Below are 41,291 nucleotides of genomic sequence, written 5' to 3'. Positions count from 1 at the left end.
GCCCTGGCTTCCTGGTAAATGGCTTCGTTCTCCTGCATGGGACAATTAGCCGGTAATCGCTCCAGTTTCCCCGTCCTACAGGCATAAACTCCACATTGAGCACAGCGCATTATTTAATAAGCCTCCTCACTGGGATATAAGGACAAAAAATCAGAACATTATCCTAGTATTTCCCGCCTTTTTTCACCATGGTAAGCGACCTTACTCCTCACCCGTGCAATTGGTTAAATACTACTCTTTCAGAAACAAACTTGAACACCAGTTCTGCTCCAGTACCCGCGTCCCGGTCTTGCTACGATATGAGGGCATGGGTGCGGTACCTCATTTTGATGTTTTTTCACCCCCTGTTATACCACAGTACGTTCTCGGAAACTCCCAAACGTTGGTACTCAAGCCCTTCATGAAGGGCTTTTATTTTTTTCTCCCCATCCCCTATGGGGTATAGGGATAAATAAGTGCCGAAAATAGGTGTTTGAGTTAGTACGTGTGCGATTTAGGTTGTATTGCTTCTAAATCCATCCATTACGACCAAATTTTGCCCTTGACTTTTCCAAAATGCCACCAAAATTGGGGTGGAAGTATTTTTCAATACCCTATTTGAGGTGGTGTTTTGTTTATGCTCATTACCTGTCGTCGCCACTCTAATTTCCAACAGTTCCTGAGGGAAAGACTGCCTTCCCTGGCTCTTGCAGAGCCGGAAAGGTTGTTGTCTTTCTCCACCCAGCTGGCCAAGGTCTGGATCCTTAATCTGGACCCGGCCATTCCTTTCTTGCTGTCTCGTTATTCTGCTTATGGCCGCCCGGCTGAGTTTGACCCGGTTGATTTGCTGCGTTCTTTGGTCTTGATGACCAGTTTGAAGGTCCCTGGTGTTTCGCAGTGGGTAGTAATGCTGCGACGGGATAAGCTCCTGGCTATCCTTTCGGGTTTTGAGCCGCATAAGACGCCTGGCGTTGGTACTTTTTATGATTTCTTCCACCGCTGTTGGCTGGAGGATAGGGTGATTATCCATAGCTGGCGCTTGAAGCTGCGTCCTTTTTTGGCAAAACCTAAGGATAAGCCTAAGTCTGGTCAGAAGCTGGCCCCAAAACACCTAGGTGTCGTGGGGAGGTTGGTTAAGCGGGCTATTAAGGGCCAGTCCTTTAGCCGCAGCCCGGAGAGGTTGATCCAATACATCTTCGCCCGCTGCTGCGTGGACCGCTCGGTGTCCTTGGGACTTATCCCTGACTCTGAGGCTTTAATGATCGCCGGGGATGGTTCGCCTTTGCGCACGGGCTCCAGCCCGGCCGGCGTCAAAGTCTGCCATTGCCGCGAACAGGGAATCTTCCGCTGTGCTTGTCCCCGCCGTTACCCGGACCCCGACGCTATCCTTTCGGTTGGGACAGGTATCGGGGTGTTTATTACTACGGTTATACTCTTTATGAGTTAACCGCTGCAGATAGCCGTTATGAGTTACCTCTTTTTGTTTCTCTGGCCCAGGCCCGCCGCCATGATTCGGTCCTGGGGGTGGTGGCCCTGGCTCAGTTTAGAGAGCTTTTTCCTTACCTTAAAGATTGCTAAGGCTTTATGGGATGCCGCCTATGATGTCTATGACTTCTACCGCCTGCATCAGGCCTGGGAGATTGAACCTTTTATTGACCTCAACCCTAAAAACCATGCTCATTTTCGTCATATGCCTTCCCTGGAGGTTAATAAATTCGGCATCCCGCTCTGCCCGGCTGGTCATCTTATGGTCTACAACGGCTTTGATAAAAAGCGTTCGCGAATTAAGTGGCGTTGCCCTTTGGTCGCTGGCAGCAAGCGGCTTAAACGGGAGATTAATTGTCCCGGCCCTTGCTCATCTTCGCCTTACGGCCGTACTGTTTATACTAAGCCTCATGATGACCTGCGCCTCTTTACGCAAACGCCACGCAACTCTTTGACCTGGAAGAAAGTCTACGCCAACCGTTCCGCCTCCGAGCGTTCTTTTAAGCGGGCCAAGGTGGATTATGAGCTGGAACGTTGCCGCGTGAGGAGAAGGAGGCCTGGTTCTGGCGCAGCTACCTCGCGGCTATAAACCAGCACCTGGATGCCTGGATTGACGAGACCTCATCTCAAGGCTTGGACATCTGGGCTGAGGTGCTGGGCCAGCCCCAGGCGGCTTAGTATTTTAGTCATTTAAGCCCCCACTTTTCCATGAAATCCCTGGAAATGTACTCATTTTTAGGGGTTAGCGTTGTTGTTTCCTTTTTTGTGTCTCTTATCCCTCTATTTAACATTTATGGTTCATTTTTGTTATTAAGGAGACCTCGTTATTTCATTCGTCCGGCATACCTTGTATTTTTTTGGCATCACTTCCCTTTGATTGGTTATCTCCCTGCTTTTACCTGGGGTTTTCTAGAGGTTTTCGAGAGCCTACGAGAAGTGAAAGAAGAAAGATTGAGCTTGAGAAACGTCGATTACAGAAGAAAATTAGCCGTTATAACCTGCCAACAACCTTTGATAACCATACAGTCACCAGATTTGCTAATTTTGGTCTGATTGAAGCCTTTAAGCAGGCTATTATAGGTTTTAAGAAGATAATCCGCAATACCTTAACGATGCGCAAAGCGCCTAACAGTAAATTTCAACCCCCGGAAATGCTGGATTTCCTGATCGATGCCCAGATATTAGGGTTATCCCGCTTTGAACATACGCAGTGTATAAGGAATGTGTATAAGGAATGAACAGGGTTACGCTAAAATCAAGGGAATTGGTGATTTCCCTGAAGAAACAGGTTTCAGGCGCCTTTTGGCTGCCATGCAGGAAAATTCCCTGGAAGAGCTACGCTCTATTGATCAGCAGCTACGGGAAATGCGCTCTAAAACAGTACCACCCAGGGAGATATGGTTAGATATTGACGACACAGTTATCACCTTGCATGGTTCCCAGGAAGGCGGTACGATAGGCGACAATCCCCGCTATCATGGCCGCCCTTCCCTGAAGGCTAAAGTCGCCTTTATAGCCGAAACCGCTGAACTGCTTAATCTCAAGGCCTATAATGGTAAAATCCATAGCAACGGTGGTTTTCTAAACTTCTTTCAGGATACGGAACAGAGATTGCCAAGGAATTACGTTTTAAAGGGGGTACGCCTGGATAAAGGCTTCTTTGACGAAAAAAACTTCGATTACTTCGAGGAACGAACCTATTTGTATGTCTGCAAGGCCCCTTTGCGTGGGGGACTGCAAAAAGTCATTGCTTACCTCAACCGTTTAGCTACTAACAGTAAGCACTACTTTCTTAAAAATCCCTGGCAAGCAGGGGTTGGATGATGCTACCCATTTTTCAGGCTACCGTTCTTCAAGGGAGTGATTGAAAAGGTGATTCTTATTAATTCCTGGTAATCAATGGTATATTAACAGGGTTTTGGTACGTTTCTTCTTCATACAAATTTTTACTTGCCGATTTCAGGTTTATTTTTGTTGCTACGGTAGTCTCTCTAATTTGTTCACCCAGCATCTCTTGTTCTTTTTGGCATCACTTCCTTCTAATTAGGTTGTTCCCTGTTTTTACCTTGGGTTTTCTGTGTGTATACGATCCTTTTCTCTATTATAAGGAGTTTTTTCTTGCAAGGAAAGGATATTTTAGGATTTTGGCGGATTTTAGGGTGCAATAGCCCTTTACAAGTTAATATTTTTATATGCAACGTTAGTGACAGAGGCTATTCTTGAGCCCGCAAAACTCGTACTCATAACACCTCCCTCCATTTCATTGTTTTTTTGCCGACTAACTATCTGGGGTTAATTCCCAGTAACGGCCAGTAAAAATAGGCCATTATTAAAGTTACGGCCATTAGCAGGAAAGTAGTCAGGCTACCAGCCCTTAACGTATCCCTTGTGGTATAGAATCCAGCGCCATAAGTTGCTAGCAGGGTCGGCGACTGGGTGGGTAAAAACATACACAGTTCACTTCCTACCACCCCAATCATCCCTAACCATATGGGGTTTAACTTCAGGTTGGTAGCCGTAGCCATTACCATTGGTAAAATAACTGTACTGGCGCCCAGAACGCTATTAAACCCCAAACGGATAATAATGCAAATAACCATAATTGTTAGACCCAGAAGCATTACACTGTTAGTCCGAATATTACCAAATGCAAGGGTCGCCAGCCAGTCCATAGCCCCCGTTTCCTTGAGGGCCGAGGCGAGGGATAAACTTCCCCCAAAGAGAATAACCGTTCCCCAATCCACTTCGAGCATGGCTTCTTTCCAGGATTGAAGGTTAAAACCGGGGAAAAAGGTTAAGGTCGCCGCCAGTACTGCAACTAAGGCCACTGGCAGATGATGCCAATAACTGGTTATCCAGAGTATAAGCATTCCAAAGAAGAGTAACCCGACCTTCTTTTCCTCCGTTGTCATTGTTCCCAACTGTACGAGCTGTTCTCGGATATATTGACGCCCTTTACTTATCTGGTGTACTTCGGGGGGGAATACTTTTAAAAGAAGGAGCCAGACCAGGAAAGTAGTTATTAACGACCCGGGTAACATCATCGCCATCCAGTGCAGGTAATTCCAAGAATAGCCACCAACGCGCTGAAATAGGCTCATGGCATAAATCATTGACAGGGACCCTGTCAGCAAAGAACTGGAAAAAATCAGGGAAGTGAAGGACACGATCAGGAACATGGCTTTACCAATATTGGACCCAGGTTTTAACCCCATGGAACTAGCCATCCCCCGACAGATGGGTACCATTAGCGCCGCCCGGCCGGCAGAAGTAGGTACCAGAAAAGTAAAAGCTATTACTGTAAGGGCAATCATTAAAAGATTTTCCTTGATTTTACCCTGGGATAAGCTCAATAAAAGAAATGCCAAGCGCCGGTCCAAGCCGCTTTTTACCATGGCCCCCGTTAAAATATAAATAGCAACCAGCAGCGCCATGGAGGTGTCGGCGAACCCTGCCAGGGATTTTTCAAAAGTGATAACTTGCATTAATGGTAGAACAACAATTATTACCATCGCCGTTACGGCGGGATGAATTATCTCCGTCACCCATAGGGTTACTGCCAGAAGTAAAACAACCAGTACCCGTAAGCCGTTAATGGTCAGGCCAGGGGGTAAAGGTAGATAGTTAATACCCACCAGGCCAATCCCCAGCATCAAAATCAACAGGTTGCGCCCCTGAAGGCCTTTATGTAAAGCAACGTTCAACCTGGTTATATACACGTATATCCCTCCTATCTCAATAATTTGCTTCTAGCTTGTTAAATCTCCTGCTCTCTTAGATTTTTATTTTTTAAAATGAAGTCCAACAGGGCATACTAAGCCTTCTGCATCAATTATCAATTGTCGCACCTTGTTTTTAGACTTGGAAACAGCACGGGTACTAAACTCCATATTTTCTCGGGCAATCATCCTGAAATCCAATGAGGCAGGAGGAAGCTCATGTAAGACATCCTAGAAACCTGTTGCGGTCTCGACAAGGAAACTGTCGTCGCCTGCCTATTAAAAGGCAATGTTGGCAGGGAGCCGGCTAAAACCATCCGCACCTTTTCCACCCTTCTTGCCGGACTTGATGAACTGAAAGCCTGGCTGGAAGCGGAGAACTGCCGGCATGTGGCCATGGAAAGCACTGGGGTTTATTGCAGCCTGTATATAACGTACTAGAAGAAGCCTTTGACGGCAGTATGGTTTTGATTGTTGCCAACGCCCGGCACATGAAAAACGTTCCCGGTAAAAAGACCGATATGAAGGACGCTGAATGGATAGCCACCCTTTTGCGCGCCGGATTGTTGGAAGGAAGTTTTATTCCCTCTAAACCTATCCGGGAACTCCGTAATCTGACCCGGTACCGCAAAAGTATTATCGAAGAGATTGCGTCGCAGAAAAACCGGATCGAAAAGTACTTACAAAGCTGCGGTTTCAAGCTCTCCACCTTCCTCACAGATATCTTCGGGGTATCGGGCCGGGCGATTATGGACCACCTTTGCCGTCACGGGAAGATATCCGCCCGGGAAGTAGAGACTTTTGTAAAAGGGCGTGCCAAGAGCAAGCTCCAGGAAATCAAACAGGCTGTCAATGGTAAAATGGATATTCACCAAAGGGAATTCCTCAAGCTTTTGCTGGGCTGGCTGGATCAGCACTACGAGCATCTTCACCAGGTAGAGCAAAAGCTGGAGGAAAAATTGGGTCAATACCAAAGACAACTGGAGCAACTGGACGGCATCCCGGGGATTGACAAAACCGCTGCTGCCGCTATTCTGGCGGAAATCGGCATTGATATGAGCCGCTTTAAAACTGCGGAACATATCTGTTCCTGGGCGGGCTTAAGTCCCGGCAATAATGAAAGTGCAGGAAAAAAAAGTCCACTCGCACCACCCACGGTAACACCTATCTAAAGCGGATCCTCTGCGAAGTTGCTTGGTGCATCACCCGAGTACGCGACAGCTATTTATCGTCCTGGTACTGGAAGGTCAAGCAACGCCGCGGGGCCAAGAAAGCCCTTGTCGCTCTAGCCAGAAAGCTCCTTGTAATCATTTACAATTTATTAAAAAACGATGCAGATTACGACGAGACTTCATTTGAAAAAGCAAAACAGAAGCAGGAAAGATTTCGGGTTAAAAAATTATTGCTGAGGCCCGGAAGCTGGGTCTCGAGGTAGGGGAAGTCACCCAGGTCGTTTAACAGTTATATTCTCCAGAAGGATTAACCCGGCTGATGCAAGTTCATGCATCTGCTAGCTTGTTATTGCCTTTTTACACCCTGCCTGGCAGGCATACTCAGCTGGCAAAGATCATTTGATTTGGGGTATTTTCTTACTATATACTGCTAAAAAAGAGGATATCATTCCAGTCCTATAACTATCAAAGCCCTGCCTCGCCCACCGTTGGTGGGGCGACTAATCCGGGTGATGTACGAGGATATCATAAGGAGTGAGTTCCTCTCGGGAAATGGGAGATACCTCATAGAAAAAAGCCAGGACGATGAAAAAATCCTGGCGTTAAAATGATTTTTTCTGCCAGATGTTATATTTTACTGTAGCTTACTCTGGTACTTCCGGGATATACCCCTGTTTCATCAGCAAGCGGGTCATTTCCTGGGCATCCTGGATTATATTTGACGCCAGGTCGTAGAGTTCTTCATAACTACGGTTTATCCTGGCTACCCCCTGTTCTACGGCTTTTGCCCCCACGGCGGCCGCTTCCCGGGGGTAGACCTCCCACTCGTCCATGGTGGGCAGCAGGTAATCGTCGGCAAGCAGGCCTTTATCCTCGGCGTATTTAGCCAGTTCATAGGCGGCAGCAATGCACATTTCATCGGTAATGGTCTTAGCCCTGACGTCAAGGGCACCGCGGAAGATGGCGGGGAACCCCAATGAATTATTCACCTGGTTGGGGAAGTCGGAACGGCCGGTGGCTACAATCCTGGCCCCGGCTTCTTTAGCTTCCCAGGGCCAGATTTCGGGGATGGGGTTGGCGCAGGCAAAGACAATGGCTTCTTCAGCCATGGAACTAATCCATTCTTTCTTGATAACGTCGGGGCCGGGCTGGGAGAGGGCGATAACTGCGTCTGTACCCCGCATGGCTTCCGCAATACCCCCTTCCCGGCCTTCGGCATTGGTTAACGTGCACATCTCCCATTTTTCCCGGTGGGTTTCTTGGAGTTCGGTACGCGAGGGATTGAGGATGCCCTTGCTGTCGGTCATGTAAATGTTGCCCGGGGTAACCCCGGCTTTGATAAGCACGTGGGCAATGCGGATGTTGGCCGCCCCGGCACCGATTAGAGCTATTTTGACTTCTGACATTTTTTTGCCTACCAGTTTGAGGGCGTTAATCAGGCCGGCCAGGGTGACGGCTGCCGTCCCCTGCTGGTCGTCGTGCCAGACAGGAATCTCCATTTCCTGGCGCAGGCGATCCAGGATACCAAAACATTTGGGCTGGGAAATGTCCTCCAGGTTAATGCCGCCGAAGGAAGGCTGGAGGTATTTTACCGTTTGGATAATCGCTTCCGGGTCTTTGGTATCCAGGCAAATAGGCACGGCATCTACGCCACCCAGGTACTTGAATATAAGAGCCTTGCCTTCCATAACCGGCATGGCTGCCTCGGGGCCGATATCTCCCAGACCCAGAACCCTGGTGCCATCGGAAACAACGGCCACCGTATTCCATTTGCTGGTATACTCGTAAACGAGTTCTTTGTTTTTGTTGATGGCTTTGCAGGGTTCGGCTACCCCAGGGGTGTACCAGATGGCGAAGTCGTCCAGCTTGCGTATGGCACAGCGGGGCAGGGTCTGCATTTTACCGCGGTAAAAGGGGTGGAGTTTCATGGCGTCTTCAGCCGGTTTTTTGGCTTTAGCCAGGAGTTCTTCTTTAGTCAGCATTTTGTCGTATTCCTCCTTTTGATATTATTTATTGGTGTTATTTACAGGCGTATCTGGCTATGGCTTCTTCGTAGAGATCAGCACCATAGCAGTCGTTGACGACGGTTGCCGGGAAGTTTTCCACCTCCAGGGCCATGATGGCTTCGGGCCCTAGCTCGGGGTAGGCTACTACCTCAGCTTTCTTGATACTTCTGGCAATCAGGGCTCCAGCCCCCCCTACAGCGGCCAGGTAAACGGCCTTATGCTCTACCATCGCCTTTTTTACTTCCGGCGAACGCGAACCCTTGCCAATCATTCCTTTAAGGCCAGCTTCGACTATCAGGCGGGGCGTATAGGGGTCCATGCGGCCGCTGGTGGTGGGCCCGGCAGAGCCAATGGCCTGGCCTGGTTTGGCCGGCGCCGGGCCGACGTAGTAAATAACCTGCCCCTTAAGATCCACGGGCAGCGCGGCGCCCTCATCGAGGAGGGCGATTAACCGCTTATGGGCCGTGTCCCTGGCGGCGTAAATAACCCCGCTGATGAATACCTGATCGCCGGCCCGGAGATCGCTGACCTCAGCATCGGTCAAGGGGGTACGGATGTATTTGGTAGCCATTTTTTCACCTCCTACAGGGTAACGCTTTTGTGGCGGGCGGCATGGCACTGGATGTTAACGGCCACAGGGAAGCTGGCAATGTGCCGGGCAAAAATTTCTATATGTACCGCCAGAGCGGTTACCCGGCCGCCAAAGCCCTGGGGCCCTATCCCCAGGCAATTAATGGCCTCCAGGATCTCTTTTTCCAGGGCAGCTATTTCCTCGCGGGGATGAGGCTGGCCCAGGGGCCGCAGGAGAGCTTCCTTGGCCAGCAGGGCGCATTTTTCAAAGTTGCCACCAATACCTACTCCCACAACAATGGGCGGGCATGGATTGGGTCCGGCCTTTTTTACGGTATCGATGACAAATTTTTTCACCCCCTCGTACCCGGCAGCCGGGGTAAGCATACCAACTGCGCTCATATTCTCGCTGCCGCCCCCTTTAGGGGCAACGGTTATAGTCAGGTGATCGCCGGGTACGATCTTGGTGTGGATTATCGCCGGCGTGTTATCGCCGCTGTTCTTGCCGTCTATCGGTGGGTAAACCATGGATTTACGCAGGTAGCCACCGGTGTACCCACGGGCGACCCCGGCATTGATGGCATCGTAAAGGTAACCGCCTTCAATCCGGACATCCTGACCCAGTTCCAGGAAGATTACGGCTACGCCGGTATCCTGGCAGATGGGCACTTCCTCGGTTGCAGCGATGGTGGCATTCTCCAGGAGTTGTTTTAAGACTTCTTTACCGGGGGGTGAGACCTCACTAGCCAGGGCCTTTTCCAGGGCTTGGCGCACGTCTTCTCCCAGGTAATAGTTGGCCTCCCGGCAGAGTTTCTCCACGGCTGCAGTTATCTGGCTGCAGGTAATGGTTTTGGGCATGGGATTTGCTCCTTTCTTAATATTGAAAGGTCCGGGCGGCTCTCGCGCCTTATTTCCTCCCTATCTGGCTATATCTTTAATAACTTACAAATCGCGCCGATATCTTCATCTTCCGCCCGCGCCAAGTTCTTTATGCCTTCTACTAGTTTGTTAAAATGACTTTCGGCCATGATTCCCCGCAGCAAGTTTGAGGCTTTGTTAACCACATCGTCCCATTTTAGGGGCCGCTCCTCGCTACCTAGGGGGTCATTAATCCTGACCTGATAACGCTTGCCATCCTTAGTAATCATTAAAACCTTGCTGCAAAAATGCTCAGGATAAAGGCTATCCATTTCCGGATCCACTACAATCTCGACTTTCTCCATAAGTCGACGCATATCAGGGTGACCGAAGCATTTCTCTTCCATGTGCTCGGGTAGGACATTACCAAACATTATTGCCGCACTTACTGCATACTTCAAACTCATCTGCGCCTGTAAAACCGTAGCGGGCAAGTAATCGAAGCCGGTCTGCGTTTTAATTACCCGGCTTGTGAATACAATTATTTTCTCTATATCGGTAACCGCCACATGCTGGTTGGCCATAATGGCACGTACAGCGTCAATGGCCGCATGGTTGCTCCCGCAACTGGCATACGGCTTAATACAGGTATCCGCGCATTCAAACTTTTTCCCAATAGCTTGCAACAATTTTTCGGGAACAGGCTTATCGGAAGTAGCCCGCCAAAAACCGCCGTCCTCGGCATCAAGAATTCTTATGGGACCAGTAAAACCTTTCTTGGCTAATATTGCAGCCATTATGCCACTCTGGCTTGCCCGCCCGGGATGTAAACGCTTAGTCATTGCGCCATCATAGTTAAAGGCCCAGAGCCCACTAGCCTGGGTGCCCGCGATGCCGAGAGCCCATGCCATTTGCTCCTCATCAAGCCCCAGGATCTTGCCTGCTGCCGCTGCAGAGCCGAAAACCCCGCAAGTACCTGTTAAGTGCCACCCTTTTAGTCTGGAAACCCCAGGATTTACCGAAAGCCCCACCCTGATCATTACCTCATACCCAGCCACTAGAGCTACGAGAAACTGCCGGGTCGTGACTCCCCCTTCTCTCTCGGCCATAGTTAAAGCTGCAGGGATAATTACAGAGGCGGGATGGAGTTTGGATTTATGATAGTCGTCATAATCAAACGCATGGATCGCGGTACCCAACGCTAACGCAACATTTACTGCCGGTCCCTTGAAATCAGTCAACCACAACGTGGCCTCTTCTTTTCCTCCTAGTTCCTGCACAAATTCATAAACCATTTTGCCCCAAGGCTTAGTGCGGCCATAGCACCCGCAGGCGATCCCGTCCAATAAAATACTTTTAATCTTGTCTACAACTTGAACCGGAAGGCTGTCATACCGAAGCGAACAGACAAAACGGGCCAGTTCTAGGCTAGGTGTGGGGTACTTATAATCACTCATCTTTCTTTCTCCTTTCGTATAGCATTACTAAACCAGCCATCATAGCACTTAAAACGTTAATCGTTTAATTCAAATCTTGTTCATAACATTTACCGTCAAGATATAGTCATCTTCTCCAGTATGGGTTCAATGCCGTCAAGTTCCTCTATGCGCCTTATGTCTTGCAGCATCCTCTCTATCCTGTCCTGGCTCAAATGAATACTCGCATTGATCTCAAATTTTTGGATCACGTCGGTTTCGCTAATAGGGCATTCTTTGCACCCACGCTCATATTTTTGTATATGTTCATAAACAGCACCGTCGGAAAGGAATACTTTTACCCACCCCGGAAAATGACCTGGCCTCTCGGCCCCAGAATCTGCCACGCACTCTACCTTGTCCATTAAATCCAGCACAACCTGTTCGCCGGCATACTTCGCATCGAATTCCTGGGGGCCCACCCTGCCTCTAAACAGGGCCATGGCAACCGCAAACGGCAGGCTAAAACGCATAGCATAATCAGTAGTCGGTCTCCTCTTGACACTAATGGGGTCGCAGACGATTTTGAACCCACGCGGGTCTATGCGGCATTCTACCCGCTCTATCTCTTTATAAGTAAACTTATGCGCGCTTTGCAGGTATAAAATGCAGTCTATGAAGGAATGGAGGTAATGGCAACACGGATATAGCTTTACAGAAATCTCCTCCGTCCGCCACTTATTTCCTAAATCGGCAAAATAATCTTTTATCCCCTCGTTAAAGCCCAGATGCGTTGACCACAATCCAAACCCCCCTTCAAAAACCTCGCGTGGGCCAGTAAAGCCTTCTCTTGCGAGGTTTAATGCATATATTGCACTGTGGCTGGCCCAACCTGGATGCAATTTTTTTACCCAGGAGCCGTCGTGAAGAAATTCCTGTAAAGCAGCAGCTTGGCTGCCGCAAATACCCAGGGCATTTACCAGCACCTCACACGGCACCTTTAAAAGCCTAGCGGCTACGCAAGCTGAAGCAAAGGCCCCCAGCACGCCTGTGGCATGATATCCCCGGTCGTGAAAGCCACCTTGCGCCGCCAATCCCAATCTTATCATTATTTCATACCCGCAAATGGCCGCCATTAAAATATCGTCCCCGCCGGCACCCACTGACTCTCCTATCGCAAAGGCTGTAGGAACGATACAAGCGCTGGGATGAACAATAGCCGCGACATGAGTATCATCAAAATCTAAGCCGTGAATCAAAGCCCCGTTGGCCAAAACCGCATCTGGCGCACTGACTTTCTGTCTGGTGCCCCACAATGTACTTTCCCCGCTCTTATTAAAAGATTTTGCTACCTTTCTCACAACATGCGCGTGATTTAAATTATAAGCGGCAATTGCCACCCCCAGAGCGTCAATAAACAGTAACTTTGCATGGTTTCGAACTCCCTGCGGTACTTCAGCAGGATTGAAATTCATGACAAAATCAGCAATTACCTCAGAAAGCGAACTCGTGTGCCTCAATTCCATTCAACCCCCTATGGTAAATTATAGTATTTTGTCTGCCATAATTTTTCTCCCCACCAAGCGGGCCTTTTGCTTCCTGGAGCGCCCTTAACAGCAACACCTTCTCTTAATCTGTACTCCCAAAGGAATAACCGTTTGTGTCGCAGCCGCTTCCACCAAAACTTGGCTCCTGGGCAGGCTTTCCCCACGCAAGGGGAATAACGACCTTCTCCAACTAAATCTAATCTTCAAGCGACTTTTTTATCGCTTCTGTCCTGCTCTCGCCAACTAGAGGTATGTTCAACATCTTCCTCAATTTTTGAGTTACCTGCGGATCGCACATCACGCATATTAAGACCAATAAAACGCCGCCAACAGTCAAGTAGTGATTGGGCCAGATTAATAGTGCTCCTGCGATTATCCACAGCAGCCTCCTGGCGATCCCTATTTCTGCAAGCCAGTATCCCTCGAGGCCCACAGCCATAGCAGCTACACCGGCAAGGCACGAAACAGATACAATTACAATGTCTAATGGTTTTCCAATCATAAGCAATTCTGGCTGTAACACAAAACAATACGCGACCAGGAAAATCGGCAGAGCAATCCGCCAGGCCACAAAACCGGTACGCATAGGCGAAGCTCCGGATATTCCGCTTGCCGCATAGGCAGCCAGGCATACCGGCGGGGTAATGGCCGACAGGGCCCCGAAATACATGACAAACAGGTGTGCTGCCATAACCTCACCGCCCAGTTCGACAATAGCAGGAGCCGCTAGAAGGGCCAATATAATATAGCAGGCAGTAGCCGGCAGGCCCATGCCCAAAATCAATGAGGCAGTCATAACTAAAAACATTAACAAAAGAAGATTTTCCCCTGCAAGCGCGATTAAAATCGACGAAAATTTTAAACCTAAGCCCGTTACCTGGAACATGAGCAACACAAGACCGGCGCAGGCACATGCCATAATTACTACCAGGGCGTTCTTCGCAGCTTGAGTAAAGATATCTAGTGCCCCCTTCAAAAGCGGCCTTAATTCCCTCTTTACGCTACACAGGGAGATTAGTATTACTATGCTCCAGAAACACGCCCTTGCTGGAGAATATTGATAAATCCCTAGCAATAAAACCAGTACAGCAAGTGGCGTTATATAAACCCACCCATTCTGCCTTAGAACCTCGCCGAAGCGGGGCACGTCTTCTCTCGGCAAACCGGACAATTGCCTTCTCCTCGCCCGCAAGTCTACGGCTATATAAAGTCCCACATAGTAAAGAAGGGCCGGTATTATAGCAGCAACCACAATCGACCAGTAGCTTATACCAACAATTTCCGCCATAATAAAGGCTGCAGCGCCCATAACAGGCGGCATAATTAAACCGCCTGTAGAAGCCACCGATTCTACTGCCCCGGCAAACTCCGGTTTGTAACCCACCCTCTTCATTAAAGGAATGGTCACTGACCCCGTGCCCACCACATTGGCAACGGCGCTGCCGCTTATGCTGCCAAAAAAGCCGCTGGCAAAAATCGCCACTTTGGCAGGTCCTCCCCGCAGGGTTCCCACTAAGGAGTTGGCAAGTGTTAAAAAGAAGTCGCTTCCTCTTAAGGATTGCAGGAACTGGCCAAACAGAATAAAGATAAACACCATACTTGCTGAAGCCTCGATGGGAGACCCGAAAATACCTTCATTAAACATATAACCTAATGATATAACATTTTGGAGCGATGCACCCGGATGCTTCAACTCTCCGGGCATCCAGGGACCTGTAAAAATATAGAGTAATGCAACGAGAGCGATGATAGGAAGGGCGGGGCCAGCGACACGCCTGGTGCCTTCCAGCACCAACAGGAAAGCTATCACGCCGAAACACATATCCCATATAGTTGGATTTGAAAGCCTCTCCGGCTCGGACAACGCCTCCCAGTTAACGCTTACATACAAGCAGGATATTAATGCCAGCAGCATTAGCATTAAATCTAAAACCTGCCCAGCAAGAGAACCAATCCCCTCTTTCCTCTTGGCAACTGGATACACCAGGAATACCAGTGCCATACCCAAACCGAGATGAACGCTTCGCTGGATCATTGCTGTAAAAGGCATGGTAGCGGCGGTATAAACTTGAAAAGCGCTGAGAGCAAATCCTAAAATTACTATCAAAAACTTGACTATTTTATCCATGAATAACAACCCCTCTTTCCTTGTAATGTGTATGTTCTAAACTCCCAAGCGAAAGTGATATAATTTTGGCAAATTATTCTGGGGGGGCTGTTTATGCAACTGGTCTACAATTATTGTTCCCTGCTTTTTCCTGGGGTTTTCTGGGTTTTTGCGAAAACCTACGTAATTTTTTGTATAAGCCTACCGCTCTCTGGCTTACTGGCACACGTTAACACATGCAAAAAAAGGGAAGACAGGCATTAACCTAGTAAAATTTAATCATTATGCTGGTATCGAGCCCCTTCTCAACCTGTCCTCCCTTGTTTCAGTAACTACACCAACCTTGCTAAACCAAATTTATTTCAGTATCCCTACCTCCCGCGCATACTTTTCAACCCCAGGATGCAGAGGAGCTATAGCTCGCTTAACAGTGTCTTCTAAGGTGGACCCCTTGACGCTGGAAAGCACTTTTATCCATTCATCGTAATTTTCATGAAGGGCTTTGGCTATTTCATAAGCTTGACCTTCCGGAAAATCCTCTGTAGCCAAAAGCGTGTACCGCCGACCGAAACACCGAATATCGTTGTCCAAGCCCGCGTAAGTACCGGCTTTAAGTATTGTTTCCTCGTAGTACGGTAAAGCCTTGAGCACTTTTTGAATGTCTTCCTCACTCACGGACAGAAAACGTACTCCCCCGGGCATCGTAGCAGCTTCTTGAGCACCAGACATGGGAGCAATGGCGTTCACCAGCCACCCATCAATCATCTTGTTACGAAGAGCTTCCACAGATTCATTCTGGCTCAGATACTGTGCTTTAATACCGTTCTCTCCTATTCCCAGGGCTTCCAGTATCTCTTTATTTGCCTCATAGGTACCGCCGCCCTTATTACCTATCGCCACTTTCTTGTTCTTCAGATCGTAAATGCTCTTGTAAGGAGAATCCGCCCTCACAATAATATGGAAGACTGAGGGGCCGGTGAGATAAATGGTGCGCAAGTTTTTTGCCGCTTCTACCCCAATACCATGATAATATTTGTTTACCCAATCATTGCCCACTACTCCTAATTTCATCTCACCCTTCAAAATTCGCGTTATATTCTCGCCTGACCCGGCAGTGATTTGCGGAGTCAGTTTAACCTTACTATAGTTATTGACAATCGTTGCCGCCGAGGTCCCCCAAAGGTAGGTGAAACCTCCTGTAGTTGCCGTCCCTAGCATGATACCCGAATCCTTATCCACGCCTTTGCTCTCTTCTGCAGCCTTCTTGACAGTTGCACTCTCAGAAGCCTTCTGTTCAGAAGCTTTCCCACAGCCTCCGGCTAGCAAGGATAATATCACTAGAACCAGCAACAACCCGCTCAAAAGCTTACGCATTTCACATAAACCTCCTTTTTGATCATATTTTACCACAATCCACCTATAGTAACCTCCAACCCGTATGCTTGGGCTAAATCCTTAAGACTATCTAAATGCTCATCTGCCTGTCTTTTCTTCCCTATATATTTCCACGGCATCCCCAGAGCTTTATATTTCGCCACTGGCAGCTCATTAAATGGCAGCAGATCTAATTTTTTTATTTTTAATGAATGTATATATTTAACTGTTTCTCTAATATTTTTCTCATCGTCATTATATCCCGGTATCAGCGGTATTCTTATTACTATTTCCGGGGTCCCCTCCTCCTGGCATAGCCTTTCAAGGTTTTCACGTATTAATTTATTAGATACTCCGGTACCTCTCTTATGCGCCAACTCGTCCATGTGTTTTAGATCATACAACACCAGATCGAGGTGCTCGGCCGCTGCTTTTAAAGTCTCATAGCTCGCATAACCGCATGTTTCGAGAGCGGTATGGAGCCCCGCCTCCTTGCAATGTTTGAGCAGGCTGACAGCAAACTTAGGCTGGTACAACGCCTCGCCGCCCGAAAGCGTCACCCCTCCTCTATCTGAACCGTCGTAAAACGGCTTATACTGCATAACCACTCTTAGCACCTGCTCGACCGTCATCCAATTCCCTACCCTGCTCAACGCATTCGTGGAGCATGTTTCTACACATTTCATGCAATTATTGCACTTGCTCCTATCAATCCTTTTATCGCTATCAGGAATAATCGCACCTGCATCACATATTTCCGCACAACGGCCGCAGCCGACGCACAATTTCTCATGATACATGACATCGAAATCTAGGCTCCAGGTTTCCGGGTTCTGGCACCAATCACACTTCAGCGGGCAGCCCTTAAAAAAAACCAAACTTCGAAGCCCGTAGCCATCATGCACCGCATAGTCCTGGATATTTGCAATCAAACCCCTTAGCTCATCACTCATGTACAGCACCACTCTTTCCGCCCAATATCGTCTACCGAAAACAGGATTGCTGAGCCTTGCAGGCTTGAATCGGGATTCTAACCTGCAAGGCTCAAGCTTTTAATCTCTAAACATTACAATCTAAGAATCACCTCCCTGGGTTCCTGCGTCAGCGCACTGGCGAATTGTAGCCACCCTATATAAGAGCGAGGCTAGATCACGTGCTGGGTGCGTTCTATAATAGCATCCTGGACAAACTTATCCATTTCCACGAACTTGGCGTTATAACCAGACACCCTTACTACGAGGTTGGGGTATTTTTCCGGATGCTGCTGGGCGTCTCTGAGGGTTTTCGCGTCAACCACATTAAACTGAATCATATCCAACCCCAAGTTCAAAATTGTTGTTACATAATCCTTGAACTTCTTGAAGCCAGCCTCACCCTCTATGCAAGACGGCGACAACTTCTGATTGAATATGTTCGCTTTTTGCTTCCGATGATCTATCTTCGCGGCAGATAATATGGCCGCCATGGGGCCTTTTCTGTCATATCCAGCATGGGGGCTAATGCCACCATCAGTCAACCAGTCTCCCAGCTTCCTGCCGTTAGGCAAGGCCCCCACTTTGTCCGCTGTAGAGAACATCCAGGTGATTATGAGCCCGGAAGGCATAGGCGAGGCATTGTTGATATCCTTTACTTTGCTCATTTCTTCCGCTATCATGGCGTAAGTTTTTTTGGCAACTTCGTCTGCATAATCATCGTTATTACCGAATTTGGGTGCGTTAATGAAATCCTGGCGCATCTCTTCGTAGCCTTCCCAATTAGACTTCAGCGCCTCGAGAACTTCACTCATGGTATATTTTTTGTCATCAAAGACAAGTTTTTTCAGCGAAATCAGTGAATCGCATGCATCCACTATGCCCGGCACATTAACCCAAGGCATACCCTTCTCGGGAGTATCCATAATATCCCGGCAGGATTCCAGCGAGCGCCTGAATAGGGCAGAAAGGAAAGGCCGTTTGCATAACTGGTTGTTACACTCTTCAGCAATAGTCTTGATTCGCGCCGAGGTGCGCATTACCCAGGCGAACTGCTTTCTGTAAGCTTCAAAAAACTCTTCGAAAGTTTTATGGTCCCTGGCATCGCCCGTCTTTATGCCGATCTCTTCGCCTGTCGTGGGGTTCACGCCATTGAAGAAAGTGAGTTCTAAGATTTTTGCCGGATAAACAGTCCAGGCGTCCCTCCTACACCTGCCCCAATTAATAGTAGGCGCCGGGGAGATACAACCCACTACCGCCCAGCTCCGGGCTTCTTCCAGGGTAAAACCGTAATGATCTATCAAAGTAGCAATGGCAATATCCTCGTTTTTGATAGAGGGTTGTCCCAAACCTTTTCTCTGCAGTTCCAGCACTCTCTCATAAGCCCTGGGGTTTACCTTGGGATGCCACCTGAATTTAAAGTCAGGATGATTAATCCACAATTCGTCCAGGGCGTCGCATATCAATATCGTCATGTCATTACAGGCATCGCTGCCGTCCTCAGGCTTCGTCCCTCCGATGGTATACGTGGCCAGGTAATTGTTGCCCTGTAAGCTCTTTCTCCAAACTAACGGCAAGGGCCGGCCCAATTCGTCTATCTTCAAGAGAAACTCTTCCATCAATTCCAGCGCTTTCTCCCTCGGCAACGTCTTATCTAAAATAACGTCTTTTTCATACCATTTCCAGAAGATCTGATCTAGTCTCAACGATGTGCCGTGGGATAGCTGCTCAATGACATGGCACGCCAGGAATGTGAGCCAGTGACTCTGCACAGCCTCCCAGAAGCTATTCGCCGGGTTGGCAGGAACATTTGCGCATATTCTTGCTATTTGCTCCAGTTCCTTCTTTCTAGCAGGGTCCTTTTCTTCCTTTGCCATTCTCCTGGCCAGTTCGCTGTAGCGATTAGCCCAACGGATGACCGCTTCTACGGCAATAATCATTGCTTTGACATCGTTTTGCTTATTGTTTATTTCGACGGCTTCCCGGCCACCGACACAGTTTTCCCTTGCTTCGTCAAGTTTTTCCACTTTTTCCTGTAAAATCTTCTTGATGCCGTTTAGCCCATTCTCCAGTACAAGATCATATTCGGCCTGCGACCGCGTGGTATACTGCGTCGGCAGGACTTCCATAAAAGTATGATCAGCCTTGGCCAATTTCAGTTCTTTTTCCGTCAGCCTGGAAAGCAATAGCTTATTTAAGCCTTTATCTGCCCAGTAGGCAAGCAGTTCATTCCATTCTCCTACTTCTTCTTGCTTCACGTTTCCGTCAGCAATAATCTTTTTTATAAAGTCGGGCTCTGTGGACTCTATACATACTGGCAAAGCATGGGGGTCCTCTGCATAAAATCCTACCAGCAACTCATGCGGCCTAATAAAAATAGGCATGGTATCCAAATATTCAGCCAGGGCCTTCGCTCTCCTAATAGACGTGGGCTCGCCTTCGGTCTCTTTCCAGACCTTTGTATACGCCCTGGAACGAAGGATAGAGAGATAAACAGGTTTTACATAACCCTCCTTCCAGAAATGTTTTGGCACATGTTCTTCTTTGTACCTCGCAATGCGTTCTGATAGGGCCATCTTGATTCGTACCTCCTTAGACAAAATATAGATTACACAATATCTTTATTGCAAATTCCGTGCCACTAAAAAACAGGGGGCTGTTTAGTTTAATAGTTTGTTATCAAAACTAGACCTGACAACTGACGGAGCTATTTGCAGTCAACAGGCAAATAATGGAATGGCGCTACTAGATGTAGCATCCGTTGTATCGCCTGACACAAATACGTTTCATTACTAATTTAAATAAAACAGAAAACTAGACAAAATTCCAAATCACCTGGTCAGGCTCCCTATTTACTCCCCCCTGAAAAAGTCCCCTTTTTTGCAGTGTTATTTCTGGACTGTAGTCCAATAGATTTCTAATTGCATTACCCATCTTGTTATACCATTGTGCTAAAATTCCATACCCGACCCAGGCGGTGGTGCCCTTTATATCCCCTGGAAAGGCTATGGCGTAAACCATATTTGCGCTTAATCAAAATCAAAGTAGTAGCATGAGGTACTTTTTGGGTTAAGGGAATAAGATAGCAATACCGCCACTTGGTACTGTCATTTACTTCCTGGACTAAAACTTCATAACCCAAGCCATAGCGGTACTTCAGATACGTCATGTGCAGGTTGGTTTCCATAAGAATAGTTGGCCTACCAATGCACACCTCAAAACCTATCATCATCCAGAAGTTCATCCACCCTGGCCAATTCTGGATTAAGTTGGATCAAGTCAGATGGCAGCAGGACATTCCCAGTGGGTGAGCTGCGGATATTTTAGCCTTAACATGAGACCACCCTGGAGGAAAATGAGATGGTGTGGCGAATGTTAGCTTACACTATGATAATATCATAGTTCGGTGTCAAAAATCATTATAATAAGAATTTTTTCTTGTAAGGACAGGATATTTTAGAAATTTGGCGGATTTTAAGACGCAATGGCTCTTGACAAGTTAATATTTTTACTTTAGTAAAGTATAGTGTAAAGGCATATAATGATTTCGTGCAAAAACCGCTTTATGTAAGTTTTTATTGTGAAATTGTATAGAGAGAGATTGGTAATGATTATTGGGGATGTCATTAGATAGTCGCCGTGAGTATTTAAGCAATATGCACCAGCGTTACCGCCAGGCTACCCCCCGGGCCAACAAATCCCAGATAATCGACGAAGTCGGCAAAATGCTTGTATATAACTGTAAGTATGCTATTATCTGCCAAAAAGCCGCCTAGAAAGCGAACTAAGCCATTAAAGTATTTAGAGGCGCTTCCAGCTATCCAGCTTGTTTGGGAGGCCCTGGACTATCCCTGTACTGAACGCCTGCATCCTGTACTGCTATCCACCGCTGAGCTCCTGGCCAGCCACGGGGAGCTTTTCCTCACGCCTCAGGTACGGTGAGCAACTGGCTCAGATTAGCCGGTCTACTTTAGCCAGAAGAATGGCCCGGTGGCGCTCACCTAAGCCTAAACGTACCATACCGCACCAGAAACCTGGTTCCAGGCTTCATACCGAGGTGCCAATCGAGTGCTATGATTGGGATGAAAACCGTCCCGGAGCCCTTGAAGTTGACCTGGTTGAGCATAATGGCGGTTCTTCCCTGGGCCATTTTGCCTACACAATCACCGTCGTCGATGTGGTGACGGGTTACAGTCGCCGGAGGGCTATCCTTGGCCGCGGACAGGCTGCCGTTTTTCGCGAGTTGAAGGCTATTCTTAATTAATTCCCCCTGACTACCGTTAGGTTTTCTCCATTATTGTTGGTATTAAGCTGCTTCAGGAAATTAAAAGCGGCCAGGGAATCCCGGTTATGGGAAAAGAACCAGGCCAGGATGAGGCGGTGTTCAGGGTTGCGAGTAGCCCAAAAAATCTTATGGCGATTGTGGAAGAGGAAAGTCTCGTCGATATGCACCTTACCGTTGGGGACAGGAAGTTCAAGGTGCCCCAATTTCTGGTAGAGGCAAGCAGCCGCCTTTTAGTCCAGATCTCAATATCTGGTGAAGGAGAAACGTTAAAGATATCCTTCAAGATAGTAGCGGTAATTGTGGCCGGGAGAGCCAGATAAACGCTAAAGTAGAGGGCAATAGCAAGGGTGTGTTTAGAGTAACGCATCTCCATAGGGCGGCCACATAGTGGGCAATGGACAGCAGTTTCCTTTTGCTTAGACCGTGGCATACCAGGTTAGAACTGGTGGAGACAATCGAGGTTGGTGCACTGGTAATTCTGATAGAGGTTGTCATCGGGGCCATGCTGATGACCATTTTTGCGAGGATGGCTCCCGCATTTAGGGCAAGGCGGATTACCGAAAGCCTTACGACTCAAAGTTTGGTTACCCTCCTTTACTGGGATTTGATGGCGTTACTAATAAGATTCTCCACAGGGAGAGGGGTAACCTTCATACACAAAAAAGTATTGTGCTGAAACAGGTTCAGAAATTCTGTTTTGGAAGCATCGACAAGGTGCATCCGAGAAACATCTCGACAAAATCAGGGGGGATGATAGATATGGTTACTAAAAAAAGCAAGATAGGTATTATCGGTCGCAGAAAAATTATTGATTTAACTCAGAAAGTATTACTGAATGATTTGCCATATCAGAATAATGAATTCGTATATTTTCAGGGCATGTTTCATGAAGCTTTTTCTCAAATCAATCAGGTTGCAGATGAGATTGAAGTATTTGTATGTGGGCGCTCACATAGTGAACTTTTAGAATTATGGTTTCCTGCAATACCCAAAATAGTAATAAAACCTCTCCCTTTTGACATAATACTGACCGTTAGGGAGGCCGCAAATATAGACTCATGGGTTCATGTAATTAATTCTTATGATTTAGTAGAATTGAACTACGTAAAAGATATTTTTCGGGCTGATATTAAAATTTCTCAATATAAATTTACTAATCAGGACGAATTAAACAATATATTTTATTCAATAGCCCAACAGAGAGGTAAGGCTGTTGTTGGGGGAAGCCTAGTATGCGATTTAGCCCCTAAGTACGGGCTTAAAGCATTTTATTATTATTCGGAGCAGGCAATTAAGCAGGCTTTATTGGAAGCACTTCAGTTAGCAATGATAAAGCGAGAACTTAAGATGAAAAGGAGTTATGAAAAACTGAATAGAATAATAGATCTTAGCAATGTTGGTTTGATAGTAGTAAATAATTTTAATTATTGCATCGAATTCATCAATAATGTTGCGGCGCAGATTCTTGGTCGAAGCAAATCGAATACTATAGGCATGAAGGTTGCCGAAGTTCTTCCGGAGACGTTAGTGAATAGTGGCCCCAAAGAAAACTTTGTGACTAATATAAATGGCGAAGAATTACTATGCGACATTGTTTTTGATGAGGGTACATGGTTTTATCGTTTCCAGGAAGTAAAGAGAGTTGAAAAAGCGAGCTATAATATACGAAAGCAAATGTTATCTAGGCCGCATATAGCTAAATATAATTTTGGAGATATAATTGGGAAGGGGCTTTCCGCAGTTAAGGAAATAGCTCGATCCTATGCCGTATGCTCTGAGGCAAACGTGTTAATTGTAGGGCCGACCGGCACGGGCAAGGAGTTATTTGCCGCCAGCATTCATAATAACAGTCCCAGGTCGGGAGAACCATTTGTAGCTGTCAATTGCGCTGCTTTGCCTGAAAATCTTCTTGAGAGCGAACTTTTTGGTTATGAAGAAGGGGCCTTTACAGGAGCTAAAAAAAAAGGAAAGCGAGGTTTAATAGAATTGGCCCATAAAGGGACATTGTTTTTAGATGAGATTGGCGAGATGCCCCTTCCCCTTCAAGCAAAACTTTTGCGAGTTTTACAGGAAAGGGAAGTTTTGCGCCTTGGTGGAGAAGTGCTTATTCCGGTAGATGTGCGTATTATAGCGGCAACCAATGTCCGTTTGGAAGATTACGTTATATCGGGTAAGTTTAGATCTGATCTTTATTATCGTTTGGCGGTTTTAGTTTTGGATATTCCACCTCTTACAGAAAGACGCGAGGATATTTTAGACTTGATCGACGCGTTTTTGGGCGACAAAATTCCACCAATTACCATTTCAGTCATAAAAGAGGTGATTTTAGATATATACAAGAATTACAGTTGGCCTGGCAATGTAAGAGAGTTACAGAACATATTAGAGAGACTCGTGACTTATTTAATGTATTCCCAAAAAATGACACTTCCTGCAAAACAGTTGTACAGCGATCTTTGCAGATTTTTAAAGGCATCTCAAATTTACAATAAAGATAAGTTACCTTTTATTGATTTGATTACCACTAACTTTGAAGCGCAAAAAATCAGGGAAAAACTCGACGAAGAAGTTATTGCCACTGCCCTAAAGCTGGCTTGTGGGAACAAGACAAAAGCAGCTGAAATTCTGGGGATTAGCAGGTCGACGTTTTGGAGGAGAAGCAAAAATGTAGGTGGTAATGTAGCCTTTCGTAACGCCCAAAAAACCCCAGGTAAAAGCAGGGAACAATCCAATTAAAGGGGAGTGAGTGATGGCAAAAAATAAAAGGCATCTTGGACGAGCAAATCAACGAGGTCACCATAACAACGAATATAAACCATAATTTATAAAACCATAATTAACAAATAAAGGAATTAAAGGGACAAAAAAGGGAAAAAAAAGCTAATCCCCAAAATGAGCGTATTTCAGGGATTTAATAGAAGGACCTTGTTTAAGCTCATCTTCCGCACCCCTGCGAGCAGCCAAAAATAATTTTTACAGGTGTAGAGAAGGAAATATTTATAAGAATAGTGTCCGGTATAGTGTGTAAAAAAGGGTGGGATTAGAAGCAGGAAGGGCCACCCTCCCTCTGGTAATAAAAAATAGGCAAAACAAAAACCATCACCAGGGGGTATGGAAGATGGCCCATTACCAGGTTACCGTAGATGGCGAGCTTCTGCAACAGCTATTTTTGCGGGATGATGGCTTGGCCCCGCTGGTGGAGCAGGTTCTAAATCAGATTCTCGAGGCCCAGGTCACAGAGCAGCTCAAAGCTAAGCCATACGAACGCACAGAGGAAAGGCGGGGATATTGTAATGGCTACCGGGAGAAATCACTAGTAACCAGGATTGGGCGTCTCGTTTTGTAGGTACCCCGGATTAGATGCGGCGAGTTTTCCACGAGTTGTGCGGCACAGAGCTATCTAGTCGACCGTATCCGAGCTATGCAAACGTCTTGCCCCGATTGTAAAAGCCTGGAATGAACGGGACTTAAGTGAAAAGGAGTATCCCTTTCTTCTGGTGGATGCCCTGGTCATAAAGGTGCGGAAAGGTGGCCGGGTGCGATCACAAAGTGTGCTTATAGGCTCTGGGGTCAACAGGGAGGGCTATCGGGAGATTTTAGGGCTGATGATTGGGGACGGTGAATCTGAGGCTAGCTGGTCGGAGTTTTTCGCCTGTCTGAAGAGGCGTGGGTTAAAAGGCGTTGACTGGGTGGTTTCGGACGACCATAAGGGGCTTGTAAAGGCCATTATGACCCATTTTCAGGGAGTAAGCTGGCAGCGATGTCAGACGCATTTTATCCGCAACATATTAGAAGTATGTCCCAAGTCGCTGCAGCGGAAATTCCATACTCGTGTTCTGCCAGGAAGTCTAAAAAATCCTGTTTTGATATTTTAGCCAGTTCTGCCGCCTTGCCTAATGACAGGCTGCCATCGGCAAAGAAAGTTGCCGCCAGCCTTTTTAAAGCCTCGGCTTTAACCATTTGCTCCGAGACCCGGCCCTTTAAAAAAGCTCTTTAGGTAACTCGAATTCAATCCTTATGGTCTGACATTGCATTTTATCATCTTCCTGCCGCCATTTTACCCCAGTAATGCCAATTTATCAATATTGCCTGCACGCAAAACGATTTTTTTATCAAAGCCATAGAACAGGTTTTGCTTCTGTCTTAAAACTAACCAAAGGAGTAAAAATGTAAGGGAATACCCGTCTCCAGCGAATACCCCGAATTTCGCAACCGAGAAAAGATTGAAGTATAAGTAAAAAATTTGTGCAGAAAGCAGACAAAAAGCTGCCAAATAGCTCGGAAGATGAAAGCCTCCAATCCAGGGTTTTCTCCGGGATACTATCACTCTGATCACCAAATTATTTTCCAATATCCAAACAATATAAACAGCCGCTACGCCACCCTTCTTGCCAAGGATGTATTGCCAGTACAAACTGCTCACCTGAAAGAAAGCTTTGAACTGGCCCCGGCCTCAAAACTGGCCGAGGCGGCCTATATGGCCACCAACAGGTCAAGGCATAACCCACCCTCACCTGTAATTCCGAATGACAAGTTCCGTTATCGGTCCTCTCCGTTTAGGCCTGCAGTTTATAGCCCTCCTGGCGTAGACTACCTGAATATCGTATCCTGAGTACAATTCACGTATAAAGGGCGTATCTGAATTACTCAGCATTACCAGGCAGCCCCTCCTATCCAACTCTCTAAACACACCTGCTAGGCGCTTTTGGTCTTCAGGCCCGAAAGCATCCGAAGTGTATCCCGTAAAGTTGGCCGTATCCGATAAAGGGTAATAAGGTGGGTCCAGGTACACAAAGGCACCCCGTTGGGCAAAGTCCAGTACGCGGCTAAAGTCATCACAAATCACCTGCGCATTTCTCAAAGCTTCCGTAACTAACCGGAGGTTGGGCTCATCCACGATCTTGGGATTTTTATATCTCCCAAAGGGTACGTTATGCTTACCCTGGCTGTTCACCCTCCATAGGCCATTATAACCTGTTTTATTAAGATACAAGAACCTGGAGGCCCGCTCTACTGGGGAAAGATACCGCGGGTCTAAAGCCCGGATGGAGTAATAATATTCAGGTGTGTTTTTATGCTTTTTGAGGTCGCTTAGCAGTTCCTCTAGGTTGTCACGCACTACCAGGTAAAAATTAATAAGCTCTTCGTTGCTATCAATAAGTATAGCACTGGGGGGCAGTAAGTGGAAAAACACCGCCCCACCCCCCAAGAAAGGTTCTATATAATGGCTATATTCCTTCTTAGGGAATAGTGGCTCAAATTGCGATATGAGCTGGGCTTTACCCCCTGCCCATTTCACAGGAGGCTTAGGTCTCAATTCTCGAACCCATAAAGAGGAAGATTTATCTAACACCTGCTATTACCTCCAGGGTTAGCCTCTAGCAAGATATTCGCTTCCAGGAGACAAATTCCTTCTTAGATAGCTACAAACGACGGTGGTAGGTATTTACCTGTAAATACTGGTGGCCCGCTCGAAGGGCCGCCTGGGCGGGGTGAAGGAAAACAAACAACCCAAATATGTCTTTAACCCTGGTAGCCTTGATTAAAAAAGAACCGGGGCCTTCCGGCACCCGGTGCAAAAATTATACCTCCATGATAATCGGCAGGATCATGGGGCGACGCCTGGTTTTCTCATAGAGGAACTTGCTCAAATTGTCACGGATATTGCTTTTAATGGTAGCCCAGTCAGTTACCTTGCGTTCTTCGCATTTGTCCAGGGTCTGGCGGACCTTTTCTTTGGCCTCCTCCAGCAGTTCCTCAGCCTCCCGGACATAAACAAAACCCCGCGAGATAATATCCGGCCCGGCAATCACTGCTCCCGTCTCTTTGCTTAAAGTCACGACGACAATCAAAAGGCCGTCCTGGGCCAGCTGCTTGCGGTCCCGCAGGACAATATTGCCTACATCGCCTACCCCCAGGCCGTCCACCAGGAGCCTCCCGGCCGGCACCCGGCCGGTAATGGCGCCCCGCTCGCGCGTAAACTCCAGCACCTGGCCATTTTCCGCCACGAAGATATTCTCCGGCGGTATACCGAGTTCTTCCGCCAGGCGGGCATGCTTGATGAGCATGCGGTATTCGCCGTGGACGGGGACGAAGAATTTGGGTTTGACCAGGCTTAAAACCAACTTCAGCTCTTCCTGGCTGGCGTGGCCGGAAACGTGGACCCCATCTATAGCTTCGTGGTAAACATCAGCCCCCTGCTTGAACAGCTGGTCAACCGTCCGCGCCACCAGTTTTTCATTGCCGGGGATAGGTAATGCCGAAATAATTACTGTATCCCCGGGAACAATTTCAATCTGGCGGTGATCATTCCTGGCTATGCGGGTCAGGGCCGACATGGGTTCCCCCTGGCTCCCGGTAGAGATAATCACCGTCCTGTTTTTTGGCAGGTAGGCCAGTTCGCTTAAATCCACTAGGGTATTTTCCGGGATATCCAGGTAGCCCAGCTCCAGGGCTATATTAACAACATTAACCATACTCCGGCCTACCACGGCTACTTTACGATTATACTTGTAGGCGGTAGAGATTATCTGCTGCAACCGGTGCACATTGGACGCGAAACTGGCGACAATAATGCGCTCCCTGGCCTGGCGGAACACTTCATCAAAGGTTTCGCCGACCACCCGTTCGGACATAGTATAACCGGGGCGCTCGACATTGGTGCTGTCGGACAATAACACCAGGACGCCCTCTTCCCCCAGCCGGGCAAACTTGTAGAAGTCAAATACCTCACCATCGATGGGCGTGTAGTCAATCTTAAAGTCGCTGGTATGCACGATGGTCCCCACCGGCGTGTGGATGGCCAGGGCGACGGTATCGGCAATGGAATGGCTGACATGGATAAACTCCACCCTGAAGGGGCCAATCCGGAGCATCTCCCGGGGCTTAACCTGCTGTAATTTGACCCCGTTCAGGTTCCCCTGCTCCTTCAACTTGGCCTGGAGCAGGGCCAGGGTCAGCCTGGTGCCGTACACGGGTACATTCAGGTCCTTCAGCACATAGGGTAAAGCGCCGATATGGTCTTCGTGGCCATGGGTAACGATAATCCCCTTCACCATTTGCCGGTGTTCCAGCAGGTAGCTGTAATCGGGTATGACCGCGTCAACGCCCAGCATTTCGTCCTCGGGAAAGGTCAGGCCACAATCAACGACCAGTATGCTGTTTCCGTACCTGATCGCCATCATGTTCTTGCCTATTTCCCCGAGGCCGCCCAGGGGGATCAAGGAAACCTTTTGCTCATTTTCGGCCATTAATCCACCTCCATTTTTCATTTGTCAAAGATAAACTTGTAGTACGTTCACAATTAAAGACCGGGCCTGCTGCCGCCGGCCCGGTGTTAACCCCCACGTTCAAAACCAGCTATATTTATTATACCTCAAAAGTCCTTATCCCGCAACATTAACCAGCCCGTAACAGGCCCGCCGCTTTCAGGGCCGCGGCGATTTTTTCCTTTTCCGCCGGGCTGGCCCCGACCAGGGGCAGACGTACCGGCCCGGCCGGTAGGCCCAGCATTTGCAGGGCTTCCTTCACTGGCACCGGGTTGGTGGTTATGAACAGAGCTTTAAACAAAGGGAAAAGCTCCCGGTGCAGGGCCGCCGCCCCGGCCACATCGCCGTTGACAAAGGCCCTGACCATGGCCTGCATCTTGTCGCCCGCCACATGGGCGGCGACGCTGATAATGCCGTAGGCGCCTACGGCCATTAAAGGCAGGGTCAGGGAGTCGTCACCGCTGTACAGGAGGAAGCCGGCCGGCGCCTCCCTGATAATGGCCGTCGCCTGGTCCAGGTCGCCGCTGGCTTCCTTTACGGCGACGATATTTTTAATCTCCGCCAGGCGTAAGGTCGTTGCCGCCTCCATATTGCGCCCCGTCCGGGAAGGAATATTATACAGTATAATCGGGAGGGAAACGGCCCGGGCAATGGCTTTAAAATGCTGGTACAAGCCCTCCTGGGAAGGGCGGTTGTAATAGGGTACCACCAGCATCAGCCCGTCTACCCCCAGGGCTTCTGCCTCCCGGGAAAGCTCGATGCTGGCGGCGGTGGAGTTGGTGCCCGTGCCGGCAATGACTGCCGCCCTGCCTCCCACTGCTTCTTTAACGGCCCGGAAAAGGGCTATTTTTTCCTCGTGGCTCAAAGCCGGCGACTCCCCGGTGGTGCCGGCCACCACCAGGCCGTCGCTGCCGTGGTCTACCAGGTAAGCGGCAAGTTTCTTAGCGCCGTCCAGATCTAATTTACCGTCTGCTGTGAAAGGGGTCACCATGGCTGTGAGGATTCTACCCCACGGCATAAGCTTTCACCTCGCCTGTTTCTTCATCGTGCAGCTTGAATTCCCGGTGCAGGACCTGCACGGCCCGCTCCATGTCCGCCTGGTCTACCAGGCACCATATAGATGTATAAGAATCGGCCGATTGTAAAATCTTTATCCCCGCACGGTTTAGGGCAGTGACAATGGTTGCCATGACCCCGGGTACGCCGCGCATACCGGCCCCCACTGTAGCCACCTTGGCACAGCCAGGACGGGCTGTAACCGTCAGGCCCAGTCCCTCAATCAGCTCCACGGCCCTGCCGGCAGCGCCAGCGGCAACTGTAAAGACCAGTTCCCCGGGAAAGACGTTAATAAAGTCAACGCTGATGTTATTCTGGGCCAGGGTCTGGAAAACAGCTTCGGCTCTTTCTCCTTCAGGTAAAGTAACCCTGAGCTGGGTCAGGCCCGCCATATGGGTAATACCGGTAATCACCCGGTCGCGGCTGATATGAACGCCGCTGGGACCCGGCTGCCAGGCCACCACCAGGGTGCCCGGCCCGTCGCCAAAGGTGGATTTTATCTTTAAGGGTATATTTCCTTCCCGGGCAATTTCCACCGCACGGGGGTGGATGACCTTCGCCCCTTCATAGGCCATCTGGCAGACTTCCGTATAGGTGATGGTACTCAAGGTCCTGGCATCGCTGACGATGCGGGGGTCGGCCGTCTTGACACCATCGACATCGGTGAATATCTCCACCGCTTCCGCCTTCAGGGCCACGCCCAGGGCTGCGGCCGTTGTATCGCTGCCGCCCCGGCCCAGGGTAGTTATTTCCCCGGCCTCGGTAACCCCCTGGAAACCGGCCACCACCACTACCCGCTCCTGCTCCAGGTAGGACTGGACCCGCCGGGGTTCCACCCTGATAATGCGGGCATCATTAAAGCGGGCATCGGTAATGATGCCGGCCTGGCCGCCGGTGAGAAAAACGGCCGGTATACCCCGTCCCTGTAAAGTCGCGCTTAAAACTACACCGGCAATAATCTCCCCGCAGGCCAGGAGCAGGTCGCGCTCCCGGGGCGAAACCTGGTTGTCCCCCAGCAAGTCCAGTAAAGTATCGGTGGCATAGGGTGCCCCCCGGCGGCCCATGGCCGAAACGACGACGGCCACCCGGTAGCCGGCCCGGCAGGCCTTTTCGATATGCCGGACCACCATTAACCGCTGTTCCGGGGTGGCTACCGACGAACCGCCAAACTTCTGGACCAGGACCTTCATGACCGTCACCTCGCTCTAGAGAAGGCCCTCCTGCACCAGCAATTCCGCAATCTGGACGGCATTGGTAGCCGCGCCTTTACGCAGGTTATCGGCTACAACCCACATATTCAGGCCATTGGCGATGGTAAAATCTTCCCGGATACGACCGACAAAGACTTCATCCCGGCCGTCGGCCTGGATGGCCAGGGGATAGGCTTTGGCTGCCAGGTCATCCACCACCACGACCCCCGGCGCCCGGCGCAGGAGTTCCCTGGCAGCCGCTGCCGTAAGTTTTTCCCGCGTCTCCACGTTAACTGCCTCCGAGTGGCCGTTAAAGACCGGTACCCGGACCGTAGTGGCTGTGACCTGGATCTGGTCATCCCCCATGATCTTTTTAGTTTCATTAACCATTTTCATTTCTTCCTTGCTGTACCCGTTCTCCAGGAAGACATCGATATGGGGCAGGCAGTTGAAGGCTATCTGCCAGGGAAAAACTTTACCTGTTACCTCTTCCCCGGCCAGTACCTGCTGGCTTTGCTGCCGCAGTTCATCAATGGCTTCCTGGCCGGCTCCAGAAACTGCCTGGTAGGTAGAAACAACAATCCGCTTGATACCGGCAGCATCATAGATGGGTTTTAATGCTACCACCATCTGGATGGTAGAGCAGTTGGGATTGGCAATTAAACCTTTATGCCAGCGGACGTCCTGGGGGTTGACCTCCGGTACCACCAGGGGTACTTCGGGGTCCATACGGAAATTACTGCTGTTATCAATCACCACCGCCCCGGCCTCCACTGCCGCCCGGCCGTAAATCTTGCTCGCTTCGCCGCCGGCAAAAAGGGCCACGTCGATCCCGGCAAAGGAGGCCGGCGTGGTTTCCTCGATAACGTACTCTTCGCCCCTGAAGGTCACAGTCTTGCCCGCCGAACGGCTGGTAGCCAGGACCTTCAGTTTACCAACGGGAAAATTCCTCTCCTCTAAAACCTTGAGCATAGTCTGGCCTACGGCCCCGGTACCAACTACAGCGACATTGTAAGTCTTCATCAGCTTATTACTTTCCTCCTGTCACCTGCCCCTTTGGCGGAGGACCCAGTAAAAGGGGCTGGATCTGCCGCCCCTCCAGGGCCGCCAGGATGGTATCAACAATTAAATCCATACTGGCTACCAGGGAATTGGGTTTATTGTGCGGGTCATCCTGGCCAAAGGGGACCAGGTAAATATTTTTCATATTCATTACCCGGCCTAAATTTACGGCGTTAGCCCCCAGGCCGTCGTTGGTGGAAATGGCGATCACCACCGGCCGCAGGTTCCGCAGCTGGGCCTTCATGGCCATCAGGACCGGTGTATCGGTAATCCCGTTGGCCAGTTTAGCCAGGGTATTGCCGGTGCAGGGGGCAACTACAATGACGTCAAAGAGTTTTTTAGGACCGATTGGTTCCGCCGTAACAATACTATCGATGGCTTTTTGCCCGGTAATCCTTTCTACCTCCGCCCGCCAGAAGGAACTGGTGCCAAAGCGAGTATCGCTGTCCCTGACAGCCGGCGACAGGATAGGGACAACCTGGGCACCTTCAGCAACTATCCTGGCCAGCTCTTGGATAACCGCCGCCAGGGTACAATGGGAGCCTGTGACGGCAAACCCTACCCTTTTGCCCTTGAGCCGCATATTCAAGCACCTCCACGTAGGGTTTACAGCCGTTCCAGGCATTTTAAAATGAGGGTGGGATAAAGACGGGCCAAGATCTGCCCGGCCGTCCGGGGGGCTACTTTACCTGGCAGTCCCGGGGCGAGCATGGCCCGGCGCTTGAGGGCCGCAGCGGCGGTAAAATCTGTACCACCCGGGTCCGACGCCAGGTCAATAATCAAGACACCAGGTTTGGTCCGGGCCAGGAGAGCTTCCGTCAGGACCGGGGCGGGTACAGTATTAAAAATGACATCAGCCTGCCCAACTATTGCTGCCAGTTCCGTAAAGGTAAAGGCCGGCCAGCCTTCGGCGTAAGCCCGGGCCCGGTCGGCTGCGCCCCTGTCGATTACTGTTACCCTTGCTCCCACCCCGGCCAGCATCCTCGCCAGGGTAAAACCGGTCCGTCCCAGTCCCAGGACAAAGGCCTCACTGCCGTGGAGGGTGATGGGGAGTTCCTGCATGGCCAGCATAATGGCTCCTTCGGCCGTAGGGATGGAATTTAAGATGGCCATTTCATCCATCTCGGCCGTCTCCACCAGCTGCCAGCCACGTTCTGCCGCCATATCTTTCAGGTAGGCCCGCGCCACCCCCACCAGGACCGGTGTTCCCGCCGGGATTGCCCCGGCCACTTCCCGGGTGAAATATAGGGGTTGCCGCGCCCGGGGAGCATGGATCATGCCTTTAGTATTAACTCCCGGTACTGGTAAAATGATTACCCTTGCCCCCTGGACAGCTGCCAGGGGATCTTCATAGCTGGTACACCCTTCCCGCTCCGGCAAATCTCCCAGGCCAGCTACCCTGACCTCGGCCCCCTGACGCAACAGTTCCTCCAGGAGAATAACCTCCCGGGCATCGCCACCCAGCATTGCCACCCTGGTCCCTGCCAGCATCCCACCCATGCCGGAACGACCTCCTGCCAAGTTAGTACACCTGTACTACTTGCAATATATGTGAGGCCGCTCCGGGAGGTGCCAGGTCTATAATTCCAGCAAGTTTTCCAGCCCGTAAACCACCCCCTTAAGGTGGAGGACCCGCCTTACGGCCAGTAAAAGCCCCGGTAAAAAGGCTTCCCGGCTGATAGTGTCATGGCGAATGGTCAGGAGCTGTCCCTGGCCGCCAAAAATTACCTCCTGGTGGGCCACCGCCCCCGGCAGGCGAATACTGTGGACGGCCAGGCCCCGGTACGTGGCCCCCCTGGCCCCGGCGACCTTTTCTTCTGCCGCTGGCGGGGCCAGGGCCGTCTCTATCTCCTCAGCCATTAGTTCCGCCGTTTTTAAGGCCGTCCCCGAAGGAGCATCGATTTTTTGTTCATGGTGCATTTCAATAATTTCCGCCCGGGGGAAGTAACGGGCGGCCTGCCGGGCAAAGTGCATCATTAAGACGGCCCCTAAAGAAAAATTGGGAGCCACCACCGCGCCCACCTGCCTGGCTTCGCAAAGCTGGTGCAGCTCATCCAGCTGCTCCAGGCTGATGCCGGTGGTGCCAATCACCGGGCTTACTCCCTGCTCTACGGCCAGCCGGGCGTTGGCCAGGGCGGCAGCAGCCACGGTAAAATCGACCATCACCTGCGGGCGGGTGGTTTTTATCACTGCTGCCAGGTCATCATTAATGGGCACACCGTGCGGCTGCAGGCCGTTTAAGGTGCCGATATCCGTACCAACCGCCACCCGGTCTACGGCCCCTACCACTTCGATGTCACCTGCCTGCAGCAGGCCCTTCGTCATTTCCCGGCCCATACGGCCGGCGGCACCGGTAACTACAACCCTGATCGTAGTTATCCACCCCGCTTAAAAAATTAAGGGAAAACCATGAGCATCCCGCTCCGGTTTTCCCCCCGGATTACCAGAATACTCATCTCGCCAGGCCTCTTCGTGCGAGTAGCGCTCCACCGTAAATAGGCAATGATCCTTCATGGCACCAGCCTCTACGGTGACAGTCCGGCCCTTCTTCAGCGACCGGCCCAGGGAGATGGCCCGGGCCAGCCATCTCCCTTCGGCAGCGTACCCTTTCCTACCGGCTCACCGGTGCCCACCTCACCGGTAGTACTCTTGCCCGCTGCACCTCTACCCCACTGCACACGAGATGAGTTTATAGCTTTGTTTATCTTATGATACCATCAGGAAAAAGTCCTGTCAATCTTTCTCGCGCCGGCGGCTATAGGTGGGGTCCAGGCTGACGACTACTACTTCGGTGCCGACCTTGTGGACGGCTTCCCAGGGGATCACCAGCTCCTGGCGGCTGCCAAAGAAAGGCATCCAGCCTCCCCTGACAGGAAGGACAATGGCCGTAATTGTCCCCCCGGCCAGGTCCAGGACCAGGTCGGCATCGCCAATCTGCCCCAGGCGGGAGCCGTCGTAAAGGTTAATTATCTCTTTGCCCATGAGTTCCGACAGGCGCATAAGCCTCTACCGCCCCTTCCGCCGCGGCCAGAGCACCAACGCCAGGGGTTGGATAAGAGCTATTACCAGGGCGACGACGGCCAGGGGATCGACCATCAGCCCCCCAATGGCTATCGCTTCCGGCAGGCTGATTTTTAAGAAGCTAACCAGGAGCACCAGGGAAAGGTAAATACCCCCGGCGATAGCCACCAGTTCGGCCAGGGCCCGGGAAACGGGGCTGGCTACCGCTTCCATATTGCTGCTGCGGTAACAGCCGACCTTAGCCCGGAGGGCCAGGATAAAAAGAAGCAACAAGATGAAGAAAAAGAATACCGTCAACATGATTTCCATCTCCCTTCGCTACAACATATGAAGGGAGATAATTACTTTATGCTTCCTTGTCCTCCCCGGTGGCGGCATATTCCCGGCGGTCCGTTAGTCCCTGCTGCCGGCGAAAGTTTTCCTGGTTTTTGGCGAGATACGCCTGGTAAAATTCCTCTGCCGTAATACCGGCTTTAAGGCACATGCTGACGAGAAAGTGGAGGATGTCGACGAGTTCGCCTTTGATGGCTTCGCGGTCTAAAGGATGGGGGTTCTTCCACCACTTGAAGTTTACTTCCTCCAGGAGCTCCCCCAGCTCGGCGACCATGGCCAGGACTTCCTTCTGGATCCACTCCGCCGCGCTGTAATCCGGCAGCCTTCGCCGCCGGGCCAGGTCCTGGTCGAAGCGCTCCTGCAGCGCAAAGATATGTTCTAAACGATCCATCCGGTAATCCTCCTATATCCCGGCCTGGCGGGCGCGCTCGGCCAGGTCCAGGGGTTCGACTTCCGGCCCCAGGGTGGTCAGGGATAAATATTCCGGCTGGAAGATACGCCTGGCAATGGCCTGGACGTCATCTTCTGTTACCTCATTTAACCGCTCGATTACTTCTTCCGCGGTAATTACCCTGCCAAAGGTGAGTTCCGTCTTACCCAGCCGGCTCATGCGATGGTTGACATTCTCCTGGCCGAGGAGCAAATTGCCGCGGATCTGGTCCTTGGTTCGCTTCAATTCTTGTGCCGTTACCCCTTTGTTTTTTAAGGAAGCAATTTCCTCCAAAATCAACCCTACTACCTGGTGGTAATTGTCCGGGCTGGTACCGGCATAAACGGTAAACAGGCCGCTGTCACTAAAACCGGCATGGTAGGAGTATACGGAATAGGCCAGGGCCTGTTCTTCACGGATGAGCTGGAACAGGCGGGAACTCAGGCCCCCACCCAGGATATTATTCAGGGCCTGGAGGGCATAAATGGCCGTATCATCCTGGGGCAGCCCCGGCACCCCCAGGCAGATCTGCACTTGCTCCGTATCTTTAATGTTAATACTCACCCTGGCCTGGCTGCGGGGCGGCAAGTATTCTCCTTCCTTGCCCGGGCAGGTTTTAAGGCCGAAGGCCGCCTGCAATTTGGTAACAAGTTCAGCGGTGTTAAATTTCCCGGCTGCCGCAAGGACAATATTGGCGCTATTATACTGTTCCTGGTAGTAACGGTAAATGATATCCCGGTTCAAATTGGTTACCGATTCATAAGTACCCAGAATGGCCCGGCCCAGGGGATGCCCGGGCCAGATGGTCTGGGCGAAGAGGTCATGAACCAGTTCATCGGGGGAATCCTCATACATCTTGATTTCTTCCAGGATGACCTTTTTCTCTTTTTCGATGTCCTCGGCGGCCAGGAGGGAATTAAAAAGCATGTCACTCAAAACGTCAACGGCCAGGTCCAGGTGTTCGGCCAGCACCCGGGTGTAAAAGCAGGTATATTCCTTCGTCGTAAAGGCGTTGATTACTCCCCCGACTGCTTCCAGTTCCTCGGCTATCTGCCGGGCCGTCCGCCTGGTTGTCCCTTTAAACAACAGGTGCTCCAGAAAATGGGAAACGCCCTGGTTGGTTTCGTCTTCATTGCGGGAACCGGTACGCACCCATACCCCCAGGGCTATGGAATTGGCAAAGGGAACCTCTTCGCTTACCACCCGGATGCCGTTATCCAGGATATTTTTCTGGTACATCCCCTTCCCCCTAACTTTTTTCTTCTTTACTTCTTAAACCTGGACCACCAGGGCAGGGCGGCAACATCCCGGGTGGCCACCAGGGTAGAGCTGGCAACCTCCCGGCCCTGGTACAGGATTTTTACCTGGCCCAGTTCCTGACCTTTGCTAATGGGAGCTTTGACAACAGCCGGCAGGAGCACGCGCTTTTCCAGGAAAGCTGCCTGGTCCATGGAAACGGTAAAACCGGCCGTCACGACCGGTGCTACGGGAACGCTTATCACTTCCCCGTTTTTGACATACACCCGGCCGGCAGGTTCCCCGGCCCTGGCTGTTTCGGTATAAAAGCCATTAAAGCCATAATCCAGGAGGGCGCGGGCATCGGCGTAGCGGTCGGAACTGCCCAGGACGACGGCGATAAGCTGGCGTCCCTCCCTGGTAGCCGAGGCGACCAGGCACTGGCCGGCGGCGTTGGTCGTACCTGTCTTTACTCCATCGGCACCGGGATAGGAACCCAGCAGGCGGTTGGTATTGTAAAGATAGCGCACACCGTCCGGCGCCGGGATCTGGTCCTCCTGCGTCGCTACTAACCGGCGAAAGACGGGGTTACCCAGGGCGTAACGGGCCATGAGGGCCAGGTCGTAGGCGGTAGTATAATGGCCCGGGTCAGGCAGGCCATGGGGATTTTTAAAATGGGTATGGTTGGCCCCCAGTTGCCGGGCTTTACGGTTCATAAGCCAGGCAAATTCCTCTTCCGTACCGGCCAGGTTTTCGGCAATGGCTACGGTGGCGTCATTGCCGGAATTGAGTAGGGCGCCTTTAACCAGGTCGCCCAGTTTTACTACTTCTCCCGTGGTTAAATAGATACTGGCCCCGGGCGTGGTGGCGGCATACTTGCTTACCTTAACGGGGGTATCCAGCCGGCCCAGTTCCAGGGCCAGGATGGCGGTCATGATTTTCGTAGTACTGGCCGGTGGCCGCTCTTCCCTGGCGCCATGCTCATACAGGACCTGGCCGGTACCGGCTTCCATTAAAATAGCTGCCGGTGCCGTAAGGTAAGGTCCACCGGCAGCCTCTGCCGCCCCGGACCAGAACAAGCAAGCTATGATAAGAAGAAGTAGCCCGTAAGCAAGCCTTCGCAACAGGCCTTCACTCCCCGGAAAATTTTCATTAAACAGGGGTTATTATATCCAGGGAAGACCGGCCTTATAAAAAACGGGTACCTTCTTTAAAGGATCTCGGAAACCGTTACCAGGGCATAGCCCCGTTGTTGCAGTTGTTTCAGGAGCTCCGGCAGGGCTTTGCTGGCCGGTTCGGTTGGGTGCAGCAGGACGATGGCACCGTTCTGGCATTTGGGGATTACCGTCGCCAGGATATCATCTGGCCTGGTGTTGGGCAGGTAATCCCCCGTATTGATGGTCCACATGATAAATTTATAACCCAGGTCCCCAGCCGCTGCCACCACCTGGGGTTTGCTCTCACCATAGGGAGGAGAATAGAGGGCAGGTTTCTTGCCGGTAATGGCCATCAGGGTCGCTTCCCCTGCCTGGATGTCGCGGCGGTTCTCCTCCCGGCTTAAATTATCGGGATGGGGATGGCTCTGGCCATGGTTACCTATTTCATGGCCGCCGGCCAGCATCTGCTGCACCAGGTCCGGGTGGCGGACGGCCCACTGGCCGGTGGGAAAGAAGGTGGCCCGCGCCCCGGCCTGCTGCAGGGCCGCCAAAATGGCCGGCAGGTATTCTTCGCCCCAGTCAATGGTAAAGGTCAGGGCCACGGCCTTGCGTCCCGGGTCACCCTGGTAAATGGGCTGGGTTTTCATGGCCGGTACTGCTCCTCCCCTAAGCCAGCGCCAGGCTGTAAAACTTAAGGCAAGCAATAACCCCAGGGCCAGTAAAACCCCTAACCGCCGCAGCCACTGCCGCCGGTAGTAGAGCACATACATTGACCGCACCACCTTTATAGCGTACTGATCAATGTATATGCCCGCCCGGCCATAATCAGACTTGCCCGCTAGCGCGGCCGCCGGGTGTTAAAGCTCCGGTTACCACCTTCCCGGCCCTGCCGGCGAAAATGGCGCCCGCCCCCTTCAGCAACCGCCTGCTGCAGGGCTTCTTTACGGGAAAGTTTAAGCCGGCCCTGGGGATCAAAGCCAATGGCCTTGACCAGGATATAGTCGCCCTCCTGGACCACGTCTTCCACCTTTTCCACCCGTTCATTGGCCAGCTGGGAGATGTGCACCAGGCCCTCTTTGCCGGGCATGCCCAGGACTCCAGGGATGACTTCTACAAAGGCACCAAAATCAGTTATCCTGGTTACCTTACCGTTATATACTTTACCCGTTTCCACTTCCTGGGTCAGGGCTTCGATAATCTCTACCGCCCGTCTCCCATTGGCGGCATCGGTAGAAGCGATAAAGATGCGGCCGTCGTCTTCGACATCAATCTCCACGCCGGTTTCTTCAATAATCTTTTTGATAATCTTGCCACCCGGGCCGATGATATCCCGGATTTTATCGGGATCAATGGTCATGGTCAGCATCCTGGGGGCATAGGGGGAAAGCTCCGGCCGCGGTTCCGGGATGGTGGCCAGGATCTTCTCCAGGATGAACAGGCGTCCCCGCCGGGCCTGTTCCAGGGCCCGTTCTAAAATGGCCCGGTCTATGCCGGGAATTTTAATATCCATCTGCAGGGCCGTAATCCCGTTTTTGGTGCCCGCAACTTTAAAATCCATATCTCCCAGGGCATCCTCAATCCCCTGGATGTCCGTAAGTATAGCCACCTGGTCCCCCTCCTTGACCAGGCCCATGGCCACCCCGGCCACCGGCGCCTTAATGGGCACACCGGCATCCATGAGGGCCAGGGTGCTGCCGCAGACGCTGCCCATGGAAGTGGATCCATTGGAACCCAGGACCTCGGAAACCAGGCGAATGGCATAGGGAAATTCTTCTTCCAGGGGGATCATGGGTTCTAGGGCCCGTTCCGCCAGGGCACCGTGGCCGATTTCCCGGCGCCCGGGGGCACGGATGGGCCGCGCTTCCCCGACACTGTAGGGCGGGAAGTTATAATGGTGCATATAGCGCTTGGACTCGTCGACCCCCAGGTCGTCCAGGATCTGCTCATCACTGATGGGGCCCAGGGTAGTTACCGTTAATACCTGGGTTTCGCCCCGGGTAAACAGCCCCGAACCATGGGTGCGGCTCAATACCCCTACTTCACAGGTAATGGGCCGGATCTCATCCAGGGCGCGGCCGTCGATCCTGACGCCTTCGGTAAGGATCATTCTCCGGACAATTTCCTTCTCTATTTTGGTAATTAAATCATTGACCAGGCGGGGTACCTCCGGGTGCTCCGCCAGCATCTCTTCTTTGCCGGCCAGCACCAGGTTCTTGATTTCTTCCCGGCAGGCTTCCAGCCGCCTTTCCCTTTCCTGCTTGACGAGCTTCTCATCGCGGCTGGTGTAAATGGCTTCCCGCAGGCGCGGGGTGGCAATCTCCCGGACCTGGCTTTCCAGTTCAGGATCCAGGCGGGGTTCAACCACTTCCTGCTTTTCTTTGGCCAGGCCCAGCTCTAAGGCCTCAGCGCGGAAATCATTGATAAAAGCAACAATACGTTTAATCTCTTCATGGGCCTGCATGATACATTCCAGCAGCAGGTCCTCGGGAACCTCTTTAGCCCCTGCTTCAACCATCATAATAGCCGTATCCGTACCGGCTACTACCAGGTTTAAAGAACTTTTTTCGTCTTCAGCCAGGGTCGGGTTGATAACCGGCTTGTTGTCGATTAAACCCACACTTACTGCGCCTATGGGGCCGGCAAAGGGAATGGACGAAATAGTCAGGGCGGCCGAAGCGCCGATGATACCGGCCACATTGGGCGGGCAATCTTGATCTACCGATAAGACCGTAGCTACGATATGGACGTCGTTACGATAATACTTGGGAAATAAGGGCCGGATGGGCCGGTCAATCAACCGGGCCGAGAGGATGGCCTTTTCGCTGGGACGGCCTTCCCGTTTAATAAAACCGCCCGGGATTTTGCCGGCAGCATAAAGCCTTTCTTCGTAATCAACCGTCAGGGGGAAAAAATCGATTCCTTCCCGCGGTTCAGCTGAAGCCGTGGCCGTGACCAGCACCATGGTACCGCCGTAAGTTACCAGGACGGCACCACCGGCCTGGCGGGCCAGCCGGCCGGTTTCCAGGATTAAATCCCGGCCGGCAATGGTG

General features: G+C 50.7%; 35 protein-coding genes, 3 pseudogenes and 1 riboswitch (1 of these 39 only partly in view). Of the genes and pseudogenes, 9 read left to right on the top strand and 29 right to left on the bottom strand.

Going from position 1 to position 41,291, the window contains the following annotated elements:
• Window positions 1-616: 616 nt before the first annotated feature.
• From MOMUL_RS17075 to MOMUL_RS08785, 3 genes are all read left to right on the top strand, one after another.
• Window positions 617-1,426: a hypothetical protein gene (locus MOMUL_RS17075; RefSeq protein ID WP_062284175.1), complete on the top strand. Its 810-nt coding sequence runs from the start codon at window positions 617-619 to the stop codon at window positions 1,424-1,426.
• A gap of 60 nt (window positions 1,427-1,486) precedes the next feature.
• Window positions 1,487-2,053, top strand: a complete 567-nt coding sequence (locus MOMUL_RS17070; protein WP_201786491.1) for a transposase — start codon at window positions 1,487-1,489, stop codon at window positions 2,051-2,053.
• 632 nt (window positions 2,054-2,685) lie between these two features.
• Window positions 2,686-3,288, top strand: a complete 603-nt coding sequence (locus MOMUL_RS08785) for a transposase (protein ID WP_062284172.1) — start codon at window positions 2,686-2,688, stop codon at window positions 3,286-3,288.
• A 458-nt stretch (window positions 3,289-3,746) separates the two neighbouring features.
• Here MOMUL_RS08785 and MOMUL_RS08780 read toward each other — a convergent pair whose 3' ends face one another.
• On the bottom strand, window positions 3,747-5,183 hold the full coding sequence (locus MOMUL_RS08780; protein WP_062284169.1) for an SLC13 family permease: 1,437 nt from the start codon (window positions 5,181-5,183) through the stop codon (window positions 3,747-3,749).
• A gap of 228 nt (window positions 5,184-5,411) precedes the next feature.
• Here MOMUL_RS08780 and MOMUL_RS08775 point away from each other — a divergent pair.
• Window positions 5,412-6,641 (top strand): annotated as a pseudogene (locus tag MOMUL_RS08775) (IS110 family RNA-guided transposase).
• Window positions 6,642-6,999: 358 nt separating this feature from the next.
• On the opposite strand, the gene MOMUL_RS08770 reads toward MOMUL_RS08775, so the two are convergent.
• From MOMUL_RS08770 to MOMUL_RS08725, 10 genes and pseudogenes are all read right to left on the bottom strand, one after another.
• On the bottom strand, window positions 7,000-8,337 hold the full coding sequence (locus tag MOMUL_RS08770) for an NAD(P)-dependent malic enzyme (RefSeq protein ID WP_062284166.1): 1,338 nt from the start codon (window positions 8,335-8,337) through the stop codon (window positions 7,000-7,002).
• Between the two features lie 37 nt (window positions 8,338-8,374).
• Window positions 8,375-8,932 (bottom strand): Fe-S-containing hydro-lyase, encoded by a 558-nt coding sequence (locus tag MOMUL_RS08765; protein ID WP_062284164.1) that lies wholly within the window; start codon window positions 8,930-8,932, stop codon window positions 8,375-8,377.
• 11 nt (window positions 8,933-8,943) lie between these two features.
• A complete protein-coding gene (locus tag MOMUL_RS08760) occupies window positions 8,944-9,789 on the bottom strand; it encodes a fumarate hydratase (RefSeq protein ID WP_062284161.1) in 846 nt (281 codons plus the stop codon).
• Between the two features lie 68 nt (window positions 9,790-9,857).
• Window positions 9,858-11,246 (bottom strand): MmgE/PrpD family protein, encoded by a 1,389-nt coding sequence (locus MOMUL_RS08755; RefSeq protein WP_062284158.1) that lies wholly within the window; start codon window positions 11,244-11,246, stop codon window positions 9,858-9,860.
• Window positions 11,247-11,341: 95 nt separating this feature from the next.
• Window positions 11,342-12,730 carry an MmgE/PrpD family protein gene (locus MOMUL_RS08750; RefSeq protein ID WP_062284155.1) on the bottom strand — a complete coding sequence of 463 codons (1,389 nt, stop codon included), beginning with the start codon at window positions 12,728-12,730 and terminating at the stop codon, window positions 11,342-11,344.
• 217 nt (window positions 12,731-12,947) lie between these two features.
• Window positions 12,948-14,879 carry a TRAP transporter permease gene (locus MOMUL_RS08745; protein ID WP_062284152.1) on the bottom strand — a complete coding sequence of 644 codons (1,932 nt, stop codon included), beginning with the start codon at window positions 14,877-14,879 and terminating at the stop codon, window positions 12,948-12,950.
• Window positions 14,880-15,215: 336 nt separating this feature from the next.
• On the bottom strand, window positions 15,216-16,232 hold the full coding sequence (locus tag MOMUL_RS08740) for a TAXI family TRAP transporter solute-binding subunit (protein WP_062284149.1): 1,017 nt from the start codon (window positions 16,230-16,232) through the stop codon (window positions 15,216-15,218).
• A gap of 29 nt (window positions 16,233-16,261) precedes the next feature.
• Window positions 16,262-17,185: a glycyl-radical enzyme activating protein gene (locus tag MOMUL_RS08735; protein WP_064774374.1), complete on the bottom strand. Its 924-nt coding sequence runs from the start codon at window positions 17,183-17,185 to the stop codon at window positions 16,262-16,264.
• Window positions 17,186-17,376: 191 nt separating this feature from the next.
• Window positions 17,377-19,779, bottom strand: a complete 2,403-nt coding sequence (locus MOMUL_RS08730) for a pyruvate formate lyase family protein (protein WP_062284143.1) — start codon at window positions 19,777-19,779, stop codon at window positions 17,377-17,379.
• Window positions 19,780-20,219: 440 nt separating this feature from the next.
• Window positions 20,220-20,539 (bottom strand): annotated as a pseudogene (locus MOMUL_RS08725) (transposase); the annotation flags it as partial.
• A gap of 284 nt (window positions 20,540-20,823) precedes the next feature.
• Between MOMUL_RS08725 and MOMUL_RS16615 the strand changes: the two are divergent.
• The 5 genes and pseudogenes from MOMUL_RS16615 to MOMUL_RS15770 all read left to right on the top strand — a co-directional run.
• On the top strand, window positions 20,824-20,979 hold the full coding sequence (locus MOMUL_RS16615) for a hypothetical protein (protein ID WP_161484989.1): 156 nt from the start codon (window positions 20,824-20,826) through the stop codon (window positions 20,977-20,979).
• A 281-nt stretch (window positions 20,980-21,260) separates the two neighbouring features.
• Complete coding sequence (locus MOMUL_RS08720; protein ID WP_153018326.1) at window positions 21,261-21,467, top strand: hypothetical protein; 207 nt, start codon at window positions 21,261-21,263, stop codon at window positions 21,465-21,467.
• An 86-nt stretch (window positions 21,468-21,553) separates the two neighbouring features.
• The gene (locus tag MOMUL_RS17315) at window positions 21,554-21,808 is read left to right on the top strand and encodes a hypothetical protein (protein ID WP_236713055.1); all 255 of its coding nucleotides are present in this window, start codon (window positions 21,554-21,556) and stop codon (window positions 21,806-21,808) included.
• Window positions 21,809-22,247: 439 nt separating this feature from the next.
• Window positions 22,248-24,224: a sigma 54-interacting transcriptional regulator gene (locus MOMUL_RS08705; protein WP_062284130.1), complete on the top strand. Its 1,977-nt coding sequence runs from the start codon at window positions 22,248-22,250 to the stop codon at window positions 24,222-24,224.
• Between the two features lie 382 nt (window positions 24,225-24,606).
• Window positions 24,607-25,324: pseudogene (locus tag MOMUL_RS15770) on the top strand (IS256 family transposase); the annotation flags it as partial.
• On the opposite strand, the gene MOMUL_RS15765 reads toward MOMUL_RS15770, so the two are convergent.
• The 18 genes from MOMUL_RS15765 to MOMUL_RS08615 all read right to left on the bottom strand — a co-directional run.
• The gene (locus MOMUL_RS15765; RefSeq protein ID WP_236713054.1) at window positions 25,263-25,448 is read right to left on the bottom strand and encodes a UPF0175 family protein; all 186 of its coding nucleotides are present in this window, start codon (window positions 25,446-25,448) and stop codon (window positions 25,263-25,265) included. The pseudogene MOMUL_RS15770 and the gene MOMUL_RS15765 sit on opposite strands and share 62 nt — an antisense overlap.
• Window positions 25,449-25,545: 97 nt before the next feature.
• Window positions 25,546-25,902 carry a hypothetical protein gene (locus tag MOMUL_RS08690; RefSeq protein ID WP_062284125.1) on the bottom strand — a complete coding sequence of 119 codons (357 nt, stop codon included), beginning with the start codon at window positions 25,900-25,902 and terminating at the stop codon, window positions 25,546-25,548.
• A gap of 96 nt (window positions 25,903-25,998) precedes the next feature.
• Complete coding sequence (locus MOMUL_RS08685) at window positions 25,999-26,841, bottom strand: DNA adenine methylase (protein ID WP_062284123.1); 843 nt, start codon at window positions 26,839-26,841, stop codon at window positions 25,999-26,001.
• A gap of 70 nt (window positions 26,842-26,911) precedes the next feature.
• Window positions 26,912-27,067 carry a hypothetical protein gene (locus tag MOMUL_RS16610; protein ID WP_161484988.1) on the bottom strand — a complete coding sequence of 52 codons (156 nt, stop codon included), beginning with the start codon at window positions 27,065-27,067 and terminating at the stop codon, window positions 26,912-26,914.
• 3 nt (window positions 27,068-27,070) lie between these two features.
• On the bottom strand, window positions 27,071-28,738 hold the full coding sequence (locus tag MOMUL_RS08680) for a ribonuclease J (RefSeq protein WP_062284120.1): 1,668 nt from the start codon (window positions 28,736-28,738) through the stop codon (window positions 27,071-27,073).
• 148 nt (window positions 28,739-28,886) lie between these two features.
• Entirely contained in the window at window positions 28,887-29,774 is an 888-nt protein-coding gene (gene dapA / locus MOMUL_RS08675; protein ID WP_062284118.1) for a 4-hydroxy-tetrahydrodipicolinate synthase, read from the bottom strand.
• Window positions 29,761-31,002, bottom strand: coding sequence for an aspartate kinase (gene dapG, locus MOMUL_RS08670; RefSeq protein WP_062284116.1), 1,242 nt, complete (start codon window positions 31,000-31,002; stop codon window positions 29,761-29,763). Before dapG ends, dapA begins: the two co-directional genes overlap by 14 nt.
• Window positions 31,003-31,017: 15 nt before the next feature.
• Window positions 31,018-32,025: an aspartate-semialdehyde dehydrogenase gene (locus MOMUL_RS08665; protein WP_062284114.1), complete on the bottom strand. Its 1,008-nt coding sequence runs from the start codon at window positions 32,023-32,025 to the stop codon at window positions 31,018-31,020.
• Between the two features lie 7 nt (window positions 32,026-32,032).
• Window positions 32,033-32,647: a dipicolinate synthase subunit B gene (locus tag MOMUL_RS08660; protein ID WP_084785557.1), complete on the bottom strand. Its 615-nt coding sequence runs from the start codon at window positions 32,645-32,647 to the stop codon at window positions 32,033-32,035.
• A 23-nt stretch (window positions 32,648-32,670) separates the two neighbouring features.
• On the bottom strand, window positions 32,671-33,564 hold the full coding sequence (gene dpsA, locus MOMUL_RS08655; RefSeq protein WP_062284107.1) for a dipicolinate synthase subunit DpsA: 894 nt from the start codon (window positions 33,562-33,564) through the stop codon (window positions 32,671-32,673).
• A 78-nt stretch (window positions 33,565-33,642) separates the two neighbouring features.
• Window positions 33,643-34,443, bottom strand: a complete 801-nt coding sequence (gene dapB, locus MOMUL_RS08650; RefSeq protein ID WP_407937688.1) for a 4-hydroxy-tetrahydrodipicolinate reductase — start codon at window positions 34,441-34,443, stop codon at window positions 33,643-33,645.
• 92 nt (window positions 34,444-34,535) lie between these two features.
• Window positions 34,536-34,739: riboswitch (Lysine riboswitch) on the bottom strand.
• A 58-nt stretch (window positions 34,740-34,797) separates the two neighbouring features.
• The gene (locus MOMUL_RS08645; protein ID WP_062284102.1) at window positions 34,798-35,064 is read right to left on the bottom strand and encodes a YlmC/YmxH family sporulation protein; all 267 of its coding nucleotides are present in this window, start codon (window positions 35,062-35,064) and stop codon (window positions 34,798-34,800) included.
• A gap of 6 nt (window positions 35,065-35,070) precedes the next feature.
• Window positions 35,071-35,385, bottom strand: coding sequence for a hypothetical protein (locus MOMUL_RS08640; RefSeq protein WP_062284100.1), 315 nt, complete (start codon window positions 35,383-35,385; stop codon window positions 35,071-35,073).
• A gap of 46 nt (window positions 35,386-35,431) precedes the next feature.
• A complete protein-coding gene (locus MOMUL_RS08635; RefSeq protein ID WP_062284098.1) occupies window positions 35,432-35,809 on the bottom strand; it encodes a dUTPase in 378 nt (125 codons plus the stop codon).
• 12 nt (window positions 35,810-35,821) lie between these two features.
• The gene (locus MOMUL_RS08630; protein WP_062284095.1) at window positions 35,822-37,087 is read right to left on the bottom strand and encodes a M16 family metallopeptidase; all 1,266 of its coding nucleotides are present in this window, start codon (window positions 37,085-37,087) and stop codon (window positions 35,822-35,824) included.
• A 26-nt stretch (window positions 37,088-37,113) separates the two neighbouring features.
• Window positions 37,114-38,208, bottom strand: coding sequence for a D-alanyl-D-alanine carboxypeptidase family protein (locus MOMUL_RS08625; protein WP_169802187.1), 1,095 nt, complete (start codon window positions 38,206-38,208; stop codon window positions 37,114-37,116).
• 86 nt (window positions 38,209-38,294) lie between these two features.
• Window positions 38,295-39,011: a polysaccharide deacetylase family protein gene (locus MOMUL_RS08620; RefSeq protein ID WP_062284090.1), complete on the bottom strand. Its 717-nt coding sequence runs from the start codon at window positions 39,009-39,011 to the stop codon at window positions 38,295-38,297.
• 68 nt (window positions 39,012-39,079) lie between these two features.
• Window positions 39,080-41,291, bottom strand: the 3' portion of a protein-coding gene (locus MOMUL_RS08615; RefSeq protein ID WP_062284087.1) for a polyribonucleotide nucleotidyltransferase. The gene runs 26 nt beyond the window's last position; the window shows 2,212 of its 2,238 coding nt (coding positions 27-2,238); its start codon lies off the right edge, out of view; the stop codon is at window positions 39,080-39,082.

This window comes from Moorella mulderi DSM 14980, assembly GCF_001594015.1.
Lineage (GTDB): Bacteria > Bacillota > DSM-521 > Neomoorellales > Neomoorellaceae > Neomoorella > Neomoorella mulderi.
Note: the sequence above shows the minus strand (reverse complement) of the source record. Positions and strands in the feature narration are given on the sequence as shown.

What these genes read in the sequence shown, in the direction of transcription:
- MOMUL_RS17075 (WP_062284175.1), top strand. Translation starts at nt 617, where the DNA reads ATGCTCATTACCTGTCGTCGCCACTCTAATTTCCAACAGTTCCTGAGG.
- MOMUL_RS17070 (WP_201786491.1), top strand. Translation starts at nt 1,487, where the DNA reads ATGATTCGGTCCTGGGGGTGGTGGCCCTGGCTCAGTTTAGAGAGCTTT.
- MOMUL_RS08785 (WP_062284172.1), top strand. Translation starts at nt 2,686, where the DNA reads ATGTGTATAAGGAATGAACAGGGTTACGCTAAAATCAAGGGAATTGGT.
- MOMUL_RS08770 (WP_062284166.1), bottom strand. Translation starts at nt 8,337, where the DNA reads ATGCTGACTAAAGAAGAACTCCTGGCTAAAGCCAAAAAACCGGCTGAA.
- MOMUL_RS08765 (WP_062284164.1), bottom strand. Translation starts at nt 8,932, where the DNA reads ATGGCTACCAAATACATCCGTACCCCCTTGACCGATGCTGAGGTCAGC.
- MOMUL_RS08760 (WP_062284161.1), bottom strand. Translation starts at nt 9,789, where the DNA reads ATGCCCAAAACCATTACCTGCAGCCAGATAACTGCAGCCGTGGAGAAA.
- MOMUL_RS08755 (WP_062284158.1), bottom strand. Translation starts at nt 11,246, where the DNA reads ATGAGTGATTATAAGTACCCCACACCTAGCCTAGAACTGGCCCGTTTT.
- MOMUL_RS08750 (WP_062284155.1), bottom strand. Translation starts at nt 12,730, where the DNA reads ATGGAATTGAGGCACACGAGTTCGCTTTCTGAGGTAATTGCTGATTTT.
- MOMUL_RS08745 (WP_062284152.1), bottom strand. Translation starts at nt 14,879, where the DNA reads ATGGATAAAATAGTCAAGTTTTTGATAGTAATTTTAGGATTTGCTCTC.
- MOMUL_RS08740 (WP_062284149.1), bottom strand. Translation starts at nt 16,232, where the DNA reads ATGCGTAAGCTTTTGAGCGGGTTGTTGCTGGTTCTAGTGATATTATCC.
- MOMUL_RS08735 (WP_064774374.1), bottom strand. Translation starts at nt 17,185, where the DNA reads ATGAGTGATGAGCTAAGGGGTTTGATTGCAAATATCCAGGACTATGCG.
- MOMUL_RS08730 (WP_062284143.1), bottom strand. Translation starts at nt 19,779, where the DNA reads ATGGCCCTATCAGAACGCATTGCGAGGTACAAAGAAGAACATGTGCCA.
- MOMUL_RS16615 (WP_161484989.1), top strand. Translation starts at nt 20,824, where the DNA reads ATGTCATTAGATAGTCGCCGTGAGTATTTAAGCAATATGCACCAGCGT.
- MOMUL_RS17315 (WP_236713055.1), top strand. Translation starts at nt 21,554, where the DNA reads ATGGGAAAAGAACCAGGCCAGGATGAGGCGGTGTTCAGGGTTGCGAGT.
- MOMUL_RS08705 (WP_062284130.1), top strand. Translation starts at nt 22,248, where the DNA reads ATGGTTACTAAAAAAAGCAAGATAGGTATTATCGGTCGCAGAAAAATT.
- MOMUL_RS15765 (WP_236713054.1), bottom strand. Translation starts at nt 25,448, where the DNA reads ATGGTTAAAGCCGAGGCTTTAAAAAGGCTGGCGGCAACTTTCTTTGCC.
- MOMUL_RS08680 (WP_062284120.1), bottom strand. Translation starts at nt 28,738, where the DNA reads ATGGCCGAAAATGAGCAAAAGGTTTCCTTGATCCCCCTGGGCGGCCTC.
- dapA (WP_062284118.1), bottom strand. Translation starts at nt 29,774, where the DNA reads ATGCCGTGGGGTAGAATCCTCACAGCCATGGTGACCCCTTTCACAGCA.
- dapG (WP_062284116.1), bottom strand. Translation starts at nt 31,002, where the DNA reads ATGAAGGTCCTGGTCCAGAAGTTTGGCGGTTCGTCGGTAGCCACCCCG.
- MOMUL_RS08665 (WP_062284114.1), bottom strand. Translation starts at nt 32,025, where the DNA reads ATGAAGACTTACAATGTCGCTGTAGTTGGTACCGGGGCCGTAGGCCAG.
- MOMUL_RS08660 (WP_084785557.1), bottom strand. Translation starts at nt 32,647, where the DNA reads ATGCGGCTCAAGGGCAAAAGGGTAGGGTTTGCCGTCACAGGCTCCCAT.
- dpsA (WP_062284107.1), bottom strand. Translation starts at nt 33,564, where the DNA reads ATGGGTGGGATGCTGGCAGGGACCAGGGTGGCAATGCTGGGTGGCGAT.
- MOMUL_RS08645 (WP_062284102.1), bottom strand. Translation starts at nt 35,064, where the DNA reads ATGCGCCTGTCGGAACTCATGGGCAAAGAGATAATTAACCTTTACGAC.
- MOMUL_RS08640 (WP_062284100.1), bottom strand. Translation starts at nt 35,385, where the DNA reads ATGTTGACGGTATTCTTTTTCTTCATCTTGTTGCTTCTTTTTATCCTG.
- MOMUL_RS08635 (WP_062284098.1), bottom strand. Translation starts at nt 35,809, where the DNA reads ATGGATCGTTTAGAACATATCTTTGCGCTGCAGGAGCGCTTCGACCAG.
- MOMUL_RS08630 (WP_062284095.1), bottom strand. Translation starts at nt 37,087, where the DNA reads ATGTACCAGAAAAATATCCTGGATAACGGCATCCGGGTGGTAAGCGAA.
- MOMUL_RS08620 (WP_062284090.1), bottom strand. Translation starts at nt 39,011, where the DNA reads ATGTATGTGCTCTACTACCGGCGGCAGTGGCTGCGGCGGTTAGGGGTT.